The sequence below is a fragment of the Pseudomonas sp. IC_126 genome (assembly GCF_004331835.1).
Lineage (GTDB): Bacteria > Pseudomonadota > Gammaproteobacteria > Pseudomonadales > Pseudomonadaceae > Stutzerimonas.
The window spans coordinates 172221-226450 of sequence record NZ_SJSS01000007.1; the positions used below are offsets into that span (position 1 = coordinate 172221).

Genomic DNA, 54230 nt, shown 5'->3' on the forward strand with positions numbered 1-54230 from the left:
TGCATTCGTCGGGATGCCCCGGCAGGATCTTGAACGAAGAAATACCGCGTTCGGGATTGCAGTCGCCTACCTGCACGGTACGAATTTCGCTGAAGTCTTCGTTGGCAATAATCAAGGTATTGGCGCCGCGTTCGCATTCGTCGATCGCCTGATCGAACGGCGAGGTGGAAATCTTGCGAGGGAAGAACAGCCATTCGCGGCGATAAGGATGCCATTCGACCGCCTCGTGAATGACGTAGCCGTTCGGCCCTACTCCGAGCGCATCGCGGATGCGCTGGTAGCGCTCAGCCCAGTCGACGCTGCGCACGCCATAGTTGCGGTCGAGCATTTTCACCCACTCTTCAGTCGGCCGTTTACCATGGCTGCCGACAACGACTCGATCATTCCAAAGCGTCGCCCATTCACTCTTGAAACCTTTGAATGCCTCATCACCGCTGCCAGTCATCAGAATCTGCCGCGGCACCAGCTGGCGTTGATCGCGGATCTCGCAGACAAGGCCGGTACGATCATCGAAGGTCACAAGGCGTTTGCCGAACATCACAAGCTCGGAAAACTCGGCGCCCCGCCCGCCTTCGGCGATCTGGCTGATCAGCCGATACTGACCGCCCTGATCCTCCGGTATGTCCTCGAACCGATAACGAGGCCGGCCGGTGTGAGGATCTACCTCGCGGTAGATTCGATCGTGACGCAGCGTGGACTGCCAGCCGGTTCCACCGTCGTCCAACTCCACCAGAGAGGCATGGTCCTCATCGGTGATGATCGCCAGCAGGTACTCGCAGGTATCGCTGCCGTAGCGCTCAAGCCGCCGAATATCAAAGTTCTTTTCGCTCATGAATAGACGCTCTATTGGCACGGGTGCGGGCACGGCGTGCGGACGGATCTGTCTGGTTGGGACAACGCGCAGAGGGCAAGTTCCGGCAGAAATCTGACTGAAATCAAAGCCAGCATTCGTAGCGGGTCGCGCCGCCGGGTTCAGGATAACGTTCAGCGGCTGGTAGGAAACTTCCTTGCGGCGCAGCTTTTGTCAGCAGCTTCGTCTGTTTTATTGTCCAAGCCCCACAGCACGAGACAAACGGAACGGCATGGCTTTTCACTTTCCTCACCGGCAGGCTTCAGCGGCCATCGAATCCTTAACTGCAATTGCGCGGCGGGTCGATACCGCAGCCTTGCATAGGGCGCTCACCGTTATGGGCAGCGTCGTACTTTTGAGCCTGGCCGGCTGCGGTAGCCGGCAGCCGGAAATACCGGCACCGCGTCCCGATGAGGTGCGGGCGAAAATCGTCCGTCTGATCCCCAGCGACATTCCGGATCGCCAAGGCTGGGCCACCGACATCTATGCCGCGTTCGATGCGCTGGAAATTCCTCCGAGCGATGAAAATCTCTGTGCAGTGCTCGCGGTTACCGTGCAGGAGTCCACTTTTCAGGCCACGCCTCCAGTGCCTGGCCTGGCCAAGATTTCGCGTGAAGAGATTTATCGCCGCGCCGCACGCCTGCATGTCCCGCGCTTCGTGGTGAATGCTGCGCTGGATGTACGCTCGCCCAATGGAAAGACCTACAACGAGCGCTTGGATGCGGTGCGCACGGAAGAACAGCTGAGTGCGATTTTCGATGACTTCATTGGCATCGTGCCGCTTGGCGAGCAGTTGTTCGGCACGCTCAACCCGGTCAAGACCGGCGGACCGATGCAGGTCAGCATCGCCTTCGCCGAAGCGCGCCGCTGGGAGTACCCCTTCGAGCACAAGGGCTCGATCCGCGACGAAGTATTCACTCGCCGTGGCGGCATGTACTTCGGCATCGCTCACCTGCTGGACTATCCCACCAGCTACACGCAGCCGCTCTATCGCTTCGCCGACTTCAATGCCGGCTGGTACGCCAGCCGCAACGCCGCGTTCCAGAATGCGGTGGCGCGGGCCAGCGGCAGCAAGCTGGCCCTCGATGGTGACCTGATCATTCACGGCAGCAGCAAGGCTGGGCAGACCGAGACGGCGGTACGATCACTGGCGGGCAAACTCGACATGAGCGAAACCGCGATACGCAACGCGCTGGAACGTGGCGACACCCACGGCTTCGAGAAAACTCGGCTCTACGAACGCGTGTATGAGCTAGCGGAGAAGCGCGCAGGCAAACCGCTGCCACGAGCGGTGCTTCCGGGCATCCGTCTCGAGAGTCCGAAAATCACCCGCAACCTGACCACCGCCTGGTTCGCCAACCGGGTCAACGACCAGCACCTGGCCTGCATGAGGCGCGCCCGCAATTGAGACATGCGAGCACGGCACATTGGATTGTCGTGGCCATGCTCAGCCCAGCAGCCCCATGCCGACCAGTACGAACGCGCCGACTGTGACGATCAGTCCCAGGATCACCAGTAATCCATCCCGTGTGGTGATACCGAGGCCGAACAGCGCGATCGCCGCGAATGGCGCCGTGCTGGCAAACGGCATCAACTCCAGCGGCGGAACCGAAGTAGCGAGCAACACGCAAAGCACCGCGATCAGGCGCAGAAACCCCTTGTGGACGGCCCAACCGAGGCGTGCGCGGCTGATCTTGTCCAACCATCGCACGACCCGGCGCACTTTGTTCAGGCCCTTGTCGAGCTTCGCGCCGCTGACCGTGCGTTTGGCGAGGAAATCCGGCATCCAGAAATGGTCGCGCCCCATCAGCATCTGGATCGAGAACAACGCAACGATCAGAGCCAGCACCGTCGGCAGGCCGGGTATCCCGCCGACCGGGCTGATTTCGATGATTGCCGGAACGAACAGAAAAGGCCCAAAGCTACGGCGCCCGAGGCTGTCCTGAATCTCGTTGATGGCGACTTTGTCCTGCCTCTTGCCAAGCTCGATGATCCCGTCGATCACCTGCTCCAGACCCGCCTGCCCGCTCTGCTTGGCCTCAGTCATAGAAGGTTCTCTGCGTTACGTGGATGTCGCCGTAAGGTTTCACAAACCCTGTCGTTTTCAAAAGGCATTGGCTGTCAGGATATTTCCGGTCGTTGCCTTAGCGCCGAATTGTCCAGCGTAGCGGACGGTGTCTGGAAATCCGGACGGGCCATGAAATGGCCTGATGGGCTCTAGGTCGACCACCGCGCATGGGGCGGCTCCTATCGATGTCCAGATTATTGGAGCGTGCTCGCCACTCCCGTGGTGCGGGCATGGCAACACCTTGTTTTTACTGGGATTTCTGCTCATGGCACAACATGCGCATGGCCCGCTTCGCTGCGGGATGTTCCGTCCGCGCGATTCCTTACAAAAACAAGATGGAAGGAAAAGCTATGAAGATCCGAGGTTTGCTTGCGATCACCGCAGCGATCGCCCTCAATACCGCCGTAACGCCCGCACAGGCGGGCACCGTCACCTCCGCTTCGCTCCCGGCCGGCAGTCATCCCGGTTCGCGGGAGCGCCAGTACCAGGTATATGTCCCTAGCGGGCTATCAACACCGGCGCCCATGGTGATGGCGCTCCACGGTTGCCGCCAGACCCAGGCCAACGCGCTCGACGAGTGGGGTTTGAAGGCGGCTGCGGACCAAAATGGTTTTATCCTGGTGACGCCCTTCATCACCAGCTACGACGGCCTGCGCAACCAGAACTGCTGGGGTTTCTGGTTCGACCAGCACCAGCATGAAGGTGCAGGCGAACCGCAGGATTTGGTGAGAATTGCCCAGGCGGTCGAGGCGCAGCACAGCATCGACACCAACCGGCGATTCATCACCGGCCTGTCGTCTGGCGGCGCGATGGCGGTCGTGGCGGCGACGACGCATAACGAGTACTGGGCCGCTGCGGCGAGCGCCGCCGGTCTGCCGTATGGTGAAGATGCCGCATCGGTTTCGTTGTCTGGTCAGTGCCCCGGCTACGCGACGTTTCACAATGTCGACCAGGTCGCCAACGACATGCAGACGGAGCTGAACGACACCTACACGATCCCGCTGATGGTGCTGCAGAGCAATAACGACTGCACCGTCATCCAGCCAGCCGGCCGCAACCTTCGCGACGCCCATCTGAAAGTATTCGGCGGCACCAGTCACGACACACCAGCCAAGGCCCAGCAGAGCCAGGCAGCCTGCAGCCCCCACCATCAGAACAACTACAACTGCCAGCACACCCGCTACGGGACAGGCGACGGGCGGTCCATCGTCGAGACGGTGTTCTTCAACGGCCCGCAGAACACGGCCAACACCGCCGACACCAACCACGGACATTACTGGGTCGGCGGAACCAACGGCAGCGAAGGCCCTTGGGCGGTACGCGCCGGCCCGAGTTATCCGGACATCATCTGGGACTTCTTCAGTCGCCACGCCCGTGATGGCGGCGGCGAGAACGGTACACCGACGATTACCGTGCTGGGTGACAACCCGCTGAAAGTCGCACTGGGCCAGTCCTTCACCGATCCGGGTGCGACGGCATCCGACCGCGAAGACGGCGACCTGACGGTTACGGCCGACTGTTCCAGCGTAGATACCAACACCGTTGGCGACTACAACTGCACCTATGAAGTCACCGATTCGGATAACAATACCGCCACCCGGACCCGCACTGTTTCGGTGTTCGACCCCAACGCACCGACCGCGACCTGCGAGGTTGCCAGCGCGTCACCCAACGCTCATATCAGCGCCGGCCGTGCCGTCGCCGGAGGTATTTCCAGCCTGCGTGCGCTGTCTCTGACCGACCGTCAGGACATCGGTGCCTCCTTCGATACCTGGACTTCAGTCAAGCTGTACCAGGGCGAGCCGGGCACGTGGTATGCCGCAGAACCGGAGGCCTGTCGTGCCGGCGAAGGCGGGAACGACGGTCACACTTGCCAAGACTGGTACAGCACCAATCTTCAGCATTTGTCAGCCGGCCGGGCCTACTACCAAATGGGTTATTACACACAGGGTGGTGACGACGCGCTGGGTCAGATATCGGGTAGCAATGCCTGGGTTCGCGAATCCAGCCCGGGTCTATACGAAGCGGGCCAGTGCCCGTAACAGACCTCGCTGAAAAAGGCTGGCCCGTTGCTTTGGATAGTACGTGGCCAGCCATCTGCAAGAAGAGCGAAACCTTCATGCACCGCCTGACATACTTTCGATACAACCAGGCCTATTAACTAATAGACATAAGCATATACTGCGAAACAATAACGCCATCAGTGCCAGTTAGTTCGGATTACGTTTCGCCCCAGGAATCTATACCAACTTTTTAATAACATAAAAAAGCGGAGCTCGCTTAACGAGCTCCGCTTTGCCGACTATTAGCTGATACTAATAATCAGGAGTTACGGCCACCGCCGTGGCTGTTCTGGCCGCCCTTTTTGCCTGCTTCGGAGGCTTTCTCGCGATCGTTCGCGAAATTGCCGCCGCTATTCTGGCCTCCTTTCTGGCCGGCCTCGGACGCCTTCTCGCGGTCGTTTGCGAAGTTACCACCGCTGTTCTGGCCGCCTTTCTGGCCAGCTTCAGAAGCGCGCTGCGGGTCGTTGGCGAAATTGCCGCCGCTGTTATGACCGCCTTTTTGACCGGCTTCGGAAGCCTTCTCGCGATCGTTTGCAAAGTTACCCGGATTTCCGCTCTTATCATTCGACATGAGATCTATCTCCAGTGTGAATAAATGCTAAATAAACTGACGCCCGCAGTGCAGTCGCCTCCCTATCTCGGAGGGCATCACACGCTTAAGAGTTCGAAAACAATCACGACAAACGATGAACGGTTTAAATAAGCCAAACGAAACCAACCGGCGAGTTATACCTATGCGATGACACTTTGTTAGTTGCATTTCAATAGCAACGAAACGGCAATACCAGAACTGATCAGCCTTTGCGTGTATACCCTCCTTTTCCCCCGCATGGCATAGCGTTTTCCGTACGGACCGTTCGTCCCTTGGCCAAGAGGTCGATGACGCTGTCAACAAGCTGTAACCCGCCGCAAGCATTCTCAGCATCAATGGAAAGCCGCGACGGCTGGCGCAAGGACGCGACTTTTTTCAAGGACCACCAACCACTCGGATTGAGCTATTGGAGGCCGCATGAACAGCAAAACCCTGGAAAATCTGGTGAAGCAGTCTGACCTGAGCGTCAATCAGCCGCTTGAGTTCTGGAAGCAACTGCAACGAGGCAAGAGCAGCTGTCGCCCGAGCGCCGCAGCGCTGGCCAGACGCGCCTCTCTGGATCTCGGCATGTGCGCGACGGGAAGATAGCCCTGCCGCATCCGCTGCCTTGCAATTGCTCGGGCAGCGGGCGGCACCGATCAACGGTGAGCCCACCGAGGTTCTCGCTTCTGCGTGAACGCTTGCATCCCTTCTTTCTGGTCCGCCGTGGCGAAGCTTGCGTGCAGCAGCCGGCGCTCGAATTTCACCCCTTGGTTCAAGGTGGTTTCAAACGCCAGATTGACGGCCTCCTTATTCAATTTCACCGCTACTTCCGAGTAGCCGGCAATCAGGGTCGCAATCTGCATGGCCTCTTCCAGCAGGGCGGCTGTCGGCACCACTCGGCTGACTAGCCCACAACGCTCGGCTTCTTCGGCACCCATGGTACGGCCCGTCAGGCACAGGTCCATCGCCTTGGCCTTCCCTACCGCACGGGTCAGTCGCTGGGTCCCGCCAGCCCCAGGCAAAGTGCCCAGCTTGATTTCGGGCTGGCCGAAACGCGCCGTTTCCGCCGCAATGATCAGGTCGCACATCATGGCCAACTCGCAGCCGCCTCCGAGCGCCAGCCCGGCGACCGCTGCGATGACCGGCTTGCGACAGCGCGTGACTTCCTCCCAGTTGGCTGTGACGACATCTTCCAGGTAAGCCTCGACGAATGTCTTGTGCTGCAGCTCGCCGATGTCTGCACCTGCGGCAAAAGCCTTTTCGTTGCCCGTGATGACCATTGCTCGGACCTCGCTATTGCTTTCAAACCGGCGCAACGCGGTGCCCAGTTCGGTCATCAGCCGATCGTTCAAGGCGTTGTGTACCTGTGGGCGATTCAATCGAATGAGCCCAACGGCACCGTGCCGCTCGGTCAAGATGTTGTTGTATTCCAAGAGCATTCTCCCGTTGTCCCGCTTTGCACAGGGCGTGGCTGAGCGGTATGCAACGAGTCTAGCTACGCCCAAAATAAAGACAACATGTTGACATAGTTATCTATGCGATCTTATCTTCCATCTCAGCGATCAGCAGTTCCCTTCGCCCACGACAAGAACAACGCTACCCAAAACAAGAGGTGGTTTATCCATGAATATCACCGCAACGGTGTCAGCCGAACGCCGCGCATCGATGCTCGGATCCGGCGCCTGGAATGACATGATCATTACGGATTATCTAGACCAAGCCGTAGCCAGCGCAGCCGATTCCCCCGCCATCATCGCCTATCGCGTGAATCAAAATGAGCGCCGCGCGCTCAGCTATGCGGAGCTGAACCAAATCGTTAATCGCATGGCTGCCGGCCTGGCCTCGCTTGGCGTGAGCAAGGGAGAAGTGGTGTCCTGCCAACTTCCGAACTGGTGGCAGATGACCGCGCTGCACCTCGCCTGCGTGCGCATCGGCGCGGTGCTCAATCCGCTGATGCCGATCTTTCGCGAACGTGAGCTGCGCTTCATGCTCAGCTACGCCCAGAGCCGCGTGCTGGTCATCCCACAGTCCTTTCGCGGTTTCGACTATGCGGCGATGGTGGGTAGCCTGCGCGGGGAGCTGCCTGCGCTCGAGCATGTGCTGGTAATCGACAGCCAGGAAGAAAACCGCTGTTTTCAACAGGTACTGCTGGATCGCGCCTGGGAAGAAGAACTCGATACCCAGGCGCTGTTCGCCGAGCGGCGACCGCACGGCGACGATGTCGTGCAGCTGCTCTACACCTCCGGCACCACGGGCGAGCCGAAGGGCGTCCTGCATAGCAGCAATACGCTGTGGAGCAACATCCGCCCCTATGCCGAGCGGCTGCATCTGGGCCGGGACGACATCGTCTTCATGGCCTCGCCGATGGCCCATCAGACCGGCTTTCTCTACGGCCTGATGATGCCCGTCTACCTGAGCGGCACTTGCGTACTGCAGGACGTATGGGACCCGGCATTCGCGGTTCAGGTCGCCAAGGCAGAGCGGCCGACCTTCACCATGGCCTCCACGCCGTTTCTGGCCGATCTAATCGAAGTCGCGCCTCGGCATCAGGAAGAACTGGCTTCGTTACGCATTTTCGTCTCCGCCGGCGCACCGATACCGAGCGCGCTGGTCGAGCGAGCCGGCGGCGCCATCAATGCCCGGATCGTCTCCGCGTGGGGGATGACCGAGAACGGCGCGGTGACCATGACGCACCCGGAAGACGACCCGGAGCGGGCCATCGGCACCGATGGCGTGGCGCTGCCTTACATGGAGGTGCGCGTTGTCGACGAGCGCGGCGAACCGGTGCCGCACGGCACGGAAGGCAACCTCCTGGTGCGGGGCGCCAGTCTGTTCATCGGCTATCTGAAACGCCCTGATCTGTACGACGTGGATGAGCACGGCTGGTTTCCCACCGGAGATCTGGCGCGCATGGACACACAGGGCTACATCCGCATCACCGGCCGTACCAAGGACGTCGTAATCCGAGGCGGCGAGAACGTGCCAGTGGTAGAGATCGAAAACCTGCTCTACAAGCACCCGGCCATCTCCGCCGTGGCGCTGGTCGGTTGTCCCGATGCCCGTCTGGGCGAACGCCTTTGCGCCTACGTCACGCTGCATGAAGGCCATCAATCACTGAGCCTGCAGGACGTGGTCAGTTTTCTTCTCGAGCAAAAACTCACCCGCAACTACCTACCCGAATACCTTGAGGTGCTCCCGGCCTTGCCGCGCACGCCTTCGGGAAAAATCCAGAAATTCAAACTGCGCGAACAGGCCAAGGGCATCTGCCTCTCGGCGGCAAACCCGGCCTGACACGTTTTCAACTGGAGTACGCACATGAAAGACCTTCGTGAAAAAACCGTGATCATCACCGGCGGCGGCGGCGGAATTGGCCGTGCCCTGTGCCTGCGTTTCGCCGCTGAGGGCAGCCGTGTCGCGGTGCTCGACCGCGACGCAGCGGCCGCTCAGACGACCGCTGAACTGATTGTCGAAGCGGCTGGCCAGGCCAAGGCCTACGCCGCCGACATCACCGACTACGCCGCGATCGTCGAGACGGTGAACCGTGTGGAAAGCGAACTGGGCGTGCCGACCATATTGGTCAACAACGCCGGTTTCGACCGTTTCATGCCGTTCCTCAAGACCGAACCCGGCACATGGCAGCAACTGATCGACATCAACCTGACCGGCGCGCTCAACATGCACCACGTGGTGCTACCGAAGATGCTCGAAGCCGGCGGCGGCAAGGTCATCAACATCGCCTCCGATGCCGCGCGTGTCGGCTCGTCCGGCGAGGCGGTCTACGCCGCCTGCAAGGCCGGATTGATTGGTCTGTCGAAGACTCTAGCTCGTGAGCTGGCGAGCAAGAACATCAATTTCAACGTGGTCTGCCCCGGCCCCACCGACACGGCGCTGCTAAAAAGCGTGGCGGCGACTTCCAACAACCCGGAAAAACTGCTCGAAGCCTTCAAGAACGCCGTACCCAAGCGTCGCCTCGGCCAGCCGGAAGACTATCCAGGCATCGTCTGTCTACTCGCCAGCGACGACGCCGATTTCATCACCGGACAGGTCATCAGCGTGTCCGGCGGCCTGACCATGGCCGGCTAAACAGGAGACTCATCATGAATTACGAAGACATTCTCTACACCGAAAACGACGGCGTCGCGACCATCACCATCAACCGCCCGGACCGTTACAACGCCTTTCGCGGCCAGACCTGCATGGAGCTGATCGACGCGTTCAACCGCGCCGGCTGGAACAAATCCGTTGGCGTTATCGTCTTCACCGGCGCTGGTGACAAGGCGTTCTGCACCGGTGGCGACCAGAGCGCTCATGCAGGCCAGTACGACGGCCGCGGGCTGATCGGCCTGCCGGTCGAGGAATTGCAGCGGCTGATTCGCGAGGTGCCCAAGCCGGTCATCGCGCGTGTCAACGGCTTCGCCATTGGTGGCGGGCATGTGTTGCATGTGGTCTGCGATCTCAGCATCGCCTCGGATCAGGCCGTCTTCGGCCAGGTCGGGCCTAAGGTCGGCTCGGTCGATCCCGGTTTCGGCACCGCCTATCTCGCGCGCGTCATCGGTGAAAAGCGCGCCCGGGAAATCTGGTACCTGTGCCGCAAATACAGCGCTCAGCAGGCACTGGAATGGGGGCTGGTGAATGCCGTAGTCCCTCACGAGGAGCTTGATGCGGAAGTACAGAAATGGTGCGACGAGATTCTCGAGAAGAGCCCCACCGCCCTCTCCATCGCCAAGCGCTCGTTCAATGCCGACAGCGAAAACATCGCTGGCATCGGCGGGCTCGGCATGCAGGCGCTGAGTCTGTATTACGACACCGACGAGGCCAAGGAAGGCACCGCCGCGTTCAAGGAAAAACGCAAGCCGGACTTCCGCAAGTTTTACAAATAACGCGGCGTATTCGGCCTCGCGGGACGCTCCGGGAACCGGGGCGCCCGGCCGAATCTATCGAACAGCGGCGCAGCAGTGCTGGAGAACCTTATGAATTTCGCCTTCAACGAACAACAGAACGCCATCCGCGGTAGCGTCGCTCGCTTCAGCGCCGAGGTGCTCGCCCCCGGCTATCGCAAACGCGACCAGACGGGCGTCATCGAGCGTGAAGTCATCCAACAGATGGGCGACATGGGCCTGCTCGGCGGCGAACTGCCGGAACAATACGGCGGCAGCGGCCTGGACTGCGTGACCGCCGGAATCATCATCGAAGAAATTTCCCGTGGCGACTTCAATGTCGGCTACATCCCGTTGCTGGCCTCGCTCAACGGCCAGATCATCAGCCAGCACGCCAGCCCGGAACTGGCTGGCGAATGGCTGAACGAGATCACTGCCGGGCGTCGGATCGTCTGCATTGCGCTGACCGAACCCAGCGGGGGTTCCGACGCGGCAAGCTTACGCATGAAAGCCGAAAACAGGGGCGACACCTACATTCTGAACGGCGAGAAAACCTCCATTTCCATGGCCGACCAAGCGGACGTCGCGGTCGTGTTCGCCCGCACCGGCACTCAGGAGTCGCGCGCTAACGGCATCAGCGCTTTCCTCGTACCCATGAACCTGCCCGGTATCAGCACCACCCGCTTTGAAGATGCCGGACAGCGCGCCATCGGACGTGGCTCGATCTTCTTCGACAATGTCGAGGTGCCCGCCAGCCATCGGCTGGGTGACGACGGCAAAGGTTTCAAGCAGGTCATGCAGGGTTTCGACTACAGCCGCGCACTGATTGGCCTGCAATGCCTCGCGGTGGCTCAGCAATCGCTGGACGAAACCTGGCAGTGGCTCACCGAAAGACAGGCGTTCGGCCAGCAATTGGCGGCGTTTCAGGGATTGACTCACCCGCTCGCCGAGTACCAGACCTACGTGCAGGCGGCTCGTCTGCAATGCTTCTACGCATTGTGGTTGAAAGATTCCGGTCAGCGGCACAATGCCGAAGCCGCGATGAACAAATGGTGGGCACCGAAACTGGCGTTCGATGTGGTCAAACAGTGCATGCTCGCCCACGGCCACACTGGATGGGGCAAGGATCTGCCCTTCGCTCAGCGCATGCGTGACGTGCTAGGGCTACAGATTGGTGACGGCACGGCGCAGATCATGAAAAATATCATCGCCCGCGAATACCTGCCCCGATAACCCCGCCCTCATGCCGGCTGCGCGTCGCCGCGCGCCGCTATGGGTCGCAAGGAAACGAAATGACCGCGATTGAAACCAAGAGCATTCCCAACCGGCTTTTCTTCCGGTTGTTTCAAACCGGCAACGTGTTGCAGCGACAGGTGCAGAAAGAGATGGGCATCAGCACCGTGCAATGGGCCGTGCTTGGAGCTTTATCGCGGCCAGGCTACGAGGATGGCATTTCGTTCAATCAGCTCACCGAGTATCTGGTGGTCAGCCGCCAGAGCCTGGACGGTGTGCTCAAGCGCATGGAGCGCGATCATCATGTGCAGCGCGTGCCGCATCCGGACGATGGGCGTGCACGGCTGGTCAGGCTGACCGCTCAAGGCCAAGCCTATTGGGACACACTGCAGGTACGCATCCAGGAGTTCTATGAGCAAGGGCTGAAGGGCTTCAGCTTCGATGACAGCGTCAACTTTCTACACTACCTAAGTAAGCTGCAAGCCGATCTCGGAGCCATCGCCCTGGGACAGATTGAAAACGGCGATATATCGACGGCACCCGCCAGCGAGCCGTGAGAAGCCGCGCTAATCGGCCCGCGCCCTGCGCTCCTGCTTCAGCAGCAGCCATACGATCGCCAGGCTGGCGACTGCCATGGCAGCTGCACCGAGAAAGATGCTCTGCATACCGATGTAAACGGCCAACGCCCCCATGATCGCGCCGGACAACCCTAGTGCTAGATCGAAGAACATGGCGAACACGCTGAGTCCCGAACTGCGGTTGGCGACCCCAACACGCGACACCACCCCTACGCCCAACGCCGGATAGAGCAAGGACAGGCCGCATCCGGTCAGCGCCGACCCGGCCAGTGCAACGCCCGGCGCCTCGGCGAGCCAAAGCATCACCAGGCCAAGAATCTCCACGGCTAAACAGATCACCGCGACGGAGTAGCCGCCCACTCGGTTGATCAGATTGGGAAATAGTAGCCGTGTCCCGATGAAGGCGAAGGCGAAGGCCGTCAGGCACCAGGCGGCCCCATCCCAACCTCGCGCGTTGTAATACAGCGCAATGAAAGCCGTTAACGTCCCGTAGCCGATGGTGGCCAAAGCCAGACCGATGCCAGGCGGCGCGACCTTCCACAACACCTTACCGAACGGCAGCCGCTCCCCCGGATTGAGCGGCGCATCGTCCCGTCGCCAGGCCAGCGCCAAGCCGAGCGCAGCCAACAGCATGGTCACCGCCCCCAGACTCCACAGCCCCAGCGATTGAGCAAGAAACACACCCAGCGGCGCGCCGATACCGACGCCGCCATAGGCCGCGATACCGTTCCAGGAAATCATACGTGCCGTGCTTTGCGGTCCGAGACGGGTGATGCCCCAGCTGATAGCGGAAATACCGATCAAGCTTTGTGTGAAGCCCAGGACGAGCCGGCTCATGACCATCACGCCGATACCCACCATCGGCCAGGATTCAAGCAATGCTGAAATCAGTAGCAGCACACCACTGACAAGCCCGGACGCCATGCCGATCAGCACGGTTTTCTTCGCGCCCCGCTCATCCGCAAGGCGCCCAGCCAAGGGGCGGCAGAGCAAAGTAGTGAGGTACTGAGCACCGATGACGATGCCCGCGACGGCAGTACTGAAACCCAGGTCTTCGTGAATATAGGCCGGCAGCGATGCGAGTGGGATGCCGATCGAAATAAAGGAAATGAAGTTGAAGACAACTAGCGAAAGGATGAAAAACGTGTCGTTGGCAGAAGATTTTGCTGTGGGCATCGATTCGCCTGTCGAAGATGAAACGCGAGTTAGGTGACACGGCCGGATGAGTGCTATCTAGACAGTGGCACGGAAGGCTCAATCACAGAAAAGCGAACTCATCATACAACCGTTGCGCCTTGGTAACACCAGCGCGTCAGGCAGACCTCACGCTCGCCGCAACCCTCGGTCGGCGCCATTGCGGCAATCCAATCAGCACGACGGCGCTTACGATGACCGTCATCGCCAACCACTCCTCCGCACCGATCCGCTCGCCGGCAAAGGTGATACCCAGCAGTACCGCAACCACCGGATTGACATAGGCGTAGCTGGTAGCCGCAGCGGGTCGCACATGTTTGAGCAGGTAAAGATAAGCGCTGAACGCGACGATGGAGCCAAACAGCGTCAAATAGCCAAGCGCAAGCCAGCCGGCGAAATCAGGTGCCTGCTGCATACGTTCACCGCTCGCGGCGCTGCCGAGAAGCAATACCACTCCGCCCACAAGCATCTGCGCAGCGCTCGCCATCGCGCCGCCCGGCAGGCTGAGATGTCGACTCCACATCGAGCCGAACGCCCAGCTCGCCGCCGCGATCAGCACCAGCATTGCGCCCAATGGACTGGCTTGCAGGTTATGACCGAGATTGAGCAGGCCGATTCCGATCAGCCCGAGCAGAATGCCGCCCCACTCCAGCCCAGTGGTGCGCTGGCCCCAGATCAGCCCGAACAGCAATGCGAACAGCGGCACCGTCGCGATCGCAAGCGCAGCTACCGCGGACGCCACACCGAGATGTTCGGCGATGGTCACGCCACCGTTACCGCAGCTCAGCAGCAGGAACCCGACGATTGCGCATGATCGCCATTCCTTTGCCGTCGGCATCGGCACACCGCGCCACCGCAGCCAGGCGAACATCAAGCCACCGGCAATGACGAAACGCAGCCCGGCAAGCAACATCGGCGGCCAGGATTGCACACCCACCTTGATCACGAAATAGGTCGAGCCCCAGATCAGATAGAGCGCGAGGAAAGCACCCACGAGCAACAACGATGAGCGGCGCGAAGACATGACAAAGACCATGGCGCGGACATTTGAGCAGCCATTCTAGATAGCCGCAGCGAGGACAATAAGCACAGTGAGCATTTTGTTTAGCGGTGCAGTTTCCCGGGTTCGTCCCGACCACCTGGCCGAGCCGGAGGGATCATCGATACTGTGACTCGGCTTGGTGAGCGATTCCGTAACTCGCGAGCAGACCAGCTCGTTGTTGAGGCGCATATCTACATTGAGCCTGGTCTCGCATAAAGTTACGGGCTTTTCAACAATATGAAACGGGGATGAAGCAAGACGTGACGCACCGTCATTGCGGTCTGGCGTTGGGAGCAACCGTGCCGCTCATTGCAGAAACGCAAGAAAGGCTTGGGCGAGCAGTTGAGGAGGCGAACAGGATGACGGCAATGCCCGCAGGATCTGCGGTTTTGCTATGAGCGAGCACCGTAGTGATCGTGATGGTTGCCCGAACTGGGCAGCGCAGGAGGGAGGAATCAGAGTGCTGTTTGGTCACCGTCCAAGGCCTCAAGACCAAGGACGGTGAAGAGCCGAATACCCATTTGATGAACCATAAGGCCGTTCTACCTGAGGAACAGCCTTATGGCACTGGGCTTCGTGAAGTCAGATACGAATCAACGAACCTGTGCTTCGACTTCGGCCTCTACACGGCGGTTGATCTGACGACCTTCGTCGGTGCTGTTGTCGGCAACCGGACGAGCTTCACCATAACCGACCGAGTCAACACGCTGGCTTTCGACACCGTATTGATTGACCAGGACTTCGCGAACAGCCTGAGCACGACGCTCGGACAGGCGTTGGTTGTACTGATCGGTACCGACGGAGTCAGTGTGACCTTCAACGGTCGTGCTGGTCTGCGGGTACTGTTGCATGAAGTCAGCCAGGTTCTTGATGTCGCTGTAGCTTTCTTCGCGTACGCGGGCCCTGTCAAAGTCGAACTTGACGTCGAGCTCAACGCGAACCAGTTCTGGTTCCGGCTCTGGCTCGTTGTCGACGATCGGAGCCGGTGCGGGCTCAGGAGTAGGCTCGACTTGGGCAACCTGTTGCTGCGCACCGCCACCAAAGTTCAGACCAACGCCTACGCCAGCCATCCACTCGCTGTCACCAGCATCGATGTTGTGCATGCCATCAACGCTGGCTTTGGCGAAGAAGTTCTCGGTGAAGTAATACTTCAGACCGGCACCAATGTTCGCGAAGGTGCTGTGGTTACGACCGCTACGATCAGCCTGGCCGATGCTCTGGTGAGCCATACCAGCGGAGACGTAAGGCCGCAGCCCGACACCCGGCTGACCGAAGTGGTAGGCCGCGTCGAGGGAGGTCAGGCTACCCTTGATGTTCTTGTGGCCGCCGCCCGCTACCGGATCGTCCGAAGTGACGTCGTGATACTCACCATAGGACAGGCCCAGGGAGACGTCGTCGGTGAGAAAATAGCTGACGCCAGCGCCATAAAGCTCGCCTTCGTCTTCGAAGCCACGGGCGCTGTCGGAGAAGTAGTGCTTGCCGAATGCTTCCACCTCTACTGCACCCTGCCCTTGGGCAAGCGCGCTAAGCGAAGTGGCTGCAACCATAGAGCTAATTACAACGCCCAAGGTGTTTTTAAGTTTCATCCGTAAATCCCCATCTGGTGGTGAGTATCAGAACAATCTAAGGAAACCGGCTGTCTGTAGGCCCAAGCTGTTCGCTATCAATAGGACAGCTTGTTGCCGTTAAGTTTCAGTGATTCCCGAAAATTTTTCGCGCAGCTTATCCAGTGCGCGCTTGTATCGCATCTTCGTTGCGCTTAAACCCATGTGCATAATATCGGCAATTTCCTGAAACTCGAGCTCCGCTACGAAACGCAGAACCAGAATCTCCCGATCAATTTGGTTCACATGAACCAGCCACTTGTCTAGCCCCGCCTTTTCCTCGATGTTCGGCGCTTTTTCCTCGGAAGCTTCTTCGACCGGATCGAGACTTAGCGCATCAAGTAAGCGCCGCTTGCGCCGCTCTTTTCGATACTGGGTAATGCACTCATTGTAGGTAATGCTGTACAGCCAGGTCTTGAACTTTGACTTGCCCTCAAAGTTCTTCAAACCGTACAAAACCTTGAGCATTACTTCTTGGCAAACATCATCCGCGTCTCGGTCGTTTCCCAAGTAACGAGCACATACATTGAAAAGAGTACGCTGATACCTTCGCATCAGCTCTTCGTAAGCACGCGTTATATGGAACAGCTCGGCATGGGCACGCTGCACCAGCTCTTCATCGGAAAGCTGGCGCGGATCGTAGCTCGTGGTAGATGGATGGGTTTTAGTCAAGACGCTTCGAACCGGCAAAAGTCGTGGCCGCCGTTCACGGTAGACATCGAAAAGGGGCGGCGCACTTTAGCAGATTACCGGGCCTAACGGCTGCTTACGCGCTGCTCCAGCAGCACTCTATTTGCGACCGAGACCAGCTCACCTTCATCGGTGAGCAACAAGGTCTTGGCTGTGCCGATCTCTTCTATTTCGCCTTCCAGCTGCGATCCCTCAAGACGTACCCGCTGGCCGACTTCATAGAGTTCGCGAACATAAATGCCTGCAAGGATCTGGCTGACCAGTTCACGGCTCCCGAGGCCCAGCGCCAGCGCTGCGGCCAAACCAACGGAGATCAGAGCAATCGCGATCACATAGTTGAGCAGCTCGGTTTTGACTTCGAGCTGACCGATTGCGACCGAAATGATGATGATGATCACCAGCCCCTGAGCGATCCGCGCGAGCCCGCTGGCATACTCGAGACCAACACCTTCTGCAGCGCCACGAACCAGGCCATTGACCAACTGGGCCAGCAGCACGCCGACAAGCAGAATCACTCCTGCGCCGAAGACCTTCGGGACATACAGCGCGAGCATATCCAGTGTCGCGGAAACTCGAGCGAGACCCAGAGATTCGGCAGCCGACACAAGGAAAATCAACAGCACGAACCAATAGACGATCTTTCCGATCAGGGCCGATATCGGCAGGCGAATCCCGGCACGCCCAAGCAACTTGGTTACCCCGGTGCCGGCAACGAGTCGGTCCACACCCACCTTCGCCAGAACCTTGGATAGCAAGGTGTCCAACAGCTTGGCAACCACAAAGCCGACGGCTACGACCAGTAACGCGCCAAACAAACGCGGTATGAACGCAGCAACAGGAGCCCAAAGCGCGCTCATCGCACCTAGTAAGCTCTGGCTCCAGGGATCGAGTTCCATGATCAGTCAGCCCTATCGAAAGAAGAAGAATGGGACGAAGAACGGCGGCGCGCGACAGTCGAGGTGTGTGGTGCACCGCTGCTGAGAGCAATCAGCACGGCCTGCACACAATGGCCCATCAGACCGAACAGGTCGCCAGCGCCAACCTGGCGGTTGGCGGTCTTCAACACGCGATCCAGACAAGCGTCGTCATCATGTGCGGTCTGGGCGTTAAGCATGTCACGCAAGGATTCTTCAAAAGGATCGCGCATGGTTACCTCCCTACAGTCCGATCTAGACGGCATATCGCTATGGCGGGTCACATTTGTCGCGCATCCCGCCGCAACCCCATACGGACTTTCGGAATTCCTGCCGCGCCAACGTCGAACAGCCGGTGAGGATGCATTCAGCCTGATGCTCTGTCTTGCTTGGGAAGAAGATGGGAGCACTTACTTTCTTCTTCCCAGAAACGCTGAAGGCCCCGGAAACGGGGCCTTCACGTTGCGATATGGCGGAGGAGGTGTCCGCCAAACTATCGTCCACTGAAGTACACGACGGTGTGGCGATCCCTATGCCAGATGGGGTCTCCAGCGTATTATTCGTTCCTTTACATCCATAAAGGTCCACCAGAATCCAGCACCAAAGTGTGGACCAAAGTGTGGACTCAGGAAATAGGGTCATGGGTAAGCTAACCGCAAAAACTACAGAAAAACTCATTCGTGCTGGTGTCCCCGGTCTCACCGGTGACGGCGACGGCCTTTACCTGAAAATCAATTCAGGGGGAGCGGGAGCCAGCTGGGTGTTCCGATACAAGGTCCAGGGAAAAAGCCGTTATATGGGGCTGGGAAAATATCCCGAGACGAGCCTAAGCGAGGCTCGAGAAAAAGCCCTCGAACCGCGAAAATTATCCAAATCGGGCGTGGATCCGCTTGAAGCTCGGGACAAAAGTCGGGAAGCGAAGCGCCAGTTGCAGCAAGCGGAGCTCGCTAAGGCAACTCCGTTTAAAGACGTTGCCGGCTCTTACATTGAGGCCCACCGAAGCGGCTGGAAGAATGCCAAGCATGCTCAACAGTGGGAAAACACACTCGCTACCTATGCCGAGCCGATCATCGGGCACCTACCGGCTGCGGATGTCACCACATCGCATATCTTAAAAATTCTTCAGCCTATATGGACGCATAAACCTGAGACAGCCAGTCGCCTTCGCAACCGCATCGAGCTGGTTTTAGATGCTGCTAAGGCACGTGGCCTACGTGAAGGTGAGAACCCAGCGCGATGGCGCGGGCATTTGGACAAATTACTTCCTAAGCGATCAAAAGTACGCGCTACCTCGCACCACAACGCGCTGCCTTGGCCTGAGCTTCCTGTTTTTTTCGGTGAGCTGACGAAGCATGACGAGCTAACGCATAAGGCCATACGGCTTACCATCCTGACGGCTTGCCGTACGTCTGAAGTACTAGGCGCAATGTGGACTGAGATTGACCTTGACGCGAGTAGCTGGGTAATTCCTGCATCACGGATGAAAGGCGGTAAGGCGCACAGAATCCCCCTGTCCGAGGCTGCGAAGGAAACGCTACGCAGTTTGCCGAAAATTGCAGGCAACGCACACCTTTTCCCTGGCGCTCGCACCGGCAAACATCTGTCGAACATGGCGATGTTAATGGGGCTGCGGCGGATGGGACGCGGTGATCTCACCATGCATGGCTTCCGCAGTACCTTCCGCGACTGGGCTGCAGAGCAGACCAACTATCCGCGAGAAGTGTGCGAGATGGCACTAGCTCACAGCACGGCAGGAAATGTCGAGGCGGCTTACTGGCGGGGGGATATTTTGGAGAAACGGCGAGCCCTGATGACTGACTGGGCGCTGTATGCGACAGGGCGACTAGGTTAACGCCAGGAGACCCGCTGCGGTGATTCGGCTTGCTGACCAGATATGTAAAGAGTCATGACAGCAAGCTGCAAAGCTTCGCTATCCCCTTTACCGTAACCGCGCCAAAGGCGGAGCACAGCTGTACGTCACGCGTAAAATGCCAGACAAAACCTGCTGCCTTTGTTTACCTGTTTATGCGAACAATATCGACCTGTCGCAAATGACGACATATGTTCAAGTTGTCGGCCGTACTCACGGCAAGTGAACAGAGGGAATTGGCGATGGATGCGATGAGCATAGCGTGGGTGGTGATGGGCGGTTCGTTTGGCTTGGTACTAGTACTGACAATCGGGCTCTGGTTGCAATGGCTGCATACACAGCAATACCAGGCGGAGCTCAGTGTGCTGCGCGGCCTCGTACAGAGCCTCGGCGAAATCATCCGGCGGTTGGAGAGCGAGAAGGCTGAACTGGCCGCTGGCCTGAGGGCTGAGAAGGGACAAGTAGAGCATTTGAAGGGACAGCTCTTCCGAGCAAGTCGGTAAGGATCCGAGCTGCTCCCAATTGAGAAAGCTAACGCAGCAACCTTCGCTATCCGGGGCCGAATTACTCACGCTCTAAATGTCGAGCATCAGAACTGACCGCTTCCATGATCGAAACCAGCTCTTCCAGCAAATCGGCATGATGATGATGCAGGTATCCTGAGATCGCTTCGTTTCTAAGCATTCGAAGGAGGTATCCTTTAGCGACCACTAGCACCAGCATAGTTTCACCCAATGTATCCTCCACTTGCTTGTAGTCGTGCTGAAGGTTCTCCATCTCGCGTTCCATGCGGGCAATGTCGAGGGCATTGTCGTCGCCGCTAGGCTTTTTCTTTCTCTCGGTGAGCATTTCCGGTCGCGTCGCCGCCAGGACCATCTGGGCATAGCTCAGCGTGAAGCAATTAGCTGACATCATCATTTCGACGGTTTCGATCTGCCGCATCGGTTTCATTTTTCGCAGGACTCGAAAGACATCCTGGGCAACCATCTTGACCTTGAGCATCTCAGCGACCTCAGGTGCAATGCCGTCCAACAAGCTGCGCCGGTGATGGATTCGATCAACATTGACGCCAAGCACCCGTGCAATCCGTGCAGGGTCAATTCCTTTATTTAGTGCAGCAAGAATCATCTTGTGCTCTTGTATCGGGGTTAATCGATTGATTTGACGGTTGTAGGTGAAGCCTTCGTCATCCGTGGATATCAGGCATAGAGCGTCTACCCCACCTAGCTCCTTCAGGGCCTCCAACCGAAGATGTCCATCGAGCAGGATGTAGGAAGCGACACCTTGATCCACGGCCGGTTGGGGATGCACTGCCAACGGCTCGACCACCCCGAGCTCTCGAATTGAGCTGAGAATGGATGCGTATTTCTTGCTGCCTTGGATGCCCTTGTCCACTTGGCGTGTCGGTAGGATGCGATCCAAAGGGATCGCAACGACCTGTTTTTCAAATGCCTGCTTTACCTGTCCCATCATGTCGCCTCGCCGTTGATACGGTCCGCTAGAGGCCGCGGCATATCTTGAATATCTTGATTGCGTAGCAGCGCGGCGAAATAGTCGTCGGCCAGCAGCTTTCTCACTGCAGTAACGATGATCAGCAAGCGCTGCTCGCTGATGTCTGCTTTTTTGATCATCACCTTCTGGCGTCGAACTTCGGCCTGGTAGGTATTGAGCAATTTCTGGGGAGTGGTGGGACGATCGGAATGGGCTCGTTGCCCATAGCGTTTGCCGATCGCGTTGCGCCTGTCGATCAGCCGTCGCACCTTAATTAGCTGCTCGCCCTTGAGCACACCGGTTTCGTAAGCCTCGATCATGGCTTGCTGGATTTCACCGTCGTCAGATCGGGCGATTTCCGTGGCGATTTTCATTGGTAGCCAGCCTTTTTCAACCGCCGAAATCAAACGCTCCTCCCCCTGCCGTAGTAAAAGCAGAATGCAATTGATGTAGGTCGGGTCTAGGCTCGTTTTGCTCGCGATCTCTTTAACGGAATAGCCCCGTTCCGAAAGAATCTGGATAGACATGAGCAGGTCACGATTGGAGTGTTTTCTGCGAGCGAGATTTTCCACGAGACTAATCAGAAATCGATCCGCCTCGCTGGCACTGACAACGATGCAGGGAATGCTCGCTTCTCCAAGCGCTTGAAACGCCTCGAAACGTCCCTGGCCGCAGACAACCTCGAAACGTTCGCCGCCGCCGTCGGTGGTGCAGGTCACTGTGATCGGCCGTTTGAGCCCTATCGTTGCGATGTTTTCTACTAGTTTGGCAAATACCTGCTTGTTGCGTACCCGAGGATTGAGCACCCTGATCCGATCAAGTGGGATGAGCCTGATGGTTGAGGCATCTGAAATATGAAGCGCAGCCTTTTTCGCCGACATGGAGGTCGTCATGCTGTCCTCCTGTACGCACTGCGGCGTGACAGTTGCGAAATGACTTCCAGTGAATCGAAGCGATAGATTTCAACGTCGGCCTGGTTGTTGTCGGCCACGCGTAGCTGGGACGCGGTCATGTCGACGGTTGGAAGCACGTAGTAATCGAGGGCGCGCTCTTCGCCCTCGCACATGCGCACTGCAACCGTTAGGTCCGGATTCAAACCCAGATCGAAGCGAATCTTCCAACGTCTGGCACCTGCAGCCGTAAACTGGCACCTGCACAGAACCACCGAGAGCCTTATCTCTTGATTGATAGACAGCATCCCGGTGTCATCTTCGATATCGACCCGTCCACCTACGGCTCTGATCTGATTGATCGTTTGTTGAAGGAGCCCCGGATGCAACAGGCGCAGCCGACGATTTGCCTCTAAATACTGATAGTCCCGACCAGGCGTATAGCCAATCAGCGAATAGCACCGCAGCAGACTGCCAAATCGATACTGGTAGGCACTGCTCGACGGGCAGCCCTCTGCTTCATCAATAACCAGCCCTGATAAACATCCACAGCGCTCATGGATGGTCCTGAGCAAGCGAAGCATCTCCTCGTCCGGCATACGGTACGAGCGTGCGTCAATGATTGCTCTGGCGGCTTTGAAAAGAAGTTCGCTCACAATTGGCCGATAGGCCCCATCTGCCCTCACCCAGTGCTCTGGCCCGTTTCGCCTCCGTGCCTGCTTCAGCTTAAAAGACGTTCGGTTCCATACATTGTTGCCAATGTACTTCTCGTTGATTAGAACTTGGTGGACGGCACCACGGGACCAGGGCCGGGATAGATCGGTCAGGATGCCGCGAGCGTTCAACCAGTGCGCGATCTCACGCTCGCTTCTGCCCTCGTCTACGAATAGCCTGTAAATACGTTGAACGAGCTCGACCTCTTCACTGGGACCGGGCACGAGCACCACTCTGTCAGTCTGAATGCTCTTGTGCTCGCCAACGCCCAGTTCGTACTTCGGCAACCCCGACGCGTCTAGCAACTGGCGGCGCAGGCCATACCCTGCGGCACCACCTTGCCGATACCCCATTTCGATCAATCGGGACTGCCCCGCAAAGACTTTGACGGACAGCTCCCGGCTGTACTCGCCCGCCATCATTCGCTTAACGCTTTTGATGATGTTGGAGACGGGTGAGCCGTCGTTAGTGAACTGCTCAGCACAATACTGAACAGAAACCCCCATCTGCCGACAGCGTACTTCGTAGCTTGCGCTTATATCTGGATCCTGAAATCGTCCCCACCGACTAACGTCATAGACCAAGATGGTCGAATAGTTAGCGTGGCCGCTTTCGACATCTTGAAACAGTTGCTTGAGCGCATCTCGCCCTTCAAGCAGAAGACCACTCTTCCCCGCATCGGTATACACCTGCACGATTTCAAGGGAATGGGCTGCTGCGTATAGCCGGATGGTGTCGAGCTGATTTTCCGTCGAGTACTGCTGATGCTCAGTGGACATTCGGACATATGCCGCTGCCAGCGAAGAGCTGGAAGAGGTATGTGCATAGTTTCCGACATTCGTTTGCATCGGCAGTTAGCCCTCAGCAGGGCCATCGTTTCGGCAGAGGTTTACCGCGAGGCCATTTCAAGATTTGGAAAAGATAGAAGATGGAGACCCGAAAAATGATGACGAAAACGGGCAATTCTTTTCTCAGTCACGAGCAGTACGCGGAGGATTTAGCCAAGGCGCTGCGTTTGGAGCTGGGAACAACTCACCAGGCGGCGAAAACATTAATGCGTTGGACGAACGCTAACGAAAGGACTGTAAAAAACTGGATGGCGGGCTCCAGCGGGCCTAGAGGCGAACATCTCATTGCCTTGATCAAAAATTCTGACGTGACGCTAGCTGCAATAATGGCCATGGCGGACAGGCCGTTTGCCGGAACGGTCCTTGAGCTCCCGTTGCTACGGAAAAGACTTCAGGCAGCAGTCGAAGGAATCGACGCCTTTCTCTATCTGGGCGGTGTGCAGATAACGTGACACGGACGCCTTTGGCCAAAGCAATGGATAACGCTCAGAATCGCTCGAATGGGTCACGTTTCAAGCTAACCGATGTTTACCGTTAGCTCCTTACTAGCTACCGTGCCGCACTTGGACAACAAGGAGGTTCTCCAATGATCACGAAGCGCCAATCCCTAAGCGCTCGCGTAGAACTCGAGCGCGCATTCAAACCCCTCTCATGCAGTTTTCGGCACGACCAGTTCAGTGTCCGGCTCCACGTATATGAGCGGGAAACAGGTCAGACCCACCTCATCGTTTCAGGCATACCCATTTCACAGGTCGCAACCAGCCAAGGTATCGCTAAGCTGGTATATGAATTGCGCGACGAGCTTGAGGGTTTCGCTCTCAGACGCGCCTAGGTCGGGACGACTATTTTCGATGAAAGCCTAACAGAGCTGCGATGTGGCATCTCGGCCTTGCTGCCAGCACTGCGCGCGGTAAAAGGCTTCCCTACCTCTCCGCTTATTTACACTGCACCAGCCAAAGCTGATCGATGCGCGTCGTAAAGCTTTGACTCATCATGTCCCGCCGCATGCCCCAATCGGGCTCGGTGGGTACGCGACCCGGCCTTAGCGTATTGCGCCCCCACTTCGCATTGATAGCATCGAGCACGCCCATGACCCGCTCAGAAGCGGCGGGCTGGGTTTCGGCAAAGAGATCATCGGTGTACTCGCCGCGCTGTCGAAGATCCATCAGCAGCACCTCGGCCTTGCTGAACGAAAAGCCCTCACGATATACGTGCTCCAGGCCAGCGATGGCCGCACGGGTGATGTATCTGGTGTCGTCCGTTGGATAGGGCAGCTCACAGACCACTCCCTTAGCAAACTTGGGTTCATCTGGATTGAACATCCCGGTGCGGATACTCACCCGCACGCGTTTGCACATGGACTGTTGAGCCCGTAGTTTCTCAGCGGCTTGAGCGGTATACGCTGCTACTGCCTCCCGGATCGGCTCCAGGTCAAGGAGGCGCTTGCCGAACATCCTTGAGCAGCAAATCTCCTGCTTTGGCGGTGCCGCTTCTTCCAAATCGAGGCACGGCGTACCACGGAGTTCACGTGCGGTTTTCTCTACCACGACGCTAAACTGCTTGCGCAACGTCCAGGCGTCCGCGCAGGCAAGATCCCAAGCAGTGCGGATCCCGATGCTATTTAAGTGCTCGGTCATACGCCGGCCGATGCCCCAAACGTCGCTCACATCCGTTACGCGCAAAACCTTGTCGCGCCGCACTGGATCAAGCAGGTCCACTACCCCGCCGGTTTGCTTTTGCCAGCGCTTCGCCGAATGGTTCGCCAGCTTCGCCAGCGTCTTTGTACCAGCGATACCTACCCCGACCGGAATGCCTGTGCATGCGAGGACCTGCGCGCGAATGCGCCTGCCGAGCGTTTCCACATCAGGCACGCCAGTCAGATCGGCGAAGGCTTCGTCGATCGAATAGACCTCGACAGCCGGGACCAGCCCCTCGATAACCGTCATCACCCGTTCGCTTATATCGCCATACAGTGCGTAGTTGCTGGAGAAGACCACCACACCCCATCTCTCCAGGTTGCGGCGAATCTGGAAATACGGAGCGCCCATTTTGATGCCCAGTGCTTTGGCCTCGGCTGAGCGAGCGATCACGCAGCCGTCGTTATTCGAGAGCACTACGATCGGGGTGCGTCGCAGATCCGGTCGGAAAACTCGTTCACAGCTGGCATAGAACGAATTGCAATCAACCAGGGCAATCACCCGCTCAGTATTTGCCATGGATTCTGATGCTGTAAGGCACCACCCCCCAGACATAGAGCTCCTCGCTTTCTAGCAGATAGCGCGGTGGATATTTTGGGTTGGCCGAGCGCAAGATGACCTGACCGCCGTCTCGATCAAAGATCTTAACCAGGGGCTCATTGTTAAGCGCCGCGATGATGACCTCGCCTTTCTCAGCATCGCGCCCTCGTTCGACGACCAGTATGTCTCGGTCGAAAATACCGACGTGGATCATGCTGTCGCCACCCGCACGCGCCAGGTAGGTATGAGGCGCTCGGATGTTCATCAACTCATCGAGCGAAATACTGTCCTCCAAATGATCCTGCGCCGGGCTGGGAAACCCGGCTGGCACGACGAAACTGAAGAACGGCAGTGCAATTGTGGAGGGAGTGGTAGGTCCCAAGATATAAACGGGCATGGCGAAGACCTGGATGCTGTATGTACGTACAGTATGCCGCGCACCATGACGGGGTCAATCGAAGTAGACGTGTGGAGGCAGTATGTGTGGACGATTCGCTCAGTACAGAGAAGCGTATGAGTACTTGGACAAGCTCGGCATACAGCTGCCCCTGCTTTCAGGGTTAGACCCTGAGCCGATCAACCGCTACAACGTACCGCCACAATCAAAGGTCCAGCTGCTGCATCAGGACGAGGACGGGCTTCGCATGGAGCCGGTCACGTGGGGGTATGCCCCGTTCTGGGCGCAGGGAAAAAGGCCTTCAGCGATCAACGCCAGGGTAGAGACGGCAGCCACATCGAAGTTCTTCCGAGACGTCTGGAAGACTGGCAGAGCAATCGTGCCGGCGGATGGCTGGTATGAATGGAAGAAGCACGAGGTCAATCCGAAGCTCAAGCAGCCCTATCTGATCCAGCTCAAGACGGGCGAACCGTGCTTCTTCGCAGCGATTGGCCAGTTCCAGCGCCACGGTATGCTTGAGCCGAAGGACGACGATGGGTTCGTGATCATCACCTCCTCCAGCGACGCTGGGATGCTGGACATTCACGACCGCAGGCCGCTTGTGCTCTCGCCTGAGTGTGCCGCCCGCTGGATGGAGCCGGAACTGCCGCCAGATGAAGCCGAAGAGATCGCCATCAAGCATGGTCTATCGGTCGATGAATTTGACTGGTATCCCGTGTCGGCTGCGGTCGGCAATGTGCGAAACGAGGGCGACCACCTTATAAAGCGGATCAGCGATCCGGTGCTGTAGCTGATGAGACGTGGGTCCCTGTTCGGCGAGTGGTCGGCCTGATAACCTCCCGCGCCTCTACTCGCTCGGACCCCATCATGCTGCGACTCCTACTTGCCGCCTTGCTCGTCACCGCCTTTCCCGCTGCAGCCGAAACGATTGATTGTCGTGTTGTCGGGATTAGTGACGGTGACACGTTCACCTGCCTTACCTCAGCGAAACAGCAAGTGAAAGTACGAATGGCCGAAATCGATACGCCGGAAAAGGCGCAGCCATACGGAACCCGAGCTCGCCAGGCATTATCCGACTACATCTTCGCCAAGGACGTGACGCTGACTGTCCAGGATCGCGACCGTTACGGCCGGACGGTTGCGCGGGTCAAGGTCGGCAGCACTGACGTGAACGCCGAGATGGTCCGCACTGGCTCCGCCTGGGTGTACCGCGACTATCTGAAGGACCGGTCTCTGCTAGACCTCGAAACCACGGCCAAACACTTCAAGCGCGGCATCTGGTCCTTGCCCAAATCTGACCAGCAGGCCCCCTGGGATTGGCGGAAAGAGCGCCGGAACGGTGGGTCGGCACAGCAGGTCACTGCTCGCGCAGCAACCCAAGCTGCCGGCGCTTTCACCTGTAGCGTAATCAAGTCATGCAAAATGATGAGTGGGTGCGCAGAGGCACGCTATCAGCTGCTGCAGTGTGGCAACCCTCGCATCGATGGGGATGGAGACGGCACGCCATGCGAGGCCATTTGCCGGTAAACCTCAGCGCGCTGCGCAGCTGATCGCAGCTTCAAGATGAAATTTGTTGCTTGCGATTAGCGTTGGCAGGATATAAAGCCCCGCCGAAGCGGGGCTCGATTGAACGTGTTTACAACCTATGATCCCAGATCGCGCGCTTTACACAGCGGTCCATCAGCCATCCAGGCTCGGTGCGCATCCTACGCCACTGCGAACCAGCAACATGCGGCTGCGGCCACTCTTGGATTCTAAGCTGCGCCTCGCAAGCCCTTAGATCCGATAGCGCTTCGGTCTGATCTCGGCGAAGCAGCCTAAAAATGCCCCCGCCGTGGCCGTGATCCATTAAGCAGTAGCCGTGGTTGCGTATGGATCCGCTTGCCGGAGCTGATTGTGTCCACTGAATTGATAGAGATCATTTTGTCCTTTGCGCAGAGGCCAAGAGGGCTACCTCGCAGTACGCTGAGCTTCAGCTTGGCCAGCGATGCCCTTCGGTAAACACCAGTTGCGATGCCAGCGCATCTCTGCTTTGATGCGCGCCCATAAACCACGGTGGTTCAAGCATAAAACTAACCCACCGTAGTCCCCATCACCAAAACCACCGTGGTGCAACATCAGCAATGAGTAGAGAAGACCCCCAATTCAAGTTGCGTTTGCCAACGAGCCTCAAAACGCGCGTCGAGGAAGCAGCTGTCCTGAATCGGCGCTCTATCAATGCCGAAATTCTTGCTCGCCTAGAGCAATCGTTCTCGCCTGCAGACGTACCGGTAGCCTCATCCGCTCCACTGACGCCCGCTGAAGAGTGCCGCATAATCGATAGCCAGGTGGCGAGAATCCTGCGCGATAAGATATTACGGGCAGTAGACGAAGCCATTGCTGAAGCAACGCTGATAACGGAAGAACCCGTGTCGAAAGAAGCTTACGAGTCTGATGGCAAGAGCAATTCGCACGAACCGAGCCGCAAGACCATCGCCACAATGAAAGTCGGCAGCAGGTCGATTGAGGTCGAAGTTCGAAAGAAAAAGCACTTTGTAAAGCGCAGCACCTGACAGCAGCCTTTAACAAATCGTGCCTGCGACGGTGACCGAAACCATTCGTTTTGCATAAACCTCCTGAGAGCGTCTCGCCGACAGGTGCAAATGCATGGCAGGAACTCTACGGGATGCCTTCGGCCAATTCCGCCGACACCGTCTCCTAGTCAGGGTAGCTTGTGTAGTGGTCTACTGATCCCGGACACCGATTTAGGCGAAAATCTCGCCGTTAGAGAGGTGTCTGATGAGCAAGCAACGACGTACGTTTTCCGCCGAGTTCAAGCGAGAGGCTGCTGCCCTGATTTTGGATCAGGGCTACAGCCATATCGAGGCCTGCCGTTCGCTGGGCGTGGTGGATTCGGCCTTGCGCCGATGGGTAAAACAGCTGCAAGAGGAGCGCCAGGGCGTTACCCCGAAGAGCAAGGCGTTGACACCCGAGCAGCAGAAGATTCAGGAGCTAGAAGCCCGGATCAACCGGCTGGAGCGGGAGAAAGCGATATTAAAAAAGGCTACCGCTCTCTTGATGTCGGACGAACTCGATCGTACGTGCTGATAGACCAGTTGAGTGAGCAGGAGCCGGTAGAAGTGGTCTGTTCAGCTTTCGATGTGCCGCGGTCGTGCTACTACACCCATCGGCTTCGACGTTGCCGTGTCGATGCTCGTCGCGTTGCGCTACGTAGCCGGGTCAACGAGTTGTTTAGCCAAAGTCGGGACTCGGCTGGCAGCCGAAGCATTCTGGGCATGTTGCGCGAAGACGGCGTGACGATTGGCCGTTTCCGTGTGCGTCGGTTGATGCGTGAGCTGGGCCTCGTCAGCAAGCAGCCGGGCTCGCACGCTTACAAACAGGCCACAACTGAGCGCCCGGATATCCCGAATCGGTTAAACCGCGAGTTCGCAGTCCAGCGCCCGAACCAGGTGTGGTGCGGCGACATTACCTACGTCTGGGCACAAGGTCGCTGGCATTACCTGGCCGCAGTGCTGGACCTGTACACACGACGGACGATTGGCTGGGCATTTTCCACGAAGCCGGATGCCGAGCTAGTGATTAAGGCTCTCGATATGGCTTACGAACAACGCGGCCAGCCACAACAGGTGCTATTTCATTCGGATCAGGGCAGCCAATACGCCAGCCGCCTCTTCCGGCAACGGCTATGGCGCTACCGCATTCAGCAGAGCATGAGCCGCCGAGGAAATTGCTGGGACAACTCGCCGATGGAGCGCCTTTTCCGCAGCCTGAAGTCGGAATGGATCCCCGCAACTGGATATCTGACAGCCTTGGAGGCTCAGCGAGACATCAGCCATTACCTGATGCACCGCTACAACTGGATCAGACCACATCAATTCAACGACGGGCTGCCGCCAGCGGTGGCCGAAGAAAAACTTAACCCACTGTCCGGGATGGGTTGACCACTACACGCTGCTACTTTTCCATCCTTTTCGTATGCGGCGTTGATATCAAGAAGAGCAGCACACCATGCTTGCTGAGCTGTTAATGCTTCCTTCTCTGTTACTGCCTGATTTACAACGATGGGCTCGTTTGCGTTCGCAATATTTGAGGTAAGTGCGACTAATGCTGTTAATGCTACAAGTTTGACTTTCATAGTTGGGAGACCTCTGGGTTGAAAGAATTGGATTGTTGCGTGTTTGACTGTGCCTAACGTTCAAATTGAGGGGCTGGCCGCCACGAAACGTGAACGGAGCCCCGAAAGTTCAAGAAACCGCAGGCCGTAAAAGAACGCTTATCGGCCAGTCCCTCTCGAATGTAGGGTTAGGCCGGAGAATGGGCGCACAGGCGAAACAGCGACCAACCCCAGCGCCACTTTACACCGCGAAACGTGAAGCCGCCACGGACAAAAAACCACCGAAGCCGCCCCGCCTGGCCGTCACCGCCGCCCGGAAAAACAGCGGCGGTTACGAAAGGCAGGGCCAGGTTTCGCCATCTTCTGAGGATGTGATTTTATATCCGTTTCGCTCTAGCACTAGCAAGGCAGGAATGAGAGTATTTGCTGCAGCTGAAATCTTCATGTGTTTGCCTAACGCCGCAATCACCCGCTTGTCGGGTGCATTGCTTTGTTATGCGCTTTCTCTGCAAGTGCGTTGATCGCACATTCATCTAACCGGGCACGCCGTACCTCTTCGAATATCCGAGCGCCCGAGCGCTCGTAGAAGCTCCTTCCTCGATCATTGTCGGTAGCCACGATCCAGTCAATACGCCCGCAGCCAGTATTCTGAGCGAGGATACACAGCTCTGAGAGTAGAGCTTCGCCCACACCGCTTCCCCGGAACTGCGGATAGACAAACAGATCGTCTAGCCAGATGCCAGGCTTGGCAATGAACGTGGAATAGATACTGTAGTACGTCGCGATACCCACGGCCTCGCCTGACTTCATGGCCAAGAGCGCAAACGCCTTGGGTTGTTCGGAGAAGAAAGCTTCCTCAATGTCAGCTTCCGTAGATTGAAGCGAATTCAAACACCCATCGAATTCCGCTTTTCCTCGAACAAGGTCGAGTATCGCAGGAACGTCCGCTTTTTCTGCCTTCCTGATTTCAATAATAAGAGTACCCTCTCTATGGATGCGCATAACGCCGCCAACACGCGCAGCTTTGTAGTGAAGGCGAAGCCGCAACCGAAATGGTGTCGCTATGCTTGGATTGGTTAGTGGCAGACGCCCGTGACGTTGGCTCTTGCCCAAAGCAGGCTCCCATGAAGCGTTGGCCGCCTACATTCTCTGCGGAGTGGTTGCCTCTCTAGTTCAGGCAACCAGCAGGTGACGTCTAACCGCGTGCTGTGCATCAGTCTTTCATATTCTTCCACGCGAATACCGAGGCCAAAATAATGATACCGATGGCAGCACCAAAGTATAACGTAGCGATCGTAGCGCCAATCTCTACCGCCTGCTCAAGGAACAGAACCACCAGTATCACAACAGCCACTTGGCTTACTGTTATCTTCAAATCATGGAAGCTCTTAATGTCCGGAGGGTTTTGGGATTCTCTGTCATCATCAGACACCGGACGGATGAACAGACGATACAGGTTAACCGCCATGATCTGAAAAGTAATAGCGATCAGCAGGAGATCCAACAGCTTCAGGAGGCGAACCGCGAGGCTCTTGCCGTCGTCAGCAGAGACAGGTATATCACGTACTACATCCAGTGCGGTATTCCAGATTATGTTAACCGAGGCACCATACAAGAGCAAAGATGACACCGCACAGATAACGACTGCCACCCACACCATAAACCGACTACTTCTGAAAACTCTCTCGATCATAATTTCTCCGGGCCGCGTCACAACGTCAGTTACAGACTCACAATTTTCTCTTAGTCGGTTTCACCGGACCATCTACTATCTCGTTAATCAACCTCTAGATTGTGCTTTCTACGGCGTTAGCCGAACACTGGAGCTGTCGGATTACTGCTGGATTACTTCAAACGTTCGTGACCCTGACATGACCTGGAGAAAAGCCACTAACAGTGATTAGACCGAACGCTCGACTAATACGCAGCCTAACATTTCGCTAACAATGTTGACTTTTCTCTTGCGGATCAGTGTTTTATGCATCTTTCACTCCCTTCTGCTGCGACGTTATATCGAACGCGGTATAAGCCAGTTATAGCCGAATGCGGCATAAGCCCGCGCTTCACAGCATGTCGCCAAAGCTAGCAGGAATGAATGCTTGTGTGAGATAAGCAAGGCATCCATGCCGCCGAAGATGGGACTGCGCGTGAGCAGTTGTTTCCATAATGCTTTTTCTGCTGTTGATTGCCAAGAAATTAGTGGCCGCTTCTGGCCGGTTGCTGCCGGTCGCTACGTGCAAAGACACCCTCCGCTAAACTGGATTCGAAAGAATCTCAGTCCTACATCACTGCAATGACTTCAGTATCTAGGAGCCTCGCCTCATGTCATTGCAATGCCCTCACTGTCACTCTTCCAAAGTCGCTTCTTTTCATCACGCCATGAAGATTGCAGCTGCAGTAGGCGCCATCGGCGGTGCAGCTCGTGGCGTCAGTGCTGCTCTGGCTGGCGGTCAGGCTGGCGCAGCTATCGGCGCACTCGCCGGGCCTGTTGGCATCACTATCGGAGCCGCATCGGGAGCGATCCTCGGTGGTTTGGTTGGTGGGGTTGGCGGCTGTGCGTTAGGCGCTCAGCTAGGCGACAAGCTGGACCGTCACGTCTTGTCCAACAACCTCTGTCTCGCTTGCGCTAACCGCTTCAACCTTCCGGTCTGATCCGGCTCCGCTCGTCCCATCTCAACCCAACTTTTCCCGATCGGTGTGCTGCGCGTTGCGCAGCGCTTTATGCCGACTCGCACCCAAAGGAGACGCTCATATGGCACATCTCATCGAAACCATGGCCTACGCGGGCGCCACCCCGTGGCATGGCCTGGGTAATCGCTTATCTCAGAAACAACCCATCGAAGTCTGGCAGCGTGAAGCCGGTATGGACTGGGACATCCAGGAAAGCCCTGTCTATTTCAAGTCAGGTGCCGTCGGCCATCTTGGCGCGATCCATTCATTTCCCGAACAGAAGGTACTCTTCCGCTCCGATACCAAGGCACCGCTTTCCGTGGTTTCAAACCGGTACCACACGGTTCAGCCACGCGAGGTGCTGGAGTTCTATCGAGACCTCACCGAGGTTTCTGGCTATGAGCTTGAAACGGCTGGCGTGCTAAAGGGAGGTCGCAAATTTTGGGCACTTGCCCGTACAGGGCAGAACGCTGCGCTCAAGGGCAACGACCAGGTGAACGGTTACCTGCTGCTGGCCACGTCCTGTGACGGCACTCTTGCCACCACCGCGACGCCGACTACGGTGCGTGTGGTCTGCAATAACACACTGACCATCGCCTTGGACGGCACCACTCGAGCAATCAAGGTGCCGCACAACACCCGCTTCGATCCAAAAATGGTGAAGAAGCAGCTGGGCATCGCTGTCTCGCAATGGGACGACTTTATGTACCGCATGCGCCATCTGGCCGAACGTAAAGTCCAGTGGCATGAAGCGATGGGCTTTTTCATGAATGTCATGTGTGAGGTCAGCCCTAACAAACCCATGCCTGAAGCGCTTCCCAATGAACGAGCACTGCGCAAAGTCCAGGAGCTATATGAAGGGCGCGGGCGTGGAAGCCAGCTGGAGTCGTCTCGTGGCACCGCTTGGGGTCTGCTCAACGCCGTGACTGAATACGTCGACCACGAGCGTCGTGCCCGCAGCAACGAGTACCGCATGGACTCGGCCTGGTTCGGCCAGGGTGCTCAGATCAAACAGCGGGCGTTAGATACTGCCCTGCAACTGGTGGCCTAACCGCTCTTCCCTCTCCCTCTCCTTTTCCTATAACGCCCGGTCAGCCTCATAGCTGACCGGGCGTTTCTATGTCCGCAAGGTGACCGCTATGAAAGCGACTCCATTGAGCAACACGCGCAAAACAAGGCCGGCGCTGCGCCTGATCAGTACCAAGGAATTACCCCGCGAAGACTGGCTACAGATCCGCAAGCAGGGCATCGGCAGTTCGGACGCCGCGGCTGCGGTAGGCCTGAATCCCTACAAATCACAGCTGGAGCTGTGGATGGAGAAGACCGGGCGTGACACCACATTGCCCAAGGCAGATCCGCACGATGAAGAAAGTCCGATGTACTGGGGCAATGTGCTGGAGCCGGTCGTGGCCTGGCATTACAGCAAGCGCACCAAGAATAAGGTCCGCCGCGTCAATGCCGTGCTGCAGCACCCCGATCCTGAGTTGCCCTGGATGCTGGCCAATATCGACCGCGAGGTAATCGGTGCCGATGACGTGCAGATCCTCGAGTGCAAGACAGCCGGCATAAACGGGGCACGCCTCTGGAAAGATGGCGTGCCTGAGTATGTGCAGTTACAAGTGATGCACCAGCTCGCTGTCACCGGCAAGCAGGCGGCTGATGTAGCGGTGATGCTAGGCGGTCAGCATTTGGAGATCCACCGCATCGAACGGGACGAGCAGATGATTGCTCGCTTGATTGAACTGGAGCGCGCGTTTTGGGAGTACGTCGAGACCGACACGCCACCACCCGCCGATGGCTCGGCTTCGGCTGAAACGGCTTTGCGCTGCCTGTTCCCTCAGGACGACGGCCAAACCGTGGACTTCAGTCGCCATGCCGGGCTGACGGCAGCGTACATCGAGCTTAAAGCGCTGCGTCAGTTAATCGCTGATAAGGAGAAGCGCGAAGCCGAGCTCAAGCAAATGCTGCAGCAGGCCATCGGCGACGCCAGTCGCGCAGAGTTCAGCAACGGCTACATCACGTGGCGAAAAGCCAAGGACAGCGTTGGCTTCGACGTGGCTCGGTTGCTCAAGGAGCGGCCGCACCTGCAAGCCAGGTACTCGCTGACCAAGCCCGGAGCACGACGCTTCTTGGTCAGCTGATTTCTATTTCATTCAACCCCTTCCCTCCCCTTGGCCAGACCACGCCGTTCAAGCTGCGTGGCTGGCCTTTTTGTTTTCAGGAGTATCATCATGCTCAAAGGTCTGACTATCACCCCGCCGGTGCTCGGGCGGATTTCCATCGGCAAGGTCATCGAGAGGAACGGCAAGCGCCTGCCTGAAAAGGATGATCAATTCACCATTACCTCTCAGGTGCAGAGCCGAGACGGCTGGCTGGTGCACCCGCTTAACGATGAGCTGCGCCAAAGCAAGGACGACAAGCTGCGCAGCATCCCGGTACGTCTGCTGTTTAACGAACCGGAGCTGAATTTCCGCGCCGATTACTCCTTATTTGACCGACAGACTGGACGTCCGGTGTGCGTCGGTAACGGAGAGACCTGCAAGCGCGTCACCCAAGAAGGCATGCAGTCCCTGCCCTGCCCTTCACCGGATGCCTGTCAGCTGGCCAAGGGCGGCGCGTGCAAGCCCTATGGAAGGCTAAACGTTCTTGTCGGCGATGACGATCCTCTGGGCAGCTTCGTGTTCCGCACCACCGGCTTCAACAGCATTCGTACCCTCGCTGCTCGCCTGCACTACTTCCAGGCCATCTCGGGCAAACGCCTGGCCTGCCTGCCGCTGGAACTGCGGCTGCGTGGCAAGTCCACCCGGCAAAGCCATGGCACACCGATCTTCTACGTAGACCTGACGGTGCGGAGCGGAATCGACATGACCGAGGCGCTCCGAACCGCCAATGAGCTGGATGCACAGCGGCAGGCCACTGGCTTCGACCAGGCTGGGCTGGATGAAGCGGCGCGACGCGGCTTCAGCAACGGTGCCTTCGAGGACAGTGAGGAAGACGCCGGGGCCGTCGTTGAGGAATTCTTCCCTGTCGACAACAACGTAGAGCCAAGTCCAAAACCCGCACCACACTTAACGGGTAAACCCAGTTTGGCTGACAAGCTGGAAGCCCAATACCAGCCTCAATCACTGAATGCCTAACGCCGGCCAGACAACCCATGGAGCGAAACATGAAACTGCACAAACTCAGGGCCGGCGAAACTACCGGGACCTACCTCGTCGAGTCGCCTCTAACCGAGGCCGACATCTTGCTCATGGCCCAGCAACTGGCTAGCCAAAGATTGAGCCGTGGACGCAAGCTTACCGACCCCAAGCAAGTCTTCACCCATCTGCAAACCTTGCTCGCTGGGTACGAACATGAAGTTTTCGCGCTCCTGCTGCTCGACAGCAAGCACCGAGTGATCGCATTCCGCGAGCTGTTCCGGGGCACCCTCGACAGTGCCAGCGTCTACCCGCGTGAAGTCGTCAAGTTAGCGCTGCAATGCAACGCTGCAGCAGTGATCCTGGTGCACAACCATCCCTCTGGCGACCCCGAGCCAAGCCATGCAGACCGCGTGCTAACCGGTAAGTTGAAAGCGGCTTTGGATCTCGTCGGCGTTCGGGCGCTCGACCGCGCCGTGGTTGGCAGTGAAGGCTGTATATCACTGGCTGAGTTTGGGTACTTATGATGGCGATACTCAAAGTACTTGCAGCTCTGTTCGTATTCGTAGGGATTCTCGCGGGGTGCGTAGCGGCGTTGCTGTTGGTGATATTGCTGGTTCGCTTTCCCCTGCTAGTGCTTCCGGTTCTGCTGGCCTGTTGTATCTTCAGCACTATCCAGGGAAGCACTGACAAAAACCCTTCAATATCGGCATAAACGGGCGCGGGCAGCTTAACGGCGGCCCACGCTGCGGTTAGCATTTTTTTTGCTCCAGCTAACTGACTGGCGGCTATCGGCCCAAAAGCGGACAGTTACGCAGGGTCAGCAGTCCTTCCTTAAAGCTTGCAGGCCTTCATAGAAACAGGGGCGATTCATGTGTTGAGATCTCGCCTAGCCGAATCACGGTTGCGGGCGCAAACGGCTAGCCAACCACCACACATTAGGCGTTGCTTGCGGCGTGTACGACCACAACAGAAGGCGGTCGATAGACTCGGCTCGCCCCCATTCCTGGCACAACAGACTTGGGATGAACGACCTGGAACTTGGGCTGAATTATGAGTTTTGTAGCAAGCAACGATTCCGCAGATCAAAAGAAAGAAAACGATCCTTACAGCGCCGGAGAACAGGGGCTCGGCTACATCTTTCAACCCCGCTTTGCGCTGTACCAGGCATTGGAGCTTCCAGAGGACACCGCGATCCTCATCGAGAAGGAAGATGACCTCGATTTCTTGGAGTCCTCCGGAAAGAAGACACTGGCCTCTCTCAAGCACAAGGCTGCTGGTGAACGCCTGACTGACCTGTCTGTCGACTTCTGGAAGTCGGTTAATATCTGGCTAACTCGTTACCTGGCCAATGGACGGGTTGAGTCTGACTATCAGTTTTTCCTGTTCACCACTTCGTCCGTCGCGCCGGATTCATTCTTAAAATTCTTCCTGTACGGCGCTGATACAACCAAGGCTGAGCCCAGCCTTTGGCAACTGACAGAAAACACGCTCGCCACCAGCAAGGCGAAATCGTTCACCAAGATCAAGGAGTTGCTCTCGAAGCTGACAGCGCTGGAGAAAGAGGACTTCGTAACGAGAATCACGATTATTGACAGCACGCCTCGGATTGGCGATCTCCCAGCCCTCATCAAGGCCCAGAAAATGCGGCCAATCCGCCCTGAGCACAGGGACGCAGTCTTTGAGCGCCTGGAGGGATGGTGGAATGATCTAACTATCCAGATGCTCTGCGACCCGCAGAGCGAGCCCGTATATGCCCGGGATGTTTCGGAGAAGTTGTTCAGTTTCAGTGAGGAGTACAAGGATGACAATCTCCCCATTACCTTTGAGGACGCGACGCCCAAAGCCCCCATCGATGCGAGCACCGATAACCGGCTGTTCGTAAGCCAACTCCGTGATCTGAACCTGAGCCCCAGCCGCATCCGCAATGCGATCCTGGACTACTACCGCGCATTTGAGCAGCGCTCCGCCTGGGCAAGGCAGCGCTTGGTGGGCTCTGAAGAAATCATGAAGTATGAACGCCGGCTGACGAATGAGTGGGAGCGCACCAAAGACGTCCTATTCGATGATGCGTTCGACACCCCGATCGAGGACTGTTCTGAGCCGGAACTGATTGCCGTTGGCAAGAAACTCTATACCTGGGCTGAGACAGAAGCACAGAAGCTTGCTCACCTGAATATCCGGGCACGCGTAACGGAGCCTTACGTACTTCGCGGCAGCTTTCAGATTCTAGCCAACAAACGCCCCTATCCCACCGTTTATTGGCATCCACAGCTGCTGGATCGCCTGGCCAAGGCTGCTGGAGAGACCGAATGATTCGCTGGGATGAGCGTCCTTTTGAGACCAAGAATCTCTTCAACCCTGCCTTCTGCGGGGTAGTCCTGATGCGCGCGCTCAAGGCCTATGCAGTGATAGATCCCAAGGGCATGCCCTTTTCGATTTCACTGCTTGTATTGCCGCTGAGTCTGCACCAAGAATCTCGAAGCGCGCTGCTCAAGCACTACAAGGGCTACCTGCTCAAGACAGTGGAAACGTACCCCCAGATGCAGATCGGGCTGGCCGAGCGGGTAACCGAGATGCTGCCATTCACGTTCGAGGCATTTGCATTGGCACATTACACCGATTGCTTCGAGGTCACCCCGCAGGGACGACTCCTTCCGAAAGCCAAGAGGGTTAAAGCAGACATCGAGGGCACCGAGGAATCAGTGGCGTGCCAACGCGCAGCGGCTCTGCTGGGGAGAGAGTTCGCCAAGATTGCAGACCGGGTTACGGTGTACACCGCTTTTGGAATTCGACCATGAAAATCAGCTCCATCCATGTATACAGCCACGACGGCCAGCGCCGCGATGTTAACTTCGACGTTGACGGACTCAACATCATTACGGGCCGCTCGTCGACAGGTAAATCCGCCCTTTCGGACATCATCGAATACTGCATGGGCCAATCCAACTTCAACGTTTCGGATGGTGTTATCCAGGACAAGGTGTCCTGGTTCGCAGTGATCTATCAATTTCCGGACGTGCAGGTCATGGTCGCGAAGCCGGCCCCACGGTCAGGCGGCGCGAGCTGCAGCCTGGCCATGACGCGTACCGGGGAGTTTGTGCAGCCTCCTGAGTTTTCCGAGCTCGTGATCAACACGGACGACATCGCCGTCACCTCTTTGCTGTCACGTCAACTGGGCATTCCGGAAAACCGCACAGAGGTGGCGGAGGAGCACACGCGTAATAGCTACGAAGCCTCCATCAAGCATTCATATTACTACCTGTTCCAAAGGCAGGGCCTAGTCACCAACAAGGATCAGCTTTTCTATCGCCAGAACGAGCCGTTCCAACCCCAGGCGATCAAAGATACGCTTCCCATCCTGCTGGGCGCTTCGACCAATGAGCGCTACGAGCTGCAGACCAGGCTGCGGACGGCTCAGCGAGACCTGAGAGCCCAGGCAAAGCTGCTGGAGCAGGCAAAGCAAGCGGTGGGCAACAACCGAAACCAGGCCATCACACTGCTGACTGAAGCCAAGGCGGTAGGAATACTCCCTCAAGAGCCCCCCATTGGGGAGGTCGAGGAGATCATTGCTGCCCTCAAAACAGCAGCGCAGTGGACTTCCGCCAAACCGCATGCCCAGCCTGAGGACAGGGTACCCAAGTTGGAGACTGAGCTGGCCAAGCTGAGGAAAACCAAGCGCGAGATCAAATCCAAAATTGAGGCCGGCCAGATATTCGAACGGCGTGCCGGCGGCTTCCAGAGCGAGGCATCGGAACACATCGACCGCCTCTTATCCATCAAGTCGCTTCCGAAGAATGCAGCCACAGGCGAATGGCAGTGGCCTTTCGCCGAAAAGAACCTGGCCATGGAAACTCCCATAGCCCAAGCGCTCATCGGCGAACTGGAATCCTTGGAAGCAGAAATGCAGACGGTGATGGGGCAACGTCCGCAGATCCAGGGCTACCTGGCGGAGGAAAATCGACGCCTTCAGGACAACACCAAATCGATTGTCGAGAAGGAAGCGGAGCTGACAGCTGCCATCGCCGCCAGTACTGTGCTGGCCAACGCCCAGAAGCAAAGCGACGCAGCCAAGTATGTGGTGGGGCGCATCAGCTTTTTCCTAGAAGGCTTCATCCCTGACAATTCGCTGAAACAGCAAGAGGCTGACTATCGCCGTAGGGAAATGCGCGTACAGGAGCTTGAAAAAGCACTGGCAGATGTCGATGTAGAAGACCGCCTGGCGTCGATCCTGAATAGCATCTCGGCACAATTCAATCTGTACAACAAACGCTTCGAGTCCGAATTCAGTGCCTACCCGGCCCGATTCGATCTGAAAAAGCTGACCATCATTTTCGACCGCCTTGAGCGCTCCGTGCCCATGGCTCGGACAGGTGGTGGCGAAAACTATCTGGCGTATCATCTCTCAGCGCTGCTCGCCCTGCATTGGTACTGCGTTAAGAGCAATCGACCCATGCCGCGTTTCTTGGTGATCGATCAGCCGACTCAAGTGTATTTTCCCTCAGAGGAGTCCTACAAGGCGGTCGACGGTACGGTATTGAACACTGAGCAATCTGATGCCGACATGGACTCGGTACGCAAGCTGTTCAACCTGCTTTACCAGTTCACGGTCGAAGACGTACCAGGCTTCCAGATCATCATCACGGAGCACGCAAATCTACGGGATGACTGGTTTCAGAAGTCGCTGGTCGAGGCACCTTGGAGCAAGCCTCCGGCGTTGGTGCCCGAGGGCTGGCCTCTCAAGGGTGAAGTGTCGCTCTGACGAGCTGTTGAATGCGTCGCTCTTATTGGCGATGGATACCAAATGCATCCACCTGAGTTGCATCGAACCTTGGCAAAACCGGAAGCTTGAGTAAGTCCAGGTCCTCGTGCCTGGAAATCCTTCCAACAGGAGTTGCCATGACCCGTCTCCGTTTCATCCCCTTTCAACTGAAACGCTTTCCACAGACGAACGAAGCTCTGTTCGCCATTGCCCTGTGGCCTGTGCTATTCGCGATCGGCTGCTGGCAAACGCCACAAATCGCCCAGTTTCTGAACGCTCGGGGGGTTGAGATCAGCATGCTGCAGGTCTTTCTGGCGGGCTTTGGAGCCTACCTGTTTCTGCTCGGTAAGCACCGCGTGTTCAACCAGCGTTATCTCGAGCACCACGCAGTCGATATTGCCTGGTACCGTCGACTGCGCGAGGTTGATCAGGAAATGGTTGCAGCTGGCCTGGCTGGCACCGATGCGCATGGGGCCGTGATGAGCGAGATGGCCCAGCTCCGCAAGCAATTGGGCTTCTTGGTCGATGCAGATGACTTCATATTGCAAGCTGAAAGTCTTGAACCGAGTAATGAGCTGGCTGCGCGGTAAGCTCAAGTAACTCAGTCATTTTTCCCCTGTAAAGTACAGTCCGGCTTCGCAGCACAGAGCCCGGCATCTTCGGTACACGATAAGGATGTTGGAGTACACGTCATGACCATCGAGCTAAACACCACAGCCATCAGAGGGCTCACCCGTCTCGCGCTTCCAGCTGACGATAGTTACATCTACCGGCTTGGAGTCGCGCTGTACGGCTTTGCTTCCCTCAGCAGCTTCATGGCCGAGCTCGCTCACCATATGGATCCGCTCGTGAACCGCACTGAGCTTCAGGCACGAACGGGCGGCGAGATCCTCAGCGAATTCCGCAAGTGCGTAAAGAAAGCTAAGGCAACAAAACCTGCGGTCGGGCCTATCGGCCGCGCCGCCGCTGACATGTTCCAAGCACTAAACACCCGGCGCTCGGACATCATGCATGCCTACCCGATCACCAACCAAGCCAGGCAGCAAATTCTGCACCGTCGGTTGGACAAGAAAAATCGCTACTTCGAGGTCACCAACGAGATGCTGGAGGAGTTCATCAGCAAGCTACATGACGTGAGCAGCTTGCTGTATGACATTCGCGTCATCATGAAGCCAGAGCTTGGCGACCGAGTGCCGGCTGCTAAGTAGTGAGCAGCTTAGATGCGTGCTCAGAAGCCCTGGAGGCGAATAGCTTCAGGGTTAGCCTCGGACTAAAGTAAATCGCCCCTGGTTTCGTAGTCATTCAATAACCTCGTTGGGCTGGATACGAGTGGCTGCTACTGGCCGGTTTCCGCCTGTGGCCAACCGGCTGGAGTCGGCCAGTAGCAGCCATTCCCTTCACGCAGCTTCGATCTCGAAGTGGGTCAGATGCAGAGTTAAGTCGCGCTGCAAGGAGGCACCGCTTTTAAGAAAGTTGTTAGCGGCAGCAGTGCTTGTATTTCTTCTCTGAGCCACAGGGGCAAGGCACGTACCGGCCTACCGGCGGGCCAATGTAGGCTGGTTGGTGCGTTATAGGTGGAACCCAGCCCCAGCAGACTTTGGGTCACCGGCCCTATTAGAGTCCCTCTCAACGGTCGCTTTGGTTCTTCGAACAGTCATACGCATGCTTCTTTAAGAAGGCGTTTTTGATCGGTAGCTGACAAGAATGGCCTAAGAAGGCTGGAGCGACGACAAAGTTGCCCAAATTCGGTCATCCTCACTGCATTGGCTGCGCCACACCTCCGCGACGTTCGATGCGTCACACCGAGACATGAAGGATCTCCAAGCCGACCGTCCCCATCACAGCATTAGCACTACGCAAAACACCTATTATGATCCTTGAGACGGACAACGAGTGAACTCGGCAAAACGCGCTGAAAATCAAGCTTAGGCCCCTGTCAGCGCTTCCGCCCTCCTCATCGCTGCTATCGCACCCTTCTGAACTTGAGTTTTGTAGCTCAGGCTTCGCCAGTGGTCGATTCATGCCTATAGCTCAACTGCCGATAAGCGTCGTCAGTCAGCGGTTCACGCTTGATATCTTTTGAAAAAAAGCGTCTGATCGCGATCCGATTAATCCTCCATATTCGGACAGGGACGTATGGGAATTTTGAGCTCCATGTTCGGCTGGATTCAGGCCAAGCCAGCCAAGGGTGACAACCCAGACCTCTATCCGCTCGACTACGACGAGCTCAAGAAAGAAATCGATGTTGAGCAGGAGGCCCGGCGGCTGGCTGTGCTCAATAGCCCCTCCCCTGATAAAACAACATTGAGTTCTGTGGAGATGCGCATAGTCGACAGGATCGAAGAGTATCGATCCAAAGTTGTCAGGTGGTCGCACGAGCACCTTATCTACCTACAGCGGCGCATGTCAGAGCTCGACATCACCAAGAACGTAAATCGTGCACGAGAGCTTGCAGAAGAATTTAAGCGCGTTGCGAACGACATCATCTCAAGTCATGACCATGAGCTAAGGCAGCTTGACGATGAAGCGCGTCGGGTGGCCGTGGATCTGGACAATTTTAAGGCCAGTAACAACCTCTATCGCCAGCCTAAAGAGCCAATGGGCGGGATCAAGAAGAGTTTTTGGATTCTGATTTTGATCAGCCTGATTCTGATTGAGGGCCTCATTAACTCAAATTTCTTTTCTGCAGGCCTTGATGGGGGCTTGATTGAAGGGTTCACCTACGCCGGTGTTCTGGCCGCCCTGAACGTTATCGTTAGCTTCTTCATCGGTTATATCGGCTTGAAGTACCTCTGGCACATCAAGCCCGCTGGAAAGCTTTGGGGGTATGCCTCTCTTCTTATAGCAATGGCCGTCATGTTGGTCATCGCACTGATCACAACGCATTTAAGAGACGCATTTACCATCGTTTCATTAGATGGTGATGCGATGGCTATCGCCTGGGATCGTTTGTGGCCGGCTCCTTTCCAGTTCCAAGGCATACAGTCTGTCCTGCTGTTTGGCGCTAGCGTTTTCTTCTCCATCTGCTCATTGGCGAAGGGTTTGACCTGGGGCGACATTTATCCAGGCTATAGCCGACATGCAGAAAGACTCGCCGAAACTCGAGCCATGCATGACAGCAAGGTTGATCTGGTGCGTGAAGAGTTGAAGGCATCCAAGGAAGAGTTTGAAGAACGGCTAGACAAGATCCTGAATGACTCCGCCAGTGAGGTAGTGCGCCTCAAGGAGCACGTTGAGCGCAAGGCTATCACCGGCCGGCGAATGAGCAACTACCTCGACAAATCCGAGCACACCCTTGGCGCACTGATCGAACTGTTTCGAACCGAGAATGGAATGCACCGCAAGCTGGATACACCTGCTTACTTCAATGTTCCGGCCACCCTGCGCTCGATCACACCGCCCGAAGTAAATGTCGAACCGGATCAGCGCGATGTAGATAGGCAGGAAGCCTTGCTAGACGGCGTCATCGCACAGGCAGAAATCATACGTGGTCAAATTCAGTCAGCGTTCGTGCTGTGCTATGACCAGGTAACCCCGCTTCGTGATCATTTGAAATCGGCGCAATAGTCATGGCTCGACGCAGTAAATTAGCTCAGAAAAAGCACAATATCGCCATTGCAATGATGGTCGCCGCAGTAATCACAATGATCGCAATTGGCGGTGCCATTGCGTATCTCTACATGGGTCGTGATGAGCCCGTTGACTCGGTTACCTTGTGCCCGGCACCAGGCCCAGAAGGTCACACTGTCCTGCTGGTGGACAATACAGATCCAATGAACTTTATCCAGCGCCAGGCAATGACTCAGCGACTCAAGGAAGCTGCCGATAAGCTCGTCCCTGAGGGCCACATGGTGTCTGTCTTTGTGCTTGGCGAGTCATTTACTGACAACGCCATGCCGATTTTCGAGAAGTGCAACCCTGGCACTGGTGAGGGCAAAAATTCACTAAACTCCAATCCCAAGCGCATCAAAAAACGGTTCGTAGATGAGTTTCAGGGCCCACTGGTTCGCCTGAGGGATCAGGTAGTGCTTGATACACCATCTGACCGCTCACCAATCTTCGAGATGCTGCACCTTTTGTCGATCAATGGCTTCAGCCGTATCGATGCACAAGGCCCTCGCACGCTCATCATTTTCTCGGACATGCTCCAGCACATGCCTGAATTCAGCATGTTCAAGGCTCTGCCCGAGTTCAAAGCTTTCCGAGAAAGCACATACGGCCGCAAATCTCAGGCTCGCCTGGAGGGTGTTGAAGTGCACCTGAATTATTTGCTCAACCACCCGAAACTGCAAACGAACAAGCAGGCGTCTTTTTGGGAGCAGTATTTTGATAACAGCGGTGCGCACCTGGTCAGCGTCAAGGCCTTTGAGGGATAAGCATGAACAGCCAAAAACAGATCAAGCTGCCGGCGCTTTTTGCCGTAGCGTGCGCAGCCAAGATTTTGTGCCTAATCATCAGCTTTGTGATCGGCGATCTGTGGATCACAGGTGTGCTGCTTCCAATCACAGTGATGGTCGCGTATCTGGTGATTGGTGGTAAATACCGCACATCAGACGTCTCTGATGAGAAGTTTGCCGACTCTTGCTACTACCTCGGCTTCATCTTCACGGTCGCATCGATCATTGCAAGCCTGATCGACCTGCCTAACATACAGGGCGACATGCTCACCATTGCCGCTCGCTTCGGCGCTGCGATGATCACCACAATTGTGGGCCTGACAGTACGCGTCGTGCTGGTTAGCTTCCGGCCGAACATGGATGACGCACTGCGCAATAACGAGCAGAGTGCGATTGACGCCTCGCGCCGGCTGACAGACGAATACTCGCGGGCTTTGATGGCGCTGGTGCATTTTCGGGGGGAGGTTTTGGAGGCGACCACTGAAGCTGTCAAATCTGTGCGCGACAGCTTCGAAGAAATTGCCAAGCACAATGCTGCTCAGATGGATGCGCATTACGTAGAGCTCTCTGAGCGCAACAAGGCTCATTTCGAGGATCTGAGCAACCGCATCAACTATGCATTTATTGAAAATGTTCGAGAGATCAAAAAATCATCGATGAGCCTGGGCCTTGTAGTCGAGAAATATGCGCGTGAGACCGGCGCGTCACTGGGCAAGCTCAATCAAAACGTCGAAGACTTCACCAACAACGTGGTGGCGAAGCTCGACAGTGTAGCGTTTCCCGATGATTTGTTTTCTCAGAAGCTCGCCGGGCCTATCGATGAGCTCAGGGGCTCTACCGAACAGGTAACCGCAGGCGTTCGCGCTGTTACCAAAGACGTGAACAGCGCGGCCAAGTCTGTTGAGCGCTCCGTTTCAAAGATCAACACCCAGAGCGAAAGCATCAGCACTGTGCTCGAGTCTGCTGCACTCATAGCTCAAGAGCAATCGCGCATGGTGGAGCTGGCATCATCGACCCATGCGATGACCCTGGCCCAGGCCGAGCACCACAACCAGGCGCTGGAAAGACTTGCGCAACAACAAGATCGAGTCAACGAGCGCCTCGATGCCCAAATCACCAGCCTAAACGTCATGTCCAAGTCAGCAAAGGATATGAGTGGATCAGTCGCAACGCTAGTTGAGCAGATCAGCCAGGGCCAACAGGCGACTGTAAACCTGTCTCAGACCGTAGAGCGAAGCCATGCCGATCAGCAGTCGCTGATTAATGCGATCAAGGTCACCATGGAGTCGCTACCCATGCTGGTAAAGGAGTCTCGTACACTGTCAGAGGCTCTGGTTGGCGAGATGAGGTTCTTCCAGGACGAGTCCATCAAGAATCAAGAGCAAATCACAGCAGCTCTTGAACGCTTTGAAGCTGCATCCAGCAAAGCACTCACGACACCCCGCATTGTAGATGGGCGTGTGTCCACTAGCGTTGCGGCGCCGACGGCTCACGATGCGGCCCAACACGAAAATCTGCTTGAGAGAGTGGACGCTGCCATTGGAGCAATCAAGGCCGTGTCCTCCCCCGCGCCCCTTCGTCCGACCGCAGACACCTCTAGCTCAACGTAATCGAAGGTACATGGATGTCTGCTAAGAATGATCAGGTCTTTCAGCTTTCGCTGACTGAAATCGCCTTCATGCTCACCTTTCTCCTGATGCTTGTGCTGGGCCTCATGCTGGTTGGTCTGCAGAACAAGAATCGAGATCTGCTTGATCAACTTCAATCAGAGTCCACCCTCGAGCAGCAGCATTCAGCGATGACAAGTGCGCGTGATTTCATGCGGCAAACGCTTGAGACTATTGGTTTCAAAGACCCTGACGAGGTGATTTCACAGCTGGTTAAGGAATCTCACGCCCATGCAGAGTCAGAACGCCTAAAGGTGCTGCTCAATGAGAAAGAGCAGCAGCTGACTGCGATGGTTGAGCTTGAGAAGGTGCTGGCTCAGATGAGTCAGAAAACCGAGGCCACTGCTGCGCAAATTCAGACCTCTCTGGTCGTCATGTCAAAGCTAGGTGAGAGGCTGGGGCCTGAGTCGTCAGCAGGTGATCGGTCCGCTGAGCTTGATCGTCTCATTTCAGCGACAGAGCTTGTAGCCGGCCAGGCGCCGAAAGATGACGAGTTGACGATTGTAGAGAAGGCAACGGCTGTCGTGGCTGATGCCCAAGCTTATCAGGAGATTAAGAGCAACAAACTCAACCCCGTCGAGCTCAAGCGAGAAAATGCCAACCTTCGAGGACAAATGGTGTACCTGCAGAACAGGCTGGATGCACGAGGCGGAATGGACTTTCCACCTTGTTGGGCAGATGAGGTAACCGGTAAAACTCAATTGCTGTTTTCGTTGGTGCTGCGCGATGAAACTCTACTGGTCTCCCCCGCCTGGCCGGCCAGCCGCGAACAGGATGCGGCTGTACTGCCGAACATAAAGCAGATCCTTTCCAAACCAGAGGTTGGGTATCCTGAATTCATAAGCTCAGTGCGACAAATCTTCGCATTGTCCAAGCAACAGAACTGCCGGCACTATGTTCTGATCGACAATACCATTACTGATGCCGTGCAGTCAGATCGAAAGCGCCTGATGATCGAAGGCAGCTTCTACAAGATTGAAAAACGCCGTTGAGCTAGGGGTTTATGTGGGTAGTTTCTATGCTGTCAAAATCGGTCTCAGGCCTGGCGTCTACGAGGGGTGGTTCGGTATTGGTGGCGCTTTTGAGCAGGTCAACAACTACCCGAACGCCAAATACCGTCAGTTTTTCACTCAAGATGAGGCTGAGGATTGGCTCGATGATGAGGGTCAAACAACGCTCCCAGCCCAGCCGAGACCCATCCTCGATGGCATAGGCGTAATCGTAACGCTCATACCAACTGGTTCTACTGAAGCCACAGGCGAGTATGTGGCGACTGGACGTTACGAAACGAGAGAAGCAAAAGAGGCCGAACGCCTGGCAATAGACGAATTCTGGACGGACGAGCTCAGCGCCAGGGGCACCCCTTATTGCATCACCCTGGAGATTGGATTCTGATGGGCTGCCCACCATGCACCTCTAAGCCTCTTCTGGCCTACTTCGTTGCAGCCGATGATCAGAAGAAAGCGTGATAGAGGTTCAAGCACCGGCGACCGCAACCGAGTTGATGCAACTCAGGACGGGGATAATCATTCGCTGGATCTCGTCTAAAACGGCTCCGGCAATATGATTGTTGCTACCCAGGGCGGCTGGTGGGTCGAAGGCGATGTAGGTGTAATCAGCCAAACAGGCTCTTCTAACTCCGCCTCGCTGGGTCAGAAGCTGTCAGGTATCGAAGGACAATGACAGACACCGCTACCATCATCCAGAACGGCGTAGGTAACAGTGCTGTTGTGGTGCAGGGACAGTAAAGACTGACGCGAGTCGAAACCCCGCCTATCTTGGAGCCTAAAACCCAACCGTTTGGCTCATACTAATTCCCTTTTGAGTGGCGAAGAATCCGTCCCCCACACATTCATAAGGCCGTCATTGAGCAAGTAGGTGAGCGTCCTGATCCGGATGACTGAAGTCAGAAGCCCAGCGTACACGGGCGCTTTTACTCCGTGCCCAAGCAGGCTTCTAATCTCACGACAGAACTGCGCGGAGCGATCCACACCCATTTTTCCGCGGTCAGACCACTTCAACGCTACGCCTCCTCCCTGCTGGGGAAGGTGGTGTAGCACTCGGAAACTGAAGTAAATTCACCGTCACGGCAGAGCCAGCGGCTTAAGAACGTATACCCGACTGCCAGCCCGGCAATATGTGCCCTGGTGGCCCTATCGCTTCGGCGGTTGCGCGCAGCTGCTTGGGCACGGGTCTCGTCCTTGTATTTAGTCTGAAGCAAGGAAACGATTAGCAGTGCCATCAGTACGTAGAACAAGCTTACGAGCAAGAGCTTTGCAAGGAAGGACAAGCCGATTTTCCAGATAGCGTCATTCGCTACAAATGCCATGAATAATGCGAACGCAATAGCGAGCAGGACAGCAAGCATTCCCACAAGCTCAGGTAGTGGCGATGGAAACTCTAGCCACGAGAGCAGTAACCAGGCGAAAAACCCGCCTACGGGCAGAGCATTGGTGACGAGCGCATCGGTATAGTTAGCGTAGACGGTCAGCTCGCCGGAACGATGCAGCGCAACGGCCGCACCCAACACGCAGAGCATCGCGATAGCAGCATATTTCCAAGCCGGTCCATCAACAAACCGCTCCCACAGACCTTTTTGAGCGGCAGGGGCGATAACTGGTTGAACCTGGCGGCCAGTACTCGCTGCCTGCGAGACAGCCGAATATCGCGGACTCGATACGGGACGGGCTTCGCTTGACCGCGCTGCGCTTTCCTGCTGCTCAGCGAGGGCATCCGAATTGATACGGGCTAGGTTTTCGCCTTCTCTGCGTAACAGCTCAGCCTCTTGCGCCTGCTGTCGCTGCGCTTCAACCACCTGCAGCCTCGCTTGCTCTGCTTCCCAAATGGCGATTGAGGCCCTGTGCTTTTCGTCACGAATGAAGTGACCGAGTTCGGTGATGCGGTCCGACATGCTCTCGTCGACACACTTCTGCACAGAGCAGACGTCTCTAGAAGCGACCCAAGCTCTTTGGGCGTCGCGCAACGCAATGGGGTCTCCCGCTACTCCACGAGCCTCGTGGTAAAGCTTGCTCAAGATATCGTCGAGACCAGATAAGTAGCCATCGCGACAGATTTCTTTCTCGGCAAAACTGGCGGCCCTCGAGCAATCGAAGCTCACCGCTTCGACGCTTATGGTCAATAACATTAGGAACAGCGCTAACACGCTTCGGAAGATCATCATTTGGCCTATGTATTCCAACGTCGCGCCAGCGGGTGGCGCATCGCGACGTAAGCTACTAGCGTCGCGATTCCATGAAGTTATGCTGAAGCCGGACAATGAGTTGATTGCCAGCCAGCCCTACTTATCTGACCGGCGTTTGCCGTCCATCAGAGTGTGGTCTGAACTACAACTAGACCGGACGCGGCTAAAGGCACGGCCGGTGCCCTCTGATTAACGGCACATAAACAGTAAACTTGAATGGAGCGAAATGGCCGCCTATCTGGCGACCGCCGTCAGGCTCGGTGCACGCTTGGGAGGTAGCCTATAGCCAGGCGTATGCAATCGATTGCTGGGTTCCTAGCCCGGCTGGCTCGAGCCAATGCCGGTAGGCCTCCGTACACTACAGTGCTCATGACGCGCCTGCTGGTCTTGCGGCAGTTGTTCAAACTCGGAGTTTCAGCTCCTCGACCGCATGAGCGGGGTCAGCGTGGATCGTCGGCACAAGCTGGTCCCAACGTGCAGGTGAGCGAGGCGGACACGCTGCATCTGGTCGCCGTGTTGGATCGAGGAAACAGCAGCCGAGACTTCTGGGCTGATCGTGGCTATCACAACAAGCCTCGCGAACATTGGCTCAGCTCAACGGATGGCGCCCGCACATTAGCGTGAAGGCCAAGCGAGCAAGCCCATCGGGAGCGGAATAAAGCACGTAGTCAACGCATACCCAGCCCACGAGCACAGGTTGAGCGAGATATTAACCAGCCTGGCCCAGATGGGTTGCAAAACGCCGCTCAATACATATTAGCCAGTGGTGATACTTTGCACAGCCATCGCTTCAGACAAAGCCATGTAGGACAGCGTCACGACCCGGCAAAAAGGCAGGCTAACACTGCCAAACGCAGCCTGACGTCTTATGCAAGTTCAACTGCGACAGGGTTTTTCACCACATTGAGCGGGGGCAGAGTATTGCCATGCTCTAGGAAATACGAGTCGATCGCCAAAGCTTCATACCAAAACAATCGTCCAGTCAGCATATGGTCTGACCCAAGTTTTGATAAGGGAAAAAAAGCAATCATCATTTTTTCCGTCTTTCCTTGAGGCCATCGCCATGCTGCCGAATGGCCATCGTAACGTTCCTCCCAAAATATGCCTGCTGAGGATGCGAATTGTGCTATGCGGGCCTTAAAGTTCTTTGTCTGCCCGATATATTGCACCCCCGGTTCATCTGGCGTGGGCATCGCGCCAGTAGGTGACCAAGCAATACAGTAAATACCTGCCGCATTCGTGATACTGGCCAGGCCCGGATTGATCTTGTGCGAACGACCTCCTGTTCCTGGCCAGAAACACCCTTCCACGTCTGTCCAGGGAAACCAGCGGTTCTCATGAGGGCGAAGATCGAATAGCTCTGACGGCATGGCGGGCTCCAGTATTTTAGGTTCGTTTATTAGCATTATGGGACCGTGGAAGCGCAACAGACCCCCCCGCGGTCCACGGAGGTCCCGCACGTAAAGAATCTCCTAGTCTTCACGAACCTAGAACAACTTCCAAGAAAATCATACGGCAACACAGCCATGCGACGCATTCCGTCGTGCACATGCGACATGCTCCCGGCACGACAGTCAGGAGCATATACATGGATCGCTTGATCAAAGAAAATCTCGAAGCCTTACTGAAGGAAGCAGCCGGAACCAAGCGCCTTGGGCGACGAATTATCAATCTCGCCGGCTTCCTCGGCACCGCAGAAATCCCTGCTGGAATCCAAATCCAGCTCAACGAGTTATCACGTCTTCTGATCCTTCATGACGCGTTCGATGCTCTGCTGGAACCCATCACGCTACTGTCACGCGCTGACGTGTCGCGCATGCTCGACACCCAAGCACTTGTAGCAATGATTTCCAGCCTAGAGGCATCCCGCCAAGCCATCGCGGACACGGGCACGATCAATTACGCGGAGCTCATCACCTGGCTTGTAGGCCAGGCCCAGTCGCGCCGAATCCTTCGCCTGAAGAACCCAGCGTCTGGAGCGTGACGATGGCCGACCTGAGCAACCTCATCCCACCGCTTCCACTGCGCATGCGCATCATGGACTTCAACTCGGGTTACGAGTCCATACACACACAGATCAAGTGGAAAAATCAGCGCACCCTGCTGGGAGCCAGTGACATCGCCTTTGCTATCAACGCCCCACTGGACTATCTAGCCGACGACGATGGGGCCAACTATGTATTCTTTGTCGAAACAACTCCTCGCTCGAGAGATCTGGGGCGTGGCGGTTACCAGATCGTGGCAGAGCCGCACATTGCCGCGACGGAATTTCAAGCCTGGTCCGAACAAGTCGTTCGCTACGTTCGTATCGCGGCATTAGGCTGTGAGTGGCCCGGACGCAACTACGCCGACTTCCGCCAGTTCCTAACCTATAGCAAGGGCCGGCAGCTCCATTTCTCGCTTTCGGACATCGACTACGCGTTTCCACTGCCCTTGCTGGACCCCCCCAGCAAAGACTTCCGCACGCTTTACCTACTACTAATCGACAACGAGATACCGGATCTATATACCCTCTCCGAGCTTGCAGAGGCGGTCGAAGAAATGAACCCCCGCTTGGAAACGATGCTATTCAGTACAGCCATCCAGCCGAACATGCCCGCGAGGGTAATGTTCTTGGGCGAAACCTCGGCTAGCCTGGTGCTTTGAGTGCCGCTTTTGCATGCAGCGCGCATGCACCAATTGCACACAGGCGATTTGGCAAAAGCGATAATCGCCAAACTAACAGCTGAAGGGATCTCACCGGTGCCCACTAACTCTTCTCGTCGCACGCTGGCTCGTCAGTGGGAATTGCTCAAGCTCTTGCCGACTAAGCCCCCGGGCCTATCCGCGTCCGACCTGCAGCGCCGACTCCAAGATTCCGGTCACGAAACGAGCAAACGGACAGTGGAGCGAGATCTGAACGAGTTGTCGCAGTTATTTCCTCTGGAGTGCAATGACAAAGGTGCGCCTTATGGCTGGCATTGGATGCCAGGCAGCCCAACCGAGCTTCCCGGTCTGTCGCTGAGCGATGCCCTGACGTTGCAGTTGCTGGAAGGCAGCGTGCGCCTCCTGATCCCGCGCTACATGCTGAAAACGCTGGAGCCAAGGTTTGAGCAGGCCCGCCTGAAACTGCAAGCTTTGAAAGAGGAAGTCCCTACAGCCGGCTGGCTCGACAAGGTCGCCACGGTGCACCCCGAGCTTTCATTGCTCCCACCGATCGTCGATGTGCAGCATCTGGAGACAATACAAGAAGCCCTGCTGCACAACAGACAGCTTGATTGCAGCTATTACGCAGCCCACAAAGATCGCCAGCGCCACTTCACCCTCAACCCACTAGCGCTCGTTCAGCGCGGTCAGGTGACCTACCTGCTGGCAACAGTGGATCCATTTGAAGATGTACGCCAGTTTGCATTGCACCGATTCGGTACCGTGCAGCAGACCGCATCCGCCTCAACCATGCCAGAAGGCTTTAGCCTGAAAGCCTATCTCGCAAGCGGCGCCATGCAGTTCGGCACCGCAGCCACAATAAAGATCGAAGCTTGGGTCAACGAAGGCCTGAGCCGACTCCTTGCAGAGACGCCCCTATCAAACGACATGCTCTTGGCACCGGAGGACGACGGCGCCGTTGTAACGGCGACGGTCAACGACAGCTGGGAGCTGCGCTGGTGGATCCTTTCGCATGCTGGCTCGATCCAGATTCGAAAGCCCGCTACGCTAGCAGGGGAAGTAGCTTATAGACTCAAACAAGCCCTTCAATTGCAATCAAACAGGTAGCCCATGACTGATCTGACCGTTGTCGACATCTGCTGGACCGAACGAACCAAGCTCGTGTATGACGCTGAGAAGCAGGAATACATGCTTCCTAGCACGCCCTCGGCGCTAGGAAATGGGCTCTATTGCATTTATGGCCGCCACCCCGTTTATGGCCCTGATGTACTTCTATATATCGGTGAAACCAAAGAAGCGGAGAGTCGCCGCTCCTTCCGAGATAGGCTCGGTGAACACGTAAAAGGACGGTTCTGGTACCACGCCAACCTGTCTGTAATGTAGTGGTCAACCCATCCCGGACAGTGGGTTAAGTTTTTCTTCGGCCACCGCAGGCGGTAGCCCATCGTTGAATTGATGCGGCCTGATCCAGTTGTAGCGGTGCATCAGGTAATGACTGATG

The 54230-nt window shown here is 56.7% G+C and carries 56 protein-coding genes and 1 pseudogene (1 of these 57 only partly in view); 36 read left to right on the plus strand and 21 right to left on the minus strand.

Annotated elements, in window-relative coordinates; all coding sequences use genetic code 11:
- Positions 1-832, minus strand: partial view of a hypothetical protein gene (locus E0D86_RS19210; protein ID WP_131651652.1) — the 5' portion only. Its footprint begins 131 nt before the window's first position; 832 of the gene's 963 nt are visible here — the first part of the coding sequence; its start codon is at positions 830-832; its stop codon lies off the left edge, out of view.
- Positions 833-1187: 355 nt separating this feature from the next.
- On the opposite strand from E0D86_RS19210, the gene E0D86_RS19215 reads away from it, so the two are divergent.
- A complete protein-coding gene (locus E0D86_RS19215; RefSeq protein WP_177493070.1) occupies positions 1188-2258 on the plus strand; it encodes a DUF1615 domain-containing protein in 1071 nt (356 codons plus the stop codon).
- Between the two features lie 39 nt (positions 2259-2297).
- Here E0D86_RS19215 and E0D86_RS19220 read toward each other — a convergent pair whose 3' ends face one another.
- Positions 2298-2897 (minus strand): exopolysaccharide biosynthesis protein, encoded by a 600-nt coding sequence (locus E0D86_RS19220; RefSeq protein ID WP_131651654.1) that lies wholly within the window; start codon positions 2895-2897, stop codon positions 2298-2300.
- Between the two features lie 371 nt (positions 2898-3268).
- On the opposite strand from E0D86_RS19220, the gene E0D86_RS19225 reads away from it, so the two are divergent.
- Positions 3269-4960: a PHB depolymerase family esterase gene (locus tag E0D86_RS19225; protein ID WP_131651655.1), complete on the plus strand. Its 1692-nt coding sequence runs from the start codon at positions 3269-3271 to the stop codon at positions 4958-4960.
- 280 nt (positions 4961-5240) lie between these two features.
- Here the strand turns inward: E0D86_RS19225 and E0D86_RS19230 are convergent, their stop codons facing one another.
- Positions 5241-5552, minus strand: a complete 312-nt coding sequence (locus E0D86_RS19230) for a general stress protein (protein WP_019339525.1) — start codon at positions 5550-5552, stop codon at positions 5241-5243.
- Between the two features lie 438 nt (positions 5553-5990).
- Here E0D86_RS19230 and E0D86_RS21440 point away from each other — a divergent pair, with 438 nt between their 5' ends.
- Positions 5991-6161: a hypothetical protein gene (locus tag E0D86_RS21440; RefSeq protein ID WP_165914266.1), complete on the plus strand. Its 171-nt coding sequence runs from the start codon at positions 5991-5993 to the stop codon at positions 6159-6161.
- 50 nt (positions 6162-6211) lie between these two features.
- On the opposite strand, the gene E0D86_RS19235 is transcribed toward E0D86_RS21440, so the two are convergent.
- Complete coding sequence (locus E0D86_RS19235) at positions 6212-6988, minus strand: enoyl-CoA hydratase (protein WP_131651656.1); 777 nt, start codon at positions 6986-6988, stop codon at positions 6212-6214.
- Between the two features lie 190 nt (positions 6989-7178).
- Between E0D86_RS19235 and E0D86_RS19240 the strand changes: the two genes are divergently transcribed.
- From E0D86_RS19240 to E0D86_RS19260, 5 genes are all read left to right on the plus strand, one after another.
- Positions 7179-8846 (plus strand): AMP-binding protein, encoded by a 1668-nt coding sequence (locus tag E0D86_RS19240; protein WP_131651657.1) that lies wholly within the window; start codon positions 7179-7181, stop codon positions 8844-8846.
- A 24-nt stretch (positions 8847-8870) separates the two neighbouring features.
- The gene (locus tag E0D86_RS19245) at positions 8871-9638 is read left to right on the plus strand and encodes an SDR family NAD(P)-dependent oxidoreductase (protein WP_131651658.1); all 768 of its coding nucleotides are present in this window, start codon (positions 8871-8873) and stop codon (positions 9636-9638) included.
- Between the two features lie 14 nt (positions 9639-9652).
- Positions 9653-10435, plus strand: a complete 783-nt coding sequence (locus tag E0D86_RS19250) for an enoyl-CoA hydratase-related protein (protein ID WP_131651659.1) — start codon at positions 9653-9655, stop codon at positions 10433-10435.
- 90 nt (positions 10436-10525) lie between these two features.
- The gene (gene aliB / locus E0D86_RS19255; protein ID WP_131651660.1) at positions 10526-11665 is read left to right on the plus strand and encodes a cyclohexanecarboxyl-CoA dehydrogenase; all 1140 of its coding nucleotides are present in this window, start codon (positions 10526-10528) and stop codon (positions 11663-11665) included.
- A 59-nt stretch (positions 11666-11724) separates the two neighbouring features.
- Positions 11725-12222, plus strand: coding sequence for a MarR family winged helix-turn-helix transcriptional regulator (locus E0D86_RS19260; protein WP_131651661.1), 498 nt, complete (start codon positions 11725-11727; stop codon positions 12220-12222).
- Positions 12223-12231: 9 nt separating this feature from the next.
- Here E0D86_RS19260 and E0D86_RS19265 read toward each other — a convergent pair whose 3' ends face one another.
- From E0D86_RS19265 to E0D86_RS19290, 6 genes are all read right to left on the minus strand, one after another.
- A complete protein-coding gene (locus E0D86_RS19265) occupies positions 12232-13419 on the minus strand; it encodes an MFS transporter (RefSeq protein WP_131651662.1) in 1188 nt (395 codons plus the stop codon).
- A gap of 136 nt (positions 13420-13555) precedes the next feature.
- Positions 13556-14461 (minus strand): drug/metabolite exporter YedA, encoded by a 906-nt coding sequence (gene yedA, locus E0D86_RS19270; protein ID WP_131651663.1) that lies wholly within the window; start codon positions 14459-14461, stop codon positions 13556-13558.
- A gap of 611 nt (positions 14462-15072) precedes the next feature.
- On the minus strand, positions 15073-16065 hold the full coding sequence (locus tag E0D86_RS19275) for an OmpA family protein (RefSeq protein WP_131651664.1): 993 nt from the start codon (positions 16063-16065) through the stop codon (positions 15073-15075).
- A gap of 99 nt (positions 16066-16164) precedes the next feature.
- Entirely contained in the window at positions 16165-16755 is a 591-nt protein-coding gene (gene sigX, locus E0D86_RS19280; RefSeq protein ID WP_131651665.1) for an RNA polymerase sigma factor SigX, read from the minus strand.
- Between the two features lie 83 nt (positions 16756-16838).
- The gene (locus E0D86_RS19285; RefSeq protein WP_131651666.1) at positions 16839-17669 is read right to left on the minus strand and encodes a mechanosensitive ion channel domain-containing protein; all 831 of its coding nucleotides are present in this window, start codon (positions 17667-17669) and stop codon (positions 16839-16841) included.
- Between the two features lie 2 nt (positions 17670-17671).
- Complete coding sequence (locus E0D86_RS19290; RefSeq protein ID WP_131651667.1) at positions 17672-17920, minus strand: CrfX protein; 249 nt, start codon at positions 17918-17920, stop codon at positions 17672-17674.
- Between the two features lie 407 nt (positions 17921-18327).
- Here E0D86_RS19290 and E0D86_RS19295 point away from each other — a divergent pair, with 407 nt between their 5' ends.
- Together E0D86_RS19295 and E0D86_RS19300 are read left to right on the plus strand one after the other, a co-directional pair.
- On the plus strand, positions 18328-19539 hold the full coding sequence (locus tag E0D86_RS19295) for a site-specific integrase (protein ID WP_131651668.1): 1212 nt from the start codon (positions 18328-18330) through the stop codon (positions 19537-19539).
- 209 nt (positions 19540-19748) lie between these two features.
- Positions 19749-20060: a hypothetical protein gene (locus tag E0D86_RS19300; protein ID WP_255964317.1), complete on the plus strand. Its 312-nt coding sequence runs from the start codon at positions 19749-19751 to the stop codon at positions 20058-20060.
- A gap of 61 nt (positions 20061-20121) precedes the next feature.
- Here E0D86_RS19300 and E0D86_RS19305 read toward each other — a convergent pair whose 3' ends face one another.
- Genes E0D86_RS19305 through E0D86_RS19315 form a run of 3 tightly spaced genes read right to left on the minus strand, consistent with a single transcriptional unit; the run spans position 20122 to position 23500 of the window.
- Complete coding sequence (locus E0D86_RS19305; protein WP_131651710.1) at positions 20122-21027, minus strand: plasmid partitioning protein RepB C-terminal domain-containing protein; 906 nt, start codon at positions 21025-21027, stop codon at positions 20122-20124.
- Positions 21027-21929, minus strand: coding sequence for a plasmid partitioning protein RepB C-terminal domain-containing protein (locus E0D86_RS19310; RefSeq protein ID WP_131651711.1), 903 nt, complete (start codon positions 21927-21929; stop codon positions 21027-21029). Before E0D86_RS19310 ends, E0D86_RS19305 begins: the two co-directional genes overlap by 1 nt.
- Positions 21930-21937: 8 nt before the next feature.
- Entirely contained in the window at positions 21938-23500 is a 1563-nt protein-coding gene (locus E0D86_RS19315; RefSeq protein WP_131651669.1) for a recombinase family protein, read from the minus strand.
- Between the two features lie 95 nt (positions 23501-23595).
- On the opposite strand from E0D86_RS19315, the gene E0D86_RS19320 reads away from it, so the two are divergent.
- Positions 23596-23952, plus strand: coding sequence for a hypothetical protein (locus E0D86_RS19320; protein ID WP_131651670.1), 357 nt, complete (start codon positions 23596-23598; stop codon positions 23950-23952).
- Between the two features lie 134 nt (positions 23953-24086).
- Positions 24087-24332, plus strand: coding sequence for a DUF1652 domain-containing protein (locus E0D86_RS22040; RefSeq protein ID WP_131651671.1), 246 nt, complete (start codon positions 24087-24089; stop codon positions 24330-24332).
- A 103-nt stretch (positions 24333-24435) separates the two neighbouring features.
- Here the strand turns inward: E0D86_RS22040 and umuC are convergent, their stop codons facing one another.
- On the minus strand, positions 24436-25716 hold the full coding sequence (gene umuC, locus E0D86_RS19330) for a translesion error-prone DNA polymerase V subunit UmuC (protein ID WP_131651672.1): 1281 nt from the start codon (positions 25714-25716) through the stop codon (positions 24436-24438).
- Positions 25703-26134, minus strand: a complete 432-nt coding sequence (locus tag E0D86_RS19335; RefSeq protein WP_131651673.1) for a LexA family transcriptional regulator — start codon at positions 26132-26134, stop codon at positions 25703-25705. The genes umuC and E0D86_RS19335 overlap by 14 nt, the downstream gene beginning before the upstream one ends.
- Positions 26135-26216: 82 nt before the next feature.
- Between E0D86_RS19335 and E0D86_RS19340 the strand changes: the two genes are divergently transcribed.
- The 4 genes from E0D86_RS19340 (at position 26217) to E0D86_RS19355 (ending at position 30075) form a co-directional block, all read left to right on the plus strand.
- Positions 26217-26924, plus strand: coding sequence for an SOS response-associated peptidase family protein (locus tag E0D86_RS19340; RefSeq protein WP_131651674.1), 708 nt, complete (start codon positions 26217-26219; stop codon positions 26922-26924).
- A gap of 218 nt (positions 26925-27142) precedes the next feature.
- A complete protein-coding gene (locus E0D86_RS19345; RefSeq protein WP_256681276.1) occupies positions 27143-27661 on the plus strand; it encodes a thermonuclease family protein in 519 nt (172 codons plus the stop codon).
- Positions 27662-28257: 596 nt separating this feature from the next.
- Positions 28258-28686 carry an Arc family DNA-binding protein gene (locus E0D86_RS21785; RefSeq protein ID WP_131651676.1) on the plus strand — a complete coding sequence of 143 codons (429 nt, stop codon included), beginning with the start codon at positions 28258-28260 and terminating at the stop codon, positions 28684-28686.
- Between the two features lie 226 nt (positions 28687-28912).
- Positions 28913-30075 (plus strand): IS3 family transposase gene (locus E0D86_RS19355; RefSeq protein ID WP_131651678.1). Its coding sequence is split into 2 segments (ribosomal slippage): positions 28913-29168 and positions 29168-30075, totalling 1164 coding nucleotides; the frame shifts between segments, so codons are not numbered across the junction.
- 638 nt (positions 30076-30713) lie between these two features.
- Here the strand turns inward: E0D86_RS19355 and E0D86_RS19365 are convergent.
- Both E0D86_RS19365 and E0D86_RS19370 read right to left on the minus strand, forming a co-directional pair.
- Positions 30714-31361, minus strand: a complete 648-nt coding sequence (locus E0D86_RS19365) for a GNAT family N-acetyltransferase (protein ID WP_015278138.1) — start codon at positions 31359-31361, stop codon at positions 30714-30716.
- Between the two features lie 100 nt (positions 31362-31461).
- A complete protein-coding gene (locus E0D86_RS19370; protein WP_131651679.1) occupies positions 31462-31941 on the minus strand; it encodes a YqhA family protein in 480 nt (159 codons plus the stop codon).
- A gap of 686 nt (positions 31942-32627) precedes the next feature.
- On the opposite strand from E0D86_RS19370, the gene E0D86_RS19375 reads away from it, so the two are divergent.
- From E0D86_RS19375 to E0D86_RS19425, 10 genes are all read left to right on the plus strand, one after another.
- Complete coding sequence (locus E0D86_RS19375) at positions 32628-32900, plus strand: hypothetical protein (RefSeq protein ID WP_256681277.1); 273 nt, start codon at positions 32628-32630, stop codon at positions 32898-32900.
- Positions 32901-33000: 100 nt separating this feature from the next.
- Positions 33001-33969, plus strand: coding sequence for a DUF932 domain-containing protein (locus E0D86_RS19380; protein ID WP_131651682.1), 969 nt, complete (start codon positions 33001-33003; stop codon positions 33967-33969).
- A gap of 88 nt (positions 33970-34057) precedes the next feature.
- Entirely contained in the window at positions 34058-35059 is a 1002-nt protein-coding gene (locus tag E0D86_RS19385; protein WP_131651684.1) for a YqaJ viral recombinase family protein, read from the plus strand.
- A gap of 90 nt (positions 35060-35149) precedes the next feature.
- A complete protein-coding gene (locus tag E0D86_RS19390; RefSeq protein ID WP_131651685.1) occupies positions 35150-36055 on the plus strand; it encodes a hydrolase or metal-binding protein in 906 nt (301 codons plus the stop codon).
- A 29-nt stretch (positions 36056-36084) separates the two neighbouring features.
- Positions 36085-36582, plus strand: a complete 498-nt coding sequence (radC, locus tag E0D86_RS19395) for a DNA repair protein RadC (RefSeq protein ID WP_131651686.1) — start codon at positions 36085-36087, stop codon at positions 36580-36582.
- 526 nt (positions 36583-37108) lie between these two features.
- Complete coding sequence (locus E0D86_RS19405) at positions 37109-38371, plus strand: ABC-three component system protein (RefSeq protein ID WP_131651688.1); 1263 nt, start codon at positions 37109-37111, stop codon at positions 38369-38371.
- Complete coding sequence (locus E0D86_RS19410; protein ID WP_131651689.1) at positions 38368-38856, plus strand: three component ABC system middle component; 489 nt, start codon at positions 38368-38370, stop codon at positions 38854-38856. Before E0D86_RS19405 ends, E0D86_RS19410 begins: the two co-directional genes overlap by 4 nt.
- A complete protein-coding gene (locus E0D86_RS19415) occupies positions 38853-40817 on the plus strand; it encodes a DUF3732 domain-containing protein (protein WP_131651690.1) in 1965 nt (654 codons plus the stop codon). Before E0D86_RS19410 ends, E0D86_RS19415 begins: the two co-directional genes overlap by 4 nt.
- Before the next feature lie 137 nt (positions 40818-40954).
- On the plus strand, positions 40955-41407 hold the full coding sequence (locus tag E0D86_RS19420; RefSeq protein WP_131651691.1) for a hypothetical protein: 453 nt from the start codon (positions 40955-40957) through the stop codon (positions 41405-41407).
- A 102-nt stretch (positions 41408-41509) separates the two neighbouring features.
- Positions 41510-42025 carry a hypothetical protein gene (locus E0D86_RS19425; RefSeq protein ID WP_131651692.1) on the plus strand — a complete coding sequence of 172 codons (516 nt, stop codon included), beginning with the start codon at positions 41510-41512 and terminating at the stop codon, positions 42023-42025.
- Positions 42026-42293: 268 nt separating this feature from the next.
- Here E0D86_RS19425 and E0D86_RS22045 read toward each other — a convergent pair whose 3' ends face one another.
- Positions 42294-42344, minus strand: coding sequence for an SEC-C metal-binding domain-containing protein (locus E0D86_RS22045; RefSeq protein ID WP_371924095.1), 51 nt, complete (start codon positions 42342-42344; stop codon positions 42294-42296).
- 186 nt (positions 42345-42530) lie between these two features.
- Between E0D86_RS22045 and E0D86_RS22050 the strand changes: the two are divergent.
- The 6 genes and pseudogenes from E0D86_RS22050 to E0D86_RS19460 form a co-directional block, all read left to right on the plus strand.
- Positions 42531-42698 (plus strand): annotated as a pseudogene (locus E0D86_RS22050) (site-specific integrase); the annotation flags it as partial.
- Positions 42699-42971: 273 nt separating this feature from the next.
- Positions 42972-44384 (plus strand): hypothetical protein, encoded by a 1413-nt coding sequence (locus tag E0D86_RS19440; RefSeq protein WP_131651693.1) that lies wholly within the window; start codon positions 42972-42974, stop codon positions 44382-44384.
- A gap of 2 nt (positions 44385-44386) precedes the next feature.
- Positions 44387-45193, plus strand: coding sequence for a hypothetical protein (locus E0D86_RS19445; RefSeq protein ID WP_131651694.1), 807 nt, complete (start codon positions 44387-44389; stop codon positions 45191-45193).
- Positions 45194-45195: 2 nt separating this feature from the next.
- Positions 45196-46824 carry a hypothetical protein gene (locus E0D86_RS19450; RefSeq protein ID WP_131651695.1) on the plus strand — a complete coding sequence of 543 codons (1629 nt, stop codon included), beginning with the start codon at positions 45196-45198 and terminating at the stop codon, positions 46822-46824.
- Between the two features lie 14 nt (positions 46825-46838).
- A complete protein-coding gene (locus tag E0D86_RS19455; protein ID WP_131651696.1) occupies positions 46839-47873 on the plus strand; it encodes a hypothetical protein in 1035 nt (344 codons plus the stop codon).
- Positions 47857-48276, plus strand: a complete 420-nt coding sequence (locus E0D86_RS19460; RefSeq protein ID WP_131651697.1) for an RNase H1/viroplasmin domain-containing protein — start codon at positions 47857-47859, stop codon at positions 48274-48276. Before E0D86_RS19455 ends, E0D86_RS19460 begins: the two co-directional genes overlap by 17 nt.
- Before the next feature lie 81 nt (positions 48277-48357).
- On the opposite strand, the gene E0D86_RS21445 is transcribed toward E0D86_RS19460, so the two are convergent.
- The 3 genes from E0D86_RS21445 to E0D86_RS19475 all read right to left on the minus strand — a co-directional run bounded on the left by E0D86_RS21445 (position 48358) and on the right by E0D86_RS19475 (position 51453).
- A complete protein-coding gene (locus E0D86_RS21445; RefSeq protein ID WP_165914267.1) occupies positions 48358-48504 on the minus strand; it encodes a hypothetical protein in 147 nt (48 codons plus the stop codon).
- 400 nt (positions 48505-48904) lie between these two features.
- On the minus strand, positions 48905-50062 hold the full coding sequence (locus E0D86_RS19465; RefSeq protein ID WP_131651698.1) for a lysozyme inhibitor LprI family protein: 1158 nt from the start codon (positions 50060-50062) through the stop codon (positions 48905-48907).
- Positions 50063-50949: 887 nt separating this feature from the next.
- Positions 50950-51453, minus strand: a complete 504-nt coding sequence (locus E0D86_RS19475) for a hypothetical protein (RefSeq protein WP_131651699.1) — start codon at positions 51451-51453, stop codon at positions 50950-50952.
- 218 nt (positions 51454-51671) lie between these two features.
- On the opposite strand from E0D86_RS19475, the gene E0D86_RS19480 reads away from it, so the two are divergent.
- The 4 genes from E0D86_RS19480 to E0D86_RS19495 are packed head-to-tail and all read left to right on the plus strand — an operon-like array spanning position 51672 to position 54112.
- A complete protein-coding gene (locus tag E0D86_RS19480; RefSeq protein ID WP_131651700.1) occupies positions 51672-52067 on the plus strand; it encodes a hypothetical protein in 396 nt (131 codons plus the stop codon).
- A 2-nt stretch (positions 52068-52069) separates the two neighbouring features.
- Positions 52070-52729, plus strand: a complete 660-nt coding sequence (locus tag E0D86_RS19485; RefSeq protein ID WP_131651701.1) for a hypothetical protein — start codon at positions 52070-52072, stop codon at positions 52727-52729.
- 24 nt (positions 52730-52753) lie between these two features.
- Positions 52754-53836 (plus strand): YafY family protein, encoded by a 1083-nt coding sequence (locus tag E0D86_RS19490; protein ID WP_131651702.1) that lies wholly within the window; start codon positions 52754-52756, stop codon positions 53834-53836.
- Positions 53837-53839: 3 nt separating this feature from the next.
- Complete coding sequence (locus E0D86_RS19495) at positions 53840-54112, plus strand: hypothetical protein (protein ID WP_131651703.1); 273 nt, start codon at positions 53840-53842, stop codon at positions 54110-54112.
- The last annotated feature ends 118 nt before the right edge of the window (positions 54113-54230 follow it).

Excerpts from the sequence above, each read along its gene's own strand:
- radC (WP_131651686.1), top strand. The coding sequence starts at position 36,085 with ATGAAACTGCACAAACTCAGGGCCGGCGAAACTACCGGGACCTACCTC.
- E0D86_RS19315 (WP_131651669.1), bottom strand. The coding sequence starts at position 23,500 with ATGCAAACGAATGTCGGAAACTATGCACATACCTCTTCCAGCTCTTCG.
- E0D86_RS19245 (WP_131651658.1), top strand. The coding sequence starts at position 8,871 with ATGAAAGACCTTCGTGAAAAAACCGTGATCATCACCGGCGGCGGCGGC.
- E0D86_RS19485 (WP_131651701.1), top strand. The coding sequence starts at position 52,070 with ATGGCCGACCTGAGCAACCTCATCCCACCGCTTCCACTGCGCATGCGC.
- E0D86_RS19220 (WP_131651654.1), bottom strand. The coding sequence starts at position 2,897 with ATGACTGAGGCCAAGCAGAGCGGGCAGGCGGGTCTGGAGCAGGTGATC.
- E0D86_RS22040 (WP_131651671.1), top strand. The coding sequence starts at position 24,087 with ATGATCACGAAGCGCCAATCCCTAAGCGCTCGCGTAGAACTCGAGCGC.
- E0D86_RS19420 (WP_131651691.1), top strand. The coding sequence starts at position 40,955 with ATGACCCGTCTCCGTTTCATCCCCTTTCAACTGAAACGCTTTCCACAG.
- E0D86_RS19405 (WP_131651688.1), top strand. The coding sequence starts at position 37,109 with ATGAGTTTTGTAGCAAGCAACGATTCCGCAGATCAAAAGAAAGAAAAC.
- E0D86_RS19450 (WP_131651695.1), top strand. The coding sequence starts at position 45,196 with ATGAACAGCCAAAAACAGATCAAGCTGCCGGCGCTTTTTGCCGTAGCG.
- E0D86_RS19385 (WP_131651684.1), top strand. The coding sequence starts at position 34,058 with ATGAAAGCGACTCCATTGAGCAACACGCGCAAAACAAGGCCGGCGCTG.
- E0D86_RS21785 (WP_131651676.1), top strand. The coding sequence starts at position 28,258 with ATGAGTAGAGAAGACCCCCAATTCAAGTTGCGTTTGCCAACGAGCCTC.
- E0D86_RS19495 (WP_131651703.1), top strand. The coding sequence starts at position 53,840 with ATGACTGATCTGACCGTTGTCGACATCTGCTGGACCGAACGAACCAAG.
- E0D86_RS19475 (WP_131651699.1), bottom strand. The coding sequence starts at position 51,453 with ATGCCGTCAGAGCTATTCGATCTTCGCCCTCATGAGAACCGCTGGTTT.
- E0D86_RS19265 (WP_131651662.1), bottom strand. The coding sequence starts at position 13,419 with ATGCCCACAGCAAAATCTTCTGCCAACGACACGTTTTTCATCCTTTCG.
- E0D86_RS19285 (WP_131651666.1), bottom strand. The coding sequence starts at position 17,669 with ATGGAACTCGATCCCTGGAGCCAGAGCTTACTAGGTGCGATGAGCGCG.
- E0D86_RS19240 (WP_131651657.1), top strand. The coding sequence starts at position 7,179 with ATGAATATCACCGCAACGGTGTCAGCCGAACGCCGCGCATCGATGCTC.
- E0D86_RS19215 (WP_177493070.1), top strand. The coding sequence starts at position 1,188 with ATGGGCAGCGTCGTACTTTTGAGCCTGGCCGGCTGCGGTAGCCGGCAG.
- aliB (WP_131651660.1), top strand. The coding sequence starts at position 10,526 with ATGAATTTCGCCTTCAACGAACAACAGAACGCCATCCGCGGTAGCGTC.
- E0D86_RS19250 (WP_131651659.1), top strand. The coding sequence starts at position 9,653 with ATGAATTACGAAGACATTCTCTACACCGAAAACGACGGCGTCGCGACC.
- E0D86_RS19415 (WP_131651690.1), top strand. The coding sequence starts at position 38,853 with ATGAAAATCAGCTCCATCCATGTATACAGCCACGACGGCCAGCGCCGC.
- E0D86_RS19370 (WP_131651679.1), bottom strand. The coding sequence starts at position 31,941 with ATGATCGAGAGAGTTTTCAGAAGTAGTCGGTTTATGGTGTGGGTGGCA.
- E0D86_RS19490 (WP_131651702.1), top strand. The coding sequence starts at position 52,754 with ATGCACCAATTGCACACAGGCGATTTGGCAAAAGCGATAATCGCCAAA.
- E0D86_RS19230 (WP_019339525.1), bottom strand. The coding sequence starts at position 5,552 with ATGTCGAATGATAAGAGCGGAAATCCGGGTAACTTTGCAAACGATCGC.
- E0D86_RS19345 (WP_256681276.1), top strand. The coding sequence starts at position 27,143 with ATGGCCGAAATCGATACGCCGGAAAAGGCGCAGCCATACGGAACCCGA.
- E0D86_RS19425 (WP_131651692.1), top strand. The coding sequence starts at position 41,510 with ATGACCATCGAGCTAAACACCACAGCCATCAGAGGGCTCACCCGTCTC.
- E0D86_RS19225 (WP_131651655.1), top strand. The coding sequence starts at position 3,269 with ATGAAGATCCGAGGTTTGCTTGCGATCACCGCAGCGATCGCCCTCAAT.
- yedA (WP_131651663.1), bottom strand. The coding sequence starts at position 14,461 with ATGTCTTCGCGCCGCTCATCGTTGTTGCTCGTGGGTGCTTTCCTCGCG.
- E0D86_RS19380 (WP_131651682.1), top strand. The coding sequence starts at position 33,001 with ATGGCACATCTCATCGAAACCATGGCCTACGCGGGCGCCACCCCGTGG.
- E0D86_RS19290 (WP_131651667.1), bottom strand. The coding sequence starts at position 17,920 with ATGCGCGATCCTTTTGAAGAATCCTTGCGTGACATGCTTAACGCCCAG.
- E0D86_RS19310 (WP_131651711.1), bottom strand. The coding sequence starts at position 21,929 with ATGTCGGCGAAAAAGGCTGCGCTTCATATTTCAGATGCCTCAACCATC.
- E0D86_RS19375 (WP_256681277.1), top strand. The coding sequence starts at position 32,628 with ATGAAGATTGCAGCTGCAGTAGGCGCCATCGGCGGTGCAGCTCGTGGC.
- E0D86_RS19260 (WP_131651661.1), top strand. The coding sequence starts at position 11,725 with ATGACCGCGATTGAAACCAAGAGCATTCCCAACCGGCTTTTCTTCCGG.
- E0D86_RS19480 (WP_131651700.1), top strand. The coding sequence starts at position 51,672 with ATGGATCGCTTGATCAAAGAAAATCTCGAAGCCTTACTGAAGGAAGCA.
- E0D86_RS19465 (WP_131651698.1), bottom strand. The coding sequence starts at position 50,062 with ATGATGATCTTCCGAAGCGTGTTAGCGCTGTTCCTAATGTTATTGACC.
- E0D86_RS19305 (WP_131651710.1), bottom strand. The coding sequence starts at position 21,027 with ATGGGACAGGTAAAGCAGGCATTTGAAAAACAGGTCGTTGCGATCCCT.
- E0D86_RS21440 (WP_165914266.1), top strand. The coding sequence starts at position 5,991 with ATGAACAGCAAAACCCTGGAAAATCTGGTGAAGCAGTCTGACCTGAGC.
- E0D86_RS19410 (WP_131651689.1), top strand. The coding sequence starts at position 38,368 with ATGATTCGCTGGGATGAGCGTCCTTTTGAGACCAAGAATCTCTTCAAC.
- E0D86_RS19320 (WP_131651670.1), top strand. The coding sequence starts at position 23,596 with ATGATGACGAAAACGGGCAATTCTTTTCTCAGTCACGAGCAGTACGCG.
- E0D86_RS19455 (WP_131651696.1), top strand. The coding sequence starts at position 46,839 with ATGTCTGCTAAGAATGATCAGGTCTTTCAGCTTTCGCTGACTGAAATC.
- E0D86_RS19440 (WP_131651693.1), top strand. The coding sequence starts at position 42,972 with ATGTTCGGCTGGATTCAGGCCAAGCCAGCCAAGGGTGACAACCCAGAC.
- E0D86_RS19390 (WP_131651685.1), top strand. The coding sequence starts at position 35,150 with ATGCTCAAAGGTCTGACTATCACCCCGCCGGTGCTCGGGCGGATTTCC.
- E0D86_RS19335 (WP_131651673.1), bottom strand. The coding sequence starts at position 26,134 with ATGCCCGTTTATATCTTGGGACCTACCACTCCCTCCACAATTGCACTG.
- E0D86_RS19295 (WP_131651668.1), top strand. The coding sequence starts at position 18,328 with ATGGGTAAGCTAACCGCAAAAACTACAGAAAAACTCATTCGTGCTGGT.
- E0D86_RS19340 (WP_131651674.1), top strand. The coding sequence starts at position 26,217 with ATGTGTGGACGATTCGCTCAGTACAGAGAAGCGTATGAGTACTTGGAC.
- E0D86_RS19275 (WP_131651664.1), bottom strand. The coding sequence starts at position 16,065 with ATGAAACTTAAAAACACCTTGGGCGTTGTAATTAGCTCTATGGTTGCA.
- E0D86_RS19445 (WP_131651694.1), top strand. The coding sequence starts at position 44,387 with ATGGCTCGACGCAGTAAATTAGCTCAGAAAAAGCACAATATCGCCATT.
- umuC (WP_131651672.1), bottom strand. The coding sequence starts at position 25,716 with ATGGCAAATACTGAGCGGGTGATTGCCCTGGTTGATTGCAATTCGTTC.
- E0D86_RS19300 (WP_255964317.1), top strand. The coding sequence starts at position 19,749 with ATGTTCAAGTTGTCGGCCGTACTCACGGCAAGTGAACAGAGGGAATTG.